The organism is Streptomyces sp. NPDC058683 (assembly GCF_042716195.1).
Classification (GTDB): domain Bacteria; phylum Actinomycetota; class Actinomycetes; order Streptomycetales; family Streptomycetaceae; genus Streptomyces.
In genome coordinates this window covers 1-57,671 of record NZ_JBHXSK010000051.1, presented here as the reverse complement: position 1 = coordinate 57,671, position 57,671 = coordinate 1, and the positions used below count along the sequence as shown (strand labels likewise).

51 protein-coding genes, 1 pseudogene and 1 riboswitch (1 of these 53 running past the window's edge) are annotated in these 57,671 nt (G+C 70.5%); of the genes and pseudogenes, 39 read left to right on the top strand and 13 right to left on the bottom strand.

The genetic code is table 11. The features are described from left to right. The 4 genes from ACFWXC_RS41120 to gcvT form a co-directional block, all read right to left on the bottom strand. Positions 1-581 carry the 5' end (the start) of an L-serine ammonia-lyase gene (locus ACFWXC_RS41120; protein ID WP_384487290.1) on the bottom strand. 787 nt of this gene lie to the left of the window's left edge, so 581 of the gene's 1,368 nt are visible here — the first part of the coding sequence; it begins with the start codon at positions 579-581; the stop codon falls past the left edge of the window. Between the two features lie 56 nt (positions 582-637). Beyond that, entirely contained in the window at positions 638-1,900 is a 1,263-nt protein-coding gene (gene glyA, locus ACFWXC_RS41115) for a serine hydroxymethyltransferase (protein WP_384487288.1), read from the bottom strand. 38 nt (positions 1,901-1,938) lie between these two features. Then, a complete protein-coding gene (gene gcvH / locus ACFWXC_RS41110; RefSeq protein WP_384487286.1) occupies positions 1,939-2,316 on the bottom strand; it encodes a glycine cleavage system protein GcvH in 378 nt (125 codons plus the stop codon). Between the two features lie 139 nt (positions 2,317-2,455). After that, positions 2,456-3,583 carry a glycine cleavage system aminomethyltransferase GcvT gene (gene gcvT / locus ACFWXC_RS41105; RefSeq protein ID WP_384487284.1) on the bottom strand — a complete coding sequence of 376 codons (1,128 nt, stop codon included), beginning with the start codon at positions 3,581-3,583 and terminating at the stop codon, positions 2,456-2,458. Between the two features lie 157 nt (positions 3,584-3,740). Continuing rightward, positions 3,741-3,839: riboswitch (glycine riboswitch) on the bottom strand. A gap of 162 nt (positions 3,840-4,001) precedes the next feature. Between gcvT and ACFWXC_RS41100 the strand changes: the two genes are divergently transcribed. From ACFWXC_RS41100 to ACFWXC_RS41055, 10 genes are all read left to right on the top strand, one after another. Next, positions 4,002-4,688 carry an AAA family ATPase gene (locus ACFWXC_RS41100; RefSeq protein ID WP_384487283.1) on the top strand — a complete coding sequence of 229 codons (687 nt, stop codon included), beginning with the start codon at positions 4,002-4,004 and terminating at the stop codon, positions 4,686-4,688. A 103-nt stretch (positions 4,689-4,791) separates the two neighbouring features. Continuing rightward, the gene (locus ACFWXC_RS41095) at positions 4,792-5,583 is read left to right on the top strand and encodes an enhanced serine sensitivity protein SseB (protein ID WP_384487281.1); all 792 of its coding nucleotides are present in this window, start codon (positions 4,792-4,794) and stop codon (positions 5,581-5,583) included. A gap of 193 nt (positions 5,584-5,776) precedes the next feature. Further along, positions 5,777-6,574 carry an enhanced serine sensitivity protein SseB C-terminal domain-containing protein gene (locus ACFWXC_RS41090; protein WP_384487279.1) on the top strand — a complete coding sequence of 266 codons (798 nt, stop codon included), beginning with the start codon at positions 5,777-5,779 and terminating at the stop codon, positions 6,572-6,574. Positions 6,575-7,244: 670 nt separating this feature from the next. After that, positions 7,245-8,249, top strand: coding sequence for an ABC transporter permease (locus ACFWXC_RS41085; protein WP_384487277.1), 1,005 nt, complete (start codon positions 7,245-7,247; stop codon positions 8,247-8,249). 70 nt (positions 8,250-8,319) lie between these two features. Then, positions 8,320-10,116: an ABC transporter substrate-binding protein gene (locus ACFWXC_RS41080; protein ID WP_384487275.1), complete on the top strand. Its 1,797-nt coding sequence runs from the start codon at positions 8,320-8,322 to the stop codon at positions 10,114-10,116. Positions 10,117-10,227: 111 nt separating this feature from the next. Next, entirely contained in the window at positions 10,228-11,226 is a 999-nt protein-coding gene (locus ACFWXC_RS41075) for an ABC transporter permease (RefSeq protein WP_384487273.1), read from the top strand. Then, positions 11,223-12,320 carry an ABC transporter ATP-binding protein gene (locus ACFWXC_RS41070; RefSeq protein ID WP_384487271.1) on the top strand — a complete coding sequence of 366 codons (1,098 nt, stop codon included), beginning with the start codon at positions 11,223-11,225 and terminating at the stop codon, positions 12,318-12,320. The genes ACFWXC_RS41075 and ACFWXC_RS41070 overlap by 4 nt, the downstream gene beginning before the upstream one ends. A gap of 14 nt (positions 12,321-12,334) precedes the next feature. Then, positions 12,335-13,648, top strand: coding sequence for an ABC transporter ATP-binding protein (locus tag ACFWXC_RS41065; protein ID WP_384487269.1), 1,314 nt, complete (start codon positions 12,335-12,337; stop codon positions 13,646-13,648). A 100-nt stretch (positions 13,649-13,748) separates the two neighbouring features. Further along, a complete protein-coding gene (locus ACFWXC_RS41060; protein WP_384487267.1) occupies positions 13,749-15,140 on the top strand; it encodes a M1 family metallopeptidase in 1,392 nt (463 codons plus the stop codon). Positions 15,141-15,187: 47 nt separating this feature from the next. Further along, entirely contained in the window at positions 15,188-15,847 is a 660-nt protein-coding gene (locus tag ACFWXC_RS41055; protein ID WP_384487265.1) for a trimeric intracellular cation channel family protein, read from the top strand. Here the strand turns inward: ACFWXC_RS41055 and ACFWXC_RS41050 are convergent. After that, entirely contained in the window at positions 15,756-16,985 is a 1,230-nt protein-coding gene (locus tag ACFWXC_RS41050; protein ID WP_384487263.1) for an alpha/beta hydrolase, read from the bottom strand. The two genes, ACFWXC_RS41055 and ACFWXC_RS41050, sit on opposite strands and share 92 nt — an antisense overlap. A 165-nt stretch (positions 16,986-17,150) precedes the next feature. On the opposite strand from ACFWXC_RS41050, the gene ACFWXC_RS41045 reads away from it, so the two are divergent. Next, positions 17,151-18,002 (top strand): thioesterase family protein, encoded by an 852-nt coding sequence (locus ACFWXC_RS41045; RefSeq protein ID WP_384487261.1) that lies wholly within the window; start codon positions 17,151-17,153, stop codon positions 18,000-18,002. 206 nt (positions 18,003-18,208) lie between these two features. After that, positions 18,209-18,592, top strand: coding sequence for a hypothetical protein (locus ACFWXC_RS41040; protein ID WP_384487259.1), 384 nt, complete (start codon positions 18,209-18,211; stop codon positions 18,590-18,592). A 69-nt stretch (positions 18,593-18,661) separates the two neighbouring features. Here ACFWXC_RS41040 and ACFWXC_RS41035 read toward each other — a convergent pair whose 3' ends face one another. Next, the gene (locus tag ACFWXC_RS41035) at positions 18,662-19,291 is read right to left on the bottom strand and encodes a TetR family transcriptional regulator (protein WP_384487257.1); all 630 of its coding nucleotides are present in this window, start codon (positions 19,289-19,291) and stop codon (positions 18,662-18,664) included. A gap of 122 nt (positions 19,292-19,413) precedes the next feature. On the opposite strand from ACFWXC_RS41035, the gene ACFWXC_RS41030 reads away from it, so the two are divergent. The 4 genes from ACFWXC_RS41030 (at position 19,414) to ACFWXC_RS41015 (ending at position 22,212) form a co-directional block, all read left to right on the top strand. Further along, positions 19,414-19,581 carry a hypothetical protein gene (locus ACFWXC_RS41030; protein WP_384487255.1) on the top strand — a complete coding sequence of 56 codons (168 nt, stop codon included), beginning with the start codon at positions 19,414-19,416 and terminating at the stop codon, positions 19,579-19,581. 33 nt (positions 19,582-19,614) lie between these two features. After that, positions 19,615-19,887 carry a DUF4190 domain-containing protein gene (locus ACFWXC_RS41025; protein WP_384487339.1) on the top strand — a complete coding sequence of 91 codons (273 nt, stop codon included), beginning with the start codon at positions 19,615-19,617 and terminating at the stop codon, positions 19,885-19,887. 155 nt (positions 19,888-20,042) lie between these two features. Beyond that, positions 20,043-21,206 carry a cysteine desulfurase family protein gene (locus ACFWXC_RS41020; RefSeq protein WP_384487253.1) on the top strand — a complete coding sequence of 388 codons (1,164 nt, stop codon included), beginning with the start codon at positions 20,043-20,045 and terminating at the stop codon, positions 21,204-21,206. 145 nt (positions 21,207-21,351) lie between these two features. After that, on the top strand, positions 21,352-22,212 hold the full coding sequence (locus tag ACFWXC_RS41015) for an intradiol ring-cleavage dioxygenase (protein ID WP_384487251.1): 861 nt from the start codon (positions 21,352-21,354) through the stop codon (positions 22,210-22,212). Between the two features lie 193 nt (positions 22,213-22,405). Here ACFWXC_RS41015 and ACFWXC_RS41010 read toward each other — a convergent pair whose 3' ends face one another. Both ACFWXC_RS41010 and ACFWXC_RS41005 read right to left on the bottom strand, forming a co-directional pair. After that, a complete protein-coding gene (locus ACFWXC_RS41010) occupies positions 22,406-24,022 on the bottom strand; it encodes a multicopper oxidase family protein (protein WP_384487249.1) in 1,617 nt (538 codons plus the stop codon). Between the two features lie 222 nt (positions 24,023-24,244). Continuing rightward, a complete protein-coding gene (locus tag ACFWXC_RS41005; RefSeq protein ID WP_384487247.1) occupies positions 24,245-24,898 on the bottom strand; it encodes an N-acetylmuramoyl-L-alanine amidase in 654 nt (217 codons plus the stop codon). A gap of 60 nt (positions 24,899-24,958) precedes the next feature. On the opposite strand from ACFWXC_RS41005, the gene mnmA reads away from it, so the two are divergent. Further along, positions 24,959-26,098, top strand: a complete 1,140-nt coding sequence (gene mnmA / locus ACFWXC_RS41000; RefSeq protein WP_384487245.1) for a tRNA 2-thiouridine(34) synthase MnmA — start codon at positions 24,959-24,961, stop codon at positions 26,096-26,098. Here the strand turns inward: mnmA and ACFWXC_RS40995 are convergent. After that, complete coding sequence (locus ACFWXC_RS40995; protein ID WP_384487243.1) at positions 26,088-26,414, bottom strand: DUF427 domain-containing protein; 327 nt, start codon at positions 26,412-26,414, stop codon at positions 26,088-26,090. The genes mnmA and ACFWXC_RS40995 overlap by 11 nt on opposite strands. Positions 26,415-26,464: 50 nt before the next feature. Here ACFWXC_RS40995 and ACFWXC_RS40990 point away from each other — a divergent pair, with 50 nt between their 5' ends. From ACFWXC_RS40990 to ACFWXC_RS40970, 5 genes are all read left to right on the top strand, one after another. Then, entirely contained in the window at positions 26,465-27,004 is a 540-nt protein-coding gene (locus ACFWXC_RS40990) for a TIGR00730 family Rossman fold protein (protein ID WP_384487241.1), read from the top strand. 16 nt (positions 27,005-27,020) lie between these two features. Then, positions 27,021-27,710, top strand: a complete 690-nt coding sequence (locus ACFWXC_RS40985; protein WP_384487239.1) for an SDR family oxidoreductase — start codon at positions 27,021-27,023, stop codon at positions 27,708-27,710. Between the two features lie 147 nt (positions 27,711-27,857). Further along, positions 27,858-28,859, top strand: a complete 1,002-nt coding sequence (locus ACFWXC_RS40980) for a methionine synthase (protein ID WP_384487237.1) — start codon at positions 27,858-27,860, stop codon at positions 28,857-28,859. A gap of 13 nt (positions 28,860-28,872) precedes the next feature. After that, positions 28,873-31,068 (top strand): NAD-dependent DNA ligase LigA, encoded by a 2,196-nt coding sequence (gene ligA / locus ACFWXC_RS40975; protein ID WP_384487235.1) that lies wholly within the window; start codon positions 28,873-28,875, stop codon positions 31,066-31,068. Between the two features lie 213 nt (positions 31,069-31,281). After that, the gene (locus tag ACFWXC_RS40970; protein WP_384487233.1) at positions 31,282-33,519 is read left to right on the top strand and encodes a putative bifunctional diguanylate cyclase/phosphodiesterase; all 2,238 of its coding nucleotides are present in this window, start codon (positions 31,282-31,284) and stop codon (positions 33,517-33,519) included. Positions 33,520-33,662: 143 nt separating this feature from the next. Here the strand turns inward: ACFWXC_RS40970 and ACFWXC_RS40965 are convergent. After that, positions 33,663-33,897, bottom strand: a pseudogene (locus ACFWXC_RS40965) (TetR family transcriptional regulator); the annotation flags it as partial. 94 nt (positions 33,898-33,991) lie between these two features. Between ACFWXC_RS40965 and ACFWXC_RS40960 the strand changes: the two are divergent. From ACFWXC_RS40960 to gatB, 6 genes are all read left to right on the top strand, one after another. Then, positions 33,992-34,363 carry a DUF4267 domain-containing protein gene (locus ACFWXC_RS40960; protein WP_384487231.1) on the top strand — a complete coding sequence of 124 codons (372 nt, stop codon included), beginning with the start codon at positions 33,992-33,994 and terminating at the stop codon, positions 34,361-34,363. A 56-nt stretch (positions 34,364-34,419) separates the two neighbouring features. Next, a complete protein-coding gene (locus ACFWXC_RS40955) occupies positions 34,420-34,911 on the top strand; it encodes a cupin domain-containing protein (protein WP_384487229.1) in 492 nt (163 codons plus the stop codon). Positions 34,912-35,022: 111 nt separating this feature from the next. Continuing rightward, a complete protein-coding gene (gatC, locus tag ACFWXC_RS40950) occupies positions 35,023-35,319 on the top strand; it encodes an Asp-tRNA(Asn)/Glu-tRNA(Gln) amidotransferase subunit GatC (protein ID WP_018544665.1) in 297 nt (98 codons plus the stop codon). Positions 35,320-35,325: 6 nt separating this feature from the next. Further along, positions 35,326-36,834, top strand: coding sequence for an Asp-tRNA(Asn)/Glu-tRNA(Gln) amidotransferase subunit GatA (gene gatA / locus ACFWXC_RS40945; protein ID WP_384487226.1), 1,509 nt, complete (start codon positions 35,326-35,328; stop codon positions 36,832-36,834). Next, complete coding sequence (locus ACFWXC_RS40940; RefSeq protein ID WP_351739584.1) at positions 36,831-37,073, top strand: hypothetical protein; 243 nt, start codon at positions 36,831-36,833, stop codon at positions 37,071-37,073. The genes gatA and ACFWXC_RS40940 overlap by 4 nt, the downstream gene beginning before the upstream one ends. 15 nt (positions 37,074-37,088) lie before the next feature. Further along, positions 37,089-38,603, top strand: a complete 1,515-nt coding sequence (gatB, locus tag ACFWXC_RS40935; protein WP_384487224.1) for an Asp-tRNA(Asn)/Glu-tRNA(Gln) amidotransferase subunit GatB — start codon at positions 37,089-37,091, stop codon at positions 38,601-38,603. A gap of 147 nt (positions 38,604-38,750) precedes the next feature. On the opposite strand, the gene ACFWXC_RS40930 is transcribed toward gatB, so the two are convergent. Next, positions 38,751-39,548: an SAM-dependent methyltransferase gene (locus ACFWXC_RS40930; RefSeq protein ID WP_384487222.1), complete on the bottom strand. Its 798-nt coding sequence runs from the start codon at positions 39,546-39,548 to the stop codon at positions 38,751-38,753. A 186-nt stretch (positions 39,549-39,734) separates the two neighbouring features. Here ACFWXC_RS40930 and ACFWXC_RS40925 point away from each other — a divergent pair, with 186 nt between their 5' ends. From ACFWXC_RS40925 to ACFWXC_RS40905, 5 genes are all read left to right on the top strand, one after another. Beyond that, positions 39,735-40,058 carry a hypothetical protein gene (locus ACFWXC_RS40925; RefSeq protein ID WP_384487220.1) on the top strand — a complete coding sequence of 108 codons (324 nt, stop codon included), beginning with the start codon at positions 39,735-39,737 and terminating at the stop codon, positions 40,056-40,058. Between the two features lie 96 nt (positions 40,059-40,154). Beyond that, complete coding sequence (locus ACFWXC_RS40920; RefSeq protein WP_384487218.1) at positions 40,155-40,730, top strand: GNAT family N-acetyltransferase; 576 nt, start codon at positions 40,155-40,157, stop codon at positions 40,728-40,730. Between the two features lie 35 nt (positions 40,731-40,765). Continuing rightward, positions 40,766-41,410, top strand: a complete 645-nt coding sequence (locus ACFWXC_RS40915; protein ID WP_384487216.1) for a hypothetical protein — start codon at positions 40,766-40,768, stop codon at positions 41,408-41,410. 199 nt (positions 41,411-41,609) lie between these two features. Beyond that, positions 41,610-41,801 carry a hypothetical protein gene (locus tag ACFWXC_RS40910; protein ID WP_384487214.1) on the top strand — a complete coding sequence of 64 codons (192 nt, stop codon included), beginning with the start codon at positions 41,610-41,612 and terminating at the stop codon, positions 41,799-41,801. A gap of 326 nt (positions 41,802-42,127) precedes the next feature. Then, on the top strand, positions 42,128-45,244 hold the full coding sequence (locus ACFWXC_RS40905; protein ID WP_384487337.1) for an AAA family ATPase: 3,117 nt from the start codon (positions 42,128-42,130) through the stop codon (positions 45,242-45,244). Here ACFWXC_RS40905 and ACFWXC_RS40900 read toward each other — a convergent pair. Beyond that, positions 45,232-46,389 carry a PQQ-dependent sugar dehydrogenase gene (locus ACFWXC_RS40900; protein WP_384487212.1) on the bottom strand — a complete coding sequence of 386 codons (1,158 nt, stop codon included), beginning with the start codon at positions 46,387-46,389 and terminating at the stop codon, positions 45,232-45,234. The two genes, ACFWXC_RS40905 and ACFWXC_RS40900, sit on opposite strands and share 13 nt — an antisense overlap. A gap of 157 nt (positions 46,390-46,546) precedes the next feature. Further along, positions 46,547-47,545: an aldo/keto reductase gene (locus ACFWXC_RS40895; protein ID WP_384487210.1), complete on the bottom strand. Its 999-nt coding sequence runs from the start codon at positions 47,543-47,545 to the stop codon at positions 46,547-46,549. A gap of 73 nt (positions 47,546-47,618) precedes the next feature. Here ACFWXC_RS40895 and ACFWXC_RS40890 point away from each other — a divergent pair, with 73 nt between their 5' ends. From ACFWXC_RS40890 to serA, 6 genes are all read left to right on the top strand, one after another. Then, the gene (locus tag ACFWXC_RS40890; protein ID WP_384487208.1) at positions 47,619-48,569 is read left to right on the top strand and encodes a 2-hydroxyacid dehydrogenase; all 951 of its coding nucleotides are present in this window, start codon (positions 47,619-47,621) and stop codon (positions 48,567-48,569) included. Between the two features lie 402 nt (positions 48,570-48,971). Then, complete coding sequence (locus tag ACFWXC_RS40885; protein ID WP_384487206.1) at positions 48,972-52,016, top strand: putative bifunctional diguanylate cyclase/phosphodiesterase; 3,045 nt, start codon at positions 48,972-48,974, stop codon at positions 52,014-52,016. A 243-nt stretch (positions 52,017-52,259) separates the two neighbouring features. After that, positions 52,260-54,110: an acetolactate synthase large subunit gene (locus ACFWXC_RS40880; protein WP_384487204.1), complete on the top strand. Its 1,851-nt coding sequence runs from the start codon at positions 52,260-52,262 to the stop codon at positions 54,108-54,110. 21 nt (positions 54,111-54,131) lie between these two features. Then, the gene (gene ilvN / locus ACFWXC_RS40875; RefSeq protein ID WP_123973946.1) at positions 54,132-54,656 is read left to right on the top strand and encodes an acetolactate synthase small subunit; all 525 of its coding nucleotides are present in this window, start codon (positions 54,132-54,134) and stop codon (positions 54,654-54,656) included. A 119-nt stretch (positions 54,657-54,775) separates the two neighbouring features. Further along, the gene (gene ilvC, locus ACFWXC_RS40870; RefSeq protein ID WP_384487202.1) at positions 54,776-55,774 is read left to right on the top strand and encodes a ketol-acid reductoisomerase; all 999 of its coding nucleotides are present in this window, start codon (positions 54,776-54,778) and stop codon (positions 55,772-55,774) included. A gap of 228 nt (positions 55,775-56,002) precedes the next feature. Then, positions 56,003-57,592, top strand: coding sequence for a phosphoglycerate dehydrogenase (serA, locus tag ACFWXC_RS40865; RefSeq protein WP_384487200.1), 1,590 nt, complete (start codon positions 56,003-56,005; stop codon positions 57,590-57,592). The last annotated feature ends 79 nt before the right edge of the window (positions 57,593-57,671 follow it).

The following is a 57,671-nucleotide window of genomic DNA, read 5'->3' as shown; positions in this document are numbered from 1 at the left end:
GCGGAGATCGACAGACCCGTCTCCTTCGTCAGGCGCAGCAGCTCGTCGCCCGTGCGGAAGGGGTACTTCAGGACCGTGTCGTCCAGCTTGATGCGGTCCGCGCCGACCGCCTCCTCGTCGACGACGAAGCCGCCGCCGACCGAGTAGTACGTCTTGGACAGCAGCTCCGCCCCGGACGCGTCGTACGCCCAGAGGGTCATGCCGTTCGCGTGGTACGGGAGCGTTTTGCGGCGGTGCAGCTTCAGGTCCGCGTCGTAGGAGAACGCGATCTCGTGCTCGCCGAGGAGCGACAGCCGCTTCGTGGCCCTGATCGCCTCGACCCGGTCGTCCGCGCCCTCCACGTCGACCGTGCGCGGCGAGGCGCCCTCCAGGCCGAGCAGCACCGCCTTCGGGGTGCCGTGGCCGTGGCCGGTCGCACCCAGCGACCCGTACAACTCGGTCCGTATCGACGCGACGGAGTCCAGCAGTCCTTCGTTGCGCAGGCGCCGTGCGAACATGCGGGCCGCGCGCATCGGGCCGACGGTGTGGGAGCTCGACGGACCGATGCCGATCGAGAACAGGTCGAAGACCGAGATGGCCACGGGAACTCCTCCGAAAAGGGCGGGGGCACACGCCATCGGGTGCCCCCGCCGGGGAACTACTTGTTCAGACCGGGGTACAGCGGGTGCTTGCCGGTCAGGGCCCGGACCCGGGCCTTCAGGGCCGCCGCGTCGTAGGACGGCTTCAGCGTCTCGGCGATCACGTCCGCGACCTCGGTGAAGTCCTCGGCCGTGAAGCCGCGCGTGGCCAGCGCCGGGGTGCCGATCCGCAGACCCGAGGTGACCATCGGCGGGCGCGGGTCGTTCGGGACGGCGTTGCGGTTGACCGTGATGCCGACCTCGTGGAGACGGTCCTCGGCCTGCTGTCCGTCCAGTTCGGACTCGCGCAGGTCGACGAGGATCAGGTGGACGTCCGTACCTCCGGACAGGACGTTCACACCGGCCTCGCGGGCGTCGGGCGCGGTGAGCCGCTCGGCGAGGATGCGCGCACCTTCCACCGTACGACGCTGGCGCTCCTTGAAGTCCTCCGAGGAGGCGACCTTGAAGGAGACCGCCTTCGCCGCGATCACGTGCTCCAGGGGACCGCCCTGGAAGCCCGGGAAGACGGACGAGTTCAGCTTCTTCGCGAAGGCCTGGCGGGCCAGGATGATGCCGCCGCGGGGACCGCCCAGCGTCTTGTGGGTCGTGGAGGTGACCACGTCGGCGTACGGCACCGGGTTCTCGTGCAGACCGGCCGCGACCAGGCCGGCGAAGTGGGCCATGTCGACCCACAGGTACGCCTCGACCTCGTCGGCGATCCGCCGGAACTCGGCGAAGTCCAGCTCGCGCGGGTAGGCCGACCAGCCGGCGATGATCACCTTCGGCCGGTGCTCCTTGGCGAGCCGCTCCACCTCGGCCATGTCGACGAGACCGGAGTCGTCCACGTGGTAGGCCACGACATCGAACTGCTTGCCGGAGAAGTTCAGGCGCATGCCGTGGGTCAGGTGGCCGCCGTGGGCGAGGTCGAGGCCCAGGATGGTGTCGCCGGGCTGGGCCAGCGCGAACAGGGCCGCCTGGTTGGCGGAGGCACCGGAGTGCGGCTGCACGTTGGCGTACTCGGCGCCGAACAGCTCCTTCACCCGGTCGATGGCGATCTGCTCGGTGACGTCGACGTGCTCGCAGCCGCCGTAGTAGCGGCGGCCCGGGTAGCCCTCGGCGTACTTGTTGGTGAGTACCGAGCCCTGCGCCTCCATGACCGCGACCGGAGCGAAGTTCTCCGAGGCGATCATCTCCAGGGTGGACTGCTGGCGCTCCAGCTCGGCGTCGACCGCGGCCGCGACCTCCGGGTCGAGCTCGTGCAGGGGCGTGTTCAGAACGGACATCTGTTTCTACGACTCCTCAGCCGGTGTCTGTGCGGCCCTCAGCCGGCGGTGAAGGCGGTGTACTCGTCGGCGGAGAGCAGCTCGGCCGGCTCGTCCGTGACGCGCACCTTGAACAGCCAGCCGCCCTCGAAGGGGGCCGAGTTCACCAGGGAGGGGTCGTCCACGACGTCCTCGTTGATCTCGGTGATCTCACCGGTGACCGGCGAGTACAGGTCGGAGACCGACTTGGTCGACTCCAGCTCGCCGCAGGACTCGCCCGCGGTCACGGTGTCGCCGACGGCCGGGAGCTGGACGAAGACGACGTCACCGAGCGCGTTGGCCGCGTGCTCCGTGATGCCGACCGTCGCCACGCCGTCCGCGGCGGCCGACAGCCACTCGTGCTCCTTGCTGTAACGCAGCTGCTGGGGGTTGCTCATGGCCTGAATTCTCCTGTACGCGGGGGAGTGCTGGTGAAAGAGGACTGCTGGAAACACGCGTGAGCAGCGGAAATGTGCGCAGGGTCACGCGCTGCCGCGCTCAGTGTCTCGCTGTGGATCTGCTTCGGGCGCCGCGGGACTACTTCTGGCGCTTGTAGAACGGCAGTGCCACGACCTCGTGCGGTTCGTGGTTGCCCCGGATGTCCACGCCCACGCCCGCCGTGCCCGGCGCCGAGTGCGCCGCGTCGACGTACGCCATGGCGATCGGCCTGCCCAGCGTGGGGGAGGGGGCACCGGAGGTGACCTCGCCGATCACCTCGCCGCCGGCCACCACCGGGTACCCGGCGCGCGGCACCCGGCGGCCCTCGGCGACCAGGCCGACCAGCACCCGCGGCGGCTTCGCCGCGGCACGGCCGGCGGCCTCCTGAAGAGCCTCGCGCCCCACGAAGTCGCCGTCCTTCTCGAACTTCACCACCCGGCCGAGCCCGGCGTCGAAGGGGGTCAGCGAGGTGGTCAGCTCATGCCCGTACAGCGGCATGCCCGCCTCCAGGCGCAGGGTGTCCCGGCAGGACAGCCCGCAGGGCACCAGGCCCACCGGGGAACCCGCCTCGGTGAGCGCCTGCCACACCTCCACCGCGTGCTCGGGCTTCACGAACAGCTCGAAGCCGTCCTCGCCGGTGTAGCCGGTGCGCGCGATCAGCGCCGGGACCCCGGCGACGGTGCCGGGCAGCCCGGCGTAGTACTTCAGGCCGTCCAGGTCGGCGTCGGTCAGCGACTTCAGGATCCCGGGCGACTCCGGTCCCTGGACGGCGATCAGCGCGTACGCGTCCCGGTCGTCCCGCACCTCGGCGTCGAACCCGGCGGCACGCTCCGTCAGCGCGTCGAGGACCACCTGGGCGTTGGAGGCGTTGGCCACCACCAGGTACTCGGTCTCGGCCAGCCGGTAGACGATCAGGTCGTCGAGGATGCCGCCGTCGGCCCGGCAGATCATGGTGTAGCGGGCGCGCCCGACGCCGACGGAGGCGATGTTGCCGACCAGGGCGTGGTTCAGCAGGGCGGCGGCCTGGGGGCCGGTCACGGCGATCTCGCCCATGTGGGAGAGGTCGAAGAGCCCGGCCCTGGTCCGCACGGCGACATGCTCGTCGCGCTCGGATCCGTAGCGCAGGGGCATGTCCCAGCCGGCGAAGTCGGTCATGGTGGCGCCGAGCGAGCGATGCAGGGCATCGAGCGCGGTACGGCGGAGTCCAGCGGAATCGGAACTGCTCATCGGTCGGTCGTCTCCCAAAGATCCCAGGGCATGACAGGCGAGGTCTGTCCTCCCCATCTGTCATCGGAACCTGAGAGGTTCGCCCTGACCACAGCGGTGGTCACGGCTTGCACCTTGGGTGGGGCCGCCGACACGGCGGCCCGCTTTTCAGATGTGCCTCGCCCGCGCGGTAACGGGGGCCTGAGAGATTCAAGGGAGGGACTTGCTCCTTCGGCGCCCCAGCGAAGGCTGCTGGGGACTCTCCCGCGCGGATTCGAACGGCCGGTATGCAGTTGGCGGGCACATCATTGCATGCCGGGCGGAGCTTTGTAACAGGCCTGTGGCCGGAAGCGGACGGAACCGCGAGACACCGTGCATTACCTTCTCTTTACAGTAAGTGGGGAGAACCTTTCCTGAACCCCCAGGGAGGACGATCACGGTGACAAGGACCACGGCATACGCGGCGACGACGGGCATCGCCCTGCCCGAGCAGTCGACGGCCCCGGCCCGCGAGCGGTGCGGGGGGCTCCCGGCGCCGGTCGTCCGCGATCTGCGCGACCGGGCCGGCCGCAGCCCGCACGGCCTGCTCTTCGGCCCCCGTGACCTGGTCGTGGTCACCGGGCTGCCCGGCAGCGGCAAGTCCACCCTGATGCACCGCACCGTCCAGGGCATACGGATCGACTCCCAGGACACCCGAGACCGCTGGGACGCCCGGCTGGCCCGCTTCCTGCCGTACGCCCTCTACCGCCCGCTGGTCCGCCTCGTGCACTACGCCGGGCTGCACCGCGCGCTGCGTACCGGCGAGGGCGTGGTGGTGCACGACTGCGGTACCCAGGCCTGGGTGCGCGACTGGCTGGCCCGCGAGGCCCGCCGCCGCGGTGGCACCCTGCACCTGCTGCTCCTGGACGTCGCGCCCGGCACGGCACTGGACGGCCAGCGCGAGCGCGGCCGGGGCGTTTCCCGGTACGCCTTCCTGCGCCACCGCCACGCCGCCGCCCGCCTGGTGCGCGCGGTGGAGCAGGGCGGGATGCCCGAGGGTGTGGGTTCGGCGGTGCTCCTCGACCGGGACTCGGCGGACGTGCTGTGCCGGATCGCCTTCCGGGAGGCGGAGAAGCTCGCCGGGTGAGGCATTCCGGAAAGCGGAGCGGCTCAGGGGGTGAGGCATTGTCACAGCCACCCGCTAGCCTTTTCAGCCTCAGCAGCAGTGGTTTCCAGCAGGCGGTAGGCAGATGGACTTCCCGGCGGACATTCCCGCGGACTTCCCGGCACAGGCGCACCCCCACCCGCACGGCGGTTGGCCCGGCAACGAGTTGGAGGAGGTGCTGTCGGCCTCCCTCGGCGTACCCGCGGCTGCGGGCCGGCTCATCGAGGTACTGGCCCGCAGTTTCCTGTGGATCCCGCTGCCGGAGGGCGGCGGTCCGCACAGCGGCCCGCTGGATCTGCCGACCACGGAGATCGAGGGCCAGGTGTACGTCCCGGTCTTCAGCTCCGAGGAGCAGTTCCGCCAGGTGGTCGGCTCCCATCTGTCGTACACGATCGCCCCGGCCGTCGAGTTCGCCCGCGGTCTGCCCCCGCAGGTCGGCATAGCCGTGAATCCCGGGGGAGTGGTGGGCGTCCCGCTGCCGCCGCAGGCGGTCGCCGAGCTGTGCCGGACCGGCCGCAGCGAACTGGACGGCCCCGCCTCGGGCGGCCGGGTCCGGCTCTTCGAACCGGACTGGCAGGAGGACCCGATGGACTTCCTGGCCGCGGCCTCCGCCGAGTTCGCGGCGACCGGCGTGGTCGCCACGGCCCGCCGCTGCCTGGCCGCGGTCGAGACGGCGGACCCCATGATGTTCGTGGGCGTCGAACTCTCCCAGTGGGAGGGGGACATCAGGGCGCTGCCGCTGGAGGCGCTGGGCAAGGCCCTCGGCCGGGTCCCGGTGAAGTGGCCGGTGAACCTGGTCCTGCTGGACGTGGCGGACGACCCGGTGGGCCACTGGATGCGGGAGAACGTCCGCCCCTTCTATCAGTACGGTCACTAGGAACCCCCCGAGGACAGCCGACCGGGGGCGCGCGGCCGTGCCGATCTGCGGCTCCGCCGCGCGGGCGCGCTCAGCCACGACGAAACCCGCACCCGCCGACGGACCATCGGCGCCACTCCCCTCGGCGCTTAAGCTGTCTCCGAACGCGGGGCGACCTCCAACGCGGGGCAACTCAATGAAGGGGCGGTAACACGTGAGCGCCAGCGGCACCGCGGCGGCCGGACAGGTCGAGCACATGCTGCGCCAGGTAACCCCCGGGCGCTACGACGCCTACGAGGCACTCCTCCGCGCCCTCGCCACGCCCTCCTCCGGCCAGATCTGGATGCTGCTCTGGCACGGCCAGGCCGGCTCCCCCGACGCCCAGTACGGGAACATGGAGGTCGACGGCCACGGCTACGCCCCCTGTGTGACCTCGGCCCAGGAACTGTCGGCGAGCGGCTGGAACCGCTCGTACGAGGTGGTCGACAGTCTCGACGTGGCCCGCACGCTCTATCCCGACCACTTCGGCCTGTGGCTCAACCCGCACGCCCCGGGCGGCGGCGTCGGCATCCCCTGGCTGGACCTGCGCCGGATCGCGACCGGCCTGGACCGCCAGCCCGCGGGGCCGCTGCGGCTCGCGGAACCGGCCATCGAGATCCCGCAGTTCTATGCGCTGCTGTCGCAGAACGCCCACCGTACGCCCGCGATCCGCTCCCTGCGGCGCGCCTGGGTGCAGCCGGCGCTCGGCGCGCCGTATCTCGCGATCGGGCTCGACGTGTACGACACGTCGCCGCCGGCCGTGGACTCGGTGCGGGCGATGATGCAGCAGTCCATCGGCGCGGTGCCGGACGGGCTGCCGGTCTCGACGGTCGCCATGACCGACGAGTACGACCCGGTGGTGATGTGGATGCGGGCGACGGCACGGCCGTTCTACGACCGCGAGGCACACGCGGCACTGCCACCGGCACCGGTGGCCGGGTACGGGTATCCACCGGCGCCCGGCGTGTACTGAGGTGGGGCGGAAGAGCTTCGTGGTGACGGCGTGGAATACGCCGTAGTGCGCCTTCTCGAGGCGGAACTTCTGGAATTCCACCGTGGGCCGGAATTCCCTTGGTGTTCGCCTCGTGCACGGCGTATCGGATGGTGGGGCCGCTGCCGTGGGTCCGGCCTGACGTCCGCGACGTGGTGACGGTGAGGGTGTACGCGAGCGTCGCGGGGACACGGAGGCGGACGCCGGAATGGGCGGCGAGGCGCCGATCGGAATTCCCGCGAATGCGCGGATTGCCTTTCCTGTGAGGCGGGGGAGAATCGCTCATGGCCGAGAAGGGTGGGACAAGTTCGCGGCGTGCCGTGATCCAGGTCACATGCCGCTCGGCGGTCCCGGAGTGAGGGTGTACCTCTGGAGGAGTCTCCGCGTGTAGACGAGGGTCTTTGGTCCGATTATGTGACGGATCGCTGGGCTTGCCCCCGTCCGACAGGTGTTACCCGTTGTTCGGATAACGAAACTCCTTGCTCGTATCACGGTTACGCATCCATTCACCGTCAACTCTGGCAACTGGTCGCCGCAGCGTTGAAGACTCGCGCTCCAAGGGGTGTTCACCCCTGCCCAGGTGAGAGTGATCATGCCGCTACCAGCGGCAAGTGCAAGCCGGCTACAGCCGGTTGAGAGGGGTCCCTGCCAGATGACGGCACCATTGCACGAGCCGACCGCGGAAGCGGCCCCGGGCGCGGCCGAAGAGGCGGCTGCCGCCGCCGGTGAGAAGGCCGTGCAGGGGCGCTCCCTGGGCCGGATCGCCTGGGAGCGCCTGAAGCGGGACAAGCTCGCCCTCACGGGCGGCGTCGTCGTCCTCCTCCTCGTCGTGGTCGCCCTGCTCGCGCCAGTGATCACCCACCTGCTCGGTCAGGACCCGGACGCCTACAACGAGAGCCTGATCGACCCGCTCTTCGGCACCCCCAAGGGGTCCCTGGGCGGCATCAGCGGCGACCACCTGCTGGGCGTCGAGCCGGTCAACGGCCGCGACATCCTCGCCCGCATCCTCTACGGCGCCCGCGTCTCGCTCCTGGTCGGCTTCCTGTCCGCCCTCGTCGCGGTCGTCCTGGGCACCGTGCTGGGCATCCTGGCGGGCTTCTTCGGCGGCTGGGTGGACTCGCTCATCAGCCGCGTGATGGACGGCCTGCTGGCCTTCCCGCAGCTCCTGTTCACGATCGCCCTGGTCTCCGTGATGCCGAACGACATGCTCGGCCTGTCCGGGTCCAACGTGCGCGTCTTCGTGATGATCCTGGTCATCGGCTTCTTCGGCTGGCCCTACATCGGACGCGTGGTGCGCGGCCAGACGCTCTCGATGCGTGAGCGCGAGTACGTCGAGGCCGCGCGATCGCTGGGTGCCGGGCGGTTCTACATCCTGTTCAAGGAACTGCTGCCCAACCTGGTCGCGCCCATCATCGTGTACACGACGATGATGATCCCGACCAACATCCTCACCGAGGCGGCCCTCAGCTTCCTGGGCGTGGGCGTCAAGCCGCCCACGTCGTCCTGGGGACAGATGCTGTCGAGCGCCATCGACTACTACGAGTCGGACCCCATGTACATGGTGGTCCCGGGTGTGGCGATCTTCATCACCGTCCTTGCCTTCAACCTTTTCGGCGACGGCGTGCGTGACGCGCTGGACCCGAAGGCGTCCCGCTGAACAAGCCGTACCCAAAGCGTCCCGTGGCAGCAACACGGGGTCTCTCATCTAATCCGGAGGATCCGAGATCGTGACTACCCAACGCACCTCAGGGCGGCGTAAGCAGGCATTTGCCGCCGCTGCTGCGGTCGCCGCACTGCTGACCACGGCGGCGTGCGGCGGCAGCAGCGACGACAACGGCGGCGGTTCGAAGACCGGCGCCGCCGGCTTCGACGCCGCCAACAACAAGGTCGCCCAGGCCTCGCTGGTCAAGAAGGGCGGCACGCTGCGGTTCGGTGGTGCCCAGGACGCCGACTCGTGGGACACCACGCGTGGCTACTACGGCTTCATGTGGGACTTCGCGCGCTACTACAGCCGCCAGCTGGTCACGGGCAAGGCGGAGCCGGGCAAGGCCGGCGCCGAGCTGACCCCGGACCTCGCCACCGGTCTCGCCAAGGTCACCGACGACGGCAAGACCTACACGTACACCCTGCGTGACGGCGTCACGTGGGAGGACGGCAAGCCGATCACGTCCAAGGACGTGAAGTACGGCATCGAGCGCGTCTGGGCGCAGGACGTGCTGTCCGGCGGTCCGACCTACCTCAAGGACTTCCTGGACCCCAAGGGCGAGTACAAGGGCCCCTACAAGGACACGTCCAAGGACAAGCTCGGCCTGAAGGCCATCACCACGCCGGACGACAAGACGATCGTCTTCCACCTCCCGAAGGCCAACTCGGACTTCCAGGAGGTGCTGGGTCTGGTCTCGGCCTCCCCGGTCCGCCAGGACATGGACACCAAGTCCAAGTACGGCCTGAAGCCGTTCTCCTCCGGCCCGTACAAGTTCGAGTCCTACAGCCCCGGCAAGAGCCTGACGCTGGTGCGCAACACCGAGTGGAAGCAGTCCTCGGACCCGGTCCGCAAGGCGTACCCGGACAAGATCACCGTCCAGTTCTTCTCGGACGCCAACCAGCTGGACCAGCGCCTGCTCAACGGTGACCTGGACCTGGACATCAACCAGACCGGCATGTCCCCGCAGGGCCGCACCACCGCCCTGAAGGAGCACAAGGGCAACCTGGACAACCCGGTCTCCGGCTACATCCGTTACGCGGCCTTCCCGCAGAGCGTGAAGCCGTTCGACAACATCGAGTGCCGCAAGGCCGTCATCCTCGGTGCGGACCACGTCTCGCTGCAGACCGCGCGCGGTGGCCCGATCGCCGGTGGTGACATCGGCACCAACATGCTCCCGCCGTCCGTCCCGGGCTCCGAGGGCCAGAAGTACGACCCGTACGCCATCTCCGGTGCCGACAAGAACGGCAACATCGAGAAGGCCAAGGCGGCGCTGAAGGCGTGCGGCAAGCCGAACGGCTTCTCCACCACCATCGCGGTCCGCAACAACAAGCCGGTCGAGGTCGCCACGGCCCAGTCGCTCCAGGCGTCGCTGAAGAAGATCGGCATCAACGCCCAGATCGACCAGTACGACGGTTCGCAGACCACCGGCATCATCGGCAGCCCTTCGAACGTGAAGAAGAAGGGCTACGGCATCATCATCATGGGCTGGGGTCCGGACTTCCCGACCGTCCAGGGCTTCGGTCTGCCGCTGTGGGACAGCAAGTACATCGCGCAGAGCGGTAACAACAACTACGCCCTGATCAACGACAAGACCATCGACGGTCTGTTCGACCAGTACGTCTCCACGCTGGACGACGCGGGCAAGGCCAAGATCTCGACCGAGATCAACCACAAGGTCATGGAGGGCGCGTACTACCTGCCCTTCACCTTCGAGAAGTTCATCAACTGGCGCGGTGACAACCTCGCGAACGTCTACACGACGGACAACTACAGCGGTACGTACGACTTCGTGAACCTCGGTCTGAAGTCCGCCAAGTAATCCCGGCACACCCGCCGTACGGCACGAAAGGCAGGTGAAGGCCGGCGCGGCGTGGTCGCGGGCCATCGGACAATCTCCGGTGGCCCGCGGCCCCGCGGCGGGCCGTAAGCTGTGCTCGCTTACCTCATCAGGCGGCTGTTCGCCGCCGCAGTGATGCTCGTGGTCATCGTCATGGTGGTCTTCGGCATCTTCTTCCTCGTCCCCAAGTGGGCGGGCGTCGACATCGCCACGAGCTTCGTGGGCAAGCAGGCCGACCCGGCAGCCGTCGAGGCCGTACGGCAGAAGCTGGGCCTGGGCGACCCGATCTACGCCCAGGTCTGGCACTTCTTCAAGGGCATCTTCGTCGGACGCACCTACTCCGGCGGTGGCGATGTCACCCACTGCGCCGCGCCCTGCTTCGGCTACTCCTTCCGTAGCGAGCAGGCCGTCTGGCCGGTGCTCACCGACCGCTTCCCGGTGACCCTGGGACTCGCGCTCGGTGCCGCCGTGCTGTGGCTAGTCTTCGGTGTCGCGGCCGGTGTGCTCTCCGCCCTCAAGCGGGGCACCATCTGGGACCGCGGTGCGATGGTCGTCGCGCTCGCGGGTGTCTCCCTCCCCATCTACTTCACCGGTCTGCTCAGCCTGGCGATCTTCGCCTTCGGGCTGAAATGGATCGACGCGCAGTACGTGCCGCTCGACCAGAGCGTCAGCGGCTGGTTCGGCGGCATGATCCTGCCCTGGATCACCCTCGCCTTCCTGTACGCGGCGATGTACGCCCGGATCACCCGCGCGACCATGCTGGAGATCCTCGGTGAGGACTACATCCGCACCGCCCGCGCGAAGGGCCTGACCGAACCGGTCGTCATCGGCAAGCACGCCATGCGCTCCACGATGACCCCGATCCTGACCATGCTCGGCATGGACCTCGGCGCCCTCATCGGCGGCGCCATCCTGACGGAGTCGACGTTCAACCTGCCCGGCCTCGGCCGCGCGGTGCTCGACGCCATCCGGAACCAGGACCTGCCCATCATCCTGGGCGTCACGCTGATCACTTCTCTCGCCGTGCTGCTCGCCAACCTCGTGGTGGACATCCTGTACGCCGTGATCGACCCCCGAGTGAGGCTGACATGACCGACCTGAGCAAGAGCGGAGCCGCCCTGGGTGAGCCCACCTCCGGCTCCGCCGCCCCGACCTCCTTCCTGGAAGTGCGTGACCTCAAGGTCCACTTCCCGACCGACGACGGTCTGGTCAAGTCCGTCGACGGGCTCAGCTTCACGCTGGAGAAGGGCAAGACCCTCGGCATCGTGGGCGAGTCCGGCTCCGGCAAGTCGGTGACCTCGCTCGGCATCATGGGCCTGCACACCGCCGGCCAGTACGGCAAGCGCAAGGCGCAGATCTCCGGCGAGATCTGGCTGGACGGCACCGAGCTGCTCTCCGCCGACCCCGACCACGTGCGCAAGCTGCGCGGTCGCGAGATGGCGATGATCTTCCAGGACCCGCTGTCCGCGCTGCACCCGTACTACACGATCGGCCAGCAGATCGTGGAGGCGTACCGGATCCACCACGACGTCTCCAAGAAGGTCGCGAAGAAGCGTGCGGTCGAGATGCTCGACCGGGTCGGCATCCCGCAGCCCGACAAGCGCGTCGACAGCTACCCGCACGAGTTCTCCGGCGGTATGCGCCAGCGCGCGATGATCGCGATGTCGCTGGTCAACAACCCCGAGCTGCTCATCGCGGACGAGCCGACGACCGCCCTGGACGTGACCGTCCAGGCGCAGATCCTCGACCTGATCCGGGACCTGCAGACGGAGTTCGGCTCCGCGGTCATCATCATCACCCACGACCTGGGCGTCGTCGCCGAGCTCGCCGACGACCTCCTGGTGATGTACGGCGGCCGCTGCATCGAGCGCGGACCGGCCGACAAGGTGTTCTACGAGCCCCGCCACCCCTACACCTGGGGCCTGCTGGGCTCGATGCCGCGCCTGGACCGTGAGCAGCAGGAGCGCCTGATCCCGGTCAAGGGCTCCCCGCCCTCGCTGATCAACGTCCCGTCCGGCTGCGCCTTCAACCCGCGCTGCCCGTACGCCGACATCCCGAAGGACAACGTCACCCGCACGGTCCGCCCCGAGCTGACCGAGGTCGGCAGCCAGCACTGGGCCGCCTGCCACATGACGCAGGAGCAGCGGGAGCGGATCTGGACCGAAGAGATTGCGCCGAAGCTGTGAGCGAGGACAAAGCGGTGACCATCCCTGCGCAGAGCGAAGGTGCCACCCTCACCAAGGACGCCGCCCCCGGCGAGACCCTGCTGAAGGTGACCGGGCTCCAGAAACACTTCCCGATCCGAAAAGGCCTGCTCCAGCGGCAGGTCGGCGCCGTGCACGCGGTCGACGGCCTCGACTTCGAGGTCAAGGCCGGTGAGACGCTGGGCGTCGTGGGCGAGTCGGGCTGCGGCAAGTCGACGATGGGCCGGCTGATCACCCGGCTGCTCGAACCGACCGGCGGCACGGTCGAGTTCGAGGGCAGGGACATCACCCACCTCGGGGTGGGCGGCATGCGTCCGCTGCGCCGCGACGTGCAGATGATCTTCCAGGACCCGTACTCCTCGCTGAACCCGCGCCACACCATCGGCACGATCGTCAGCGCCCCCTTCAAGCTCCAGGGCGTCACGCCCCCGGGCGGGGTCAAGGCGGAGGTCCAGCGGCTGCTGTCGGTCGTGGGCCTCAGCCCCGAGCACTACAACCGCTATCCGCACGAGTTCTCCGGCGGTCAGCGCCAGCGCATCGGCATCGCCCGCGCGCTCGCCCTGAAGCCGAAGCTGGTCGTGGCGGACGAGCCGGTCTCCGCGCTCGACGTGTCGATCCAGGCCCAGGTCGTCAACCTGCTGGACGACCTCCAGCAGGAACTCGGCCTGACGTACGTGATCATCGCGCACGACCTCTCGGTGGTCCGGCACGTCTCGGACCGGATCGCGGTGATGTACCTCGGCAAGATCGTGGAGCTGGCCGACCGCGAGTCGCTGTACCGGGCGCCGATGCACCCGTACACCAAGGCGCTCATGTCGGCGGTGCCGATCCCGGACCCGCGGCGCAAGAACGTCAAGAGCGACCGCATCCTGCTCAAGGGCGACGTGCCCTCGCCGATCTCCCCGCCGAGCGGCTGCCGCTTCCACACCCGGTGCTGGAAGGCGACGGAGATCTGCAGGACGACCGAGCCCAAGCTCGTCGAGCTGAAGCCCGGCCAGCAGGTCGCCTGCCACCACCCGGAGAACTTCGAGGACCAGGCCCCGCAGGACACGGTGCTGCTGACCGTGGCCAAGGAGGCGGCCGAGCTGGTCGCCGACGAGGTGCTGGCGGAGTCGGCGGAGACGTCCGCGGCGGTGGCCGCACTGGAGGCCGAGACGGTCGCCGAGGCGGAGGCAACGGAGACGGCGGCCGAGGCGGAGACGCCGGAACCCGCCGCCGAGGCGGAGACGCCGGAACCGGTCGCCGAGGCCGGGGCTTCCGACGCCTCCACAGCCGAGTCACAGAACTCCCAGGAGTCAACGGACAAGTAGCCCATGACACAACTGGGTAAAGGCATGTACATGCCCTAACGGGAGGGCGCAGAGTCGACCGTGTCTGTTCGCTGACCAGCACGCTCGAAAGGGACGACTCATGCGCCTCTCCCGTTCGGCACGTCTGGCGGCTGTCGCGACCGCGGCAGCCGCCTCCTTCGTCATCGCGGCCGCGCCCGCCCCCACCCCGGGCGCCGACGGCATCGGCGACCCCTACTTCCCGCAGCTCGGCAACGGTGGCTTCGACGCCCGCCACTACGACCTCGACGTCGCCTACGCTCCGGACACCGGCCGCCTGGACGGCCGTACCACCCTCACGGCCCGCGCCACCCAGAACCTCTCCTCCTTCGATCTCGACCTCCAGAAGCTGGAGGTCACGCGTGTCGAAGTGAACGGCAGACGCGCCGAGTTCACGCGCACCGGCGACGAGATCACCGTCACGCCGAGGAACCGGCTGTCCAAGGGGCACGAGTTCACCGTCTCGGTCACCTACGGCGGGATACCGGTGGCCCTCAACGGCCCCATCGTCTTCGGCTCCGACTACGGCTGGATGAGGACCGCCGACGGCGTCTTCGTCGCCTGCGAGCCCAACGCCGCCTCCACCTGGTTCCCGTCCAGCGACCACCCCTCCGACAAGGCCACCTACGACATCCGGATCAAGGCGCCGAAGGGTCTGACGGGAGTCTCCAACGGGCGGCTGGTCTCGACGTACGACAAGGGCGCCTCGTCGTACAGCCACTGGCGTGAGAACAGGCCCATGGCGACCTACCTGGCCACCGCCACCATCGGGAAGTTCGACGTGCGGACAGGGAAGACGCCCTCCGGCATCCCGGTCTACGTCGCCATCGACCCGGTCCTCGCGAACAGCAACAGCGTCGACGTGTACGCCGTGACGGCGGCCGCCACCGACTACTGGTCGCAGGTCTTCGGGCCCTACCCCTTCGAGGAGACCGGTGCGATCGTCGACGACATGCCGGAGGCGGGGTTCTCGCTGGAGGTGCAGAGCAAGCCGGCCTACTCGGCGGTGCGCAGCGAGACGACGATCGTGCACGAGCTGGCCCACCAGTGGTTCGGCGACTCGGTGAGCGTGGCGCAGTGGAAGGACATCTGGCTCAACGAGGGCTTCGCCACCTACGCCCAGTGGCTGTGGGCGGAGCACCAGGGCACCCGCTCCGCGCACGACTCCTTCCTCGCCGGCTACAACTCCCGTGCCGCCGACAACCCCTTCTGGCAGATCACCGTCGCCGACCCGCAGCGCGACACCATGTTCGCCTCCGCCGTCTACCAGCGCGGTGCGATGACCCTCCAGATGCTGCGCGAACGGATCGGGGACACCGCGTTCTTCAAGCTCCTCCCCGCCTGGACGAAGCTGCACCGCTACGGCAACGCGAACACGGCCGACTTCATCGAGCTCGCCGAGAAGGTGTCCGGACAGCAGCTCGACGACCTGTTCCAGACCTGGCTGTTCACCCCAGGGAAACCCGCCCTGTGAGCCTGGCTTTGTAAGGTTCATGCGGCCTGACAGGTCACAATGTCAGGGTGCAGCTCCAGCAACTCTTCTCTCCCTCCGTCCAGCACACGCTCGACGTCATCGGCATCTTCGTGTTCGCCATCTCCGGCGCGCTGCTGGCCGTCCGCAAGAACTTCGACGTCTTCGGCATCGCCGTGCTCGCCGAGGTCACCGCGCTGGGCGGAGGGATCTTCCGGGACGTGATCATCGGGGCGGTGCCCCCGGCCGCCTTCACGGACCTGGGGTACTTCATGACCCCGCTGCTCACGGCGCTCGTGGTGTTCTTCCTGCACCCGCACGTCGAGCGCATCCAGTCGTCGGTGCTGGTCTTCGACGCGGCCGGCCTCGGCCTGTTCTGCGTCACCGGCACCACGAAGGCGTACTCCTACGGCCTCAACCTGACCGCCTCGGTCGCCCTGGGGCTCGCCACCGCGGTCGGCGGCGGTGTGCTCAGGGACGTGCTCGCCAACGAGGTTCCCTCGCTGCTGCGCTGGGACCGCGACCTGTACGCGGTCCCGGCGATCGTCGGGGCGACGATGGTGGCGCTGTGCATCCACTACGACGCGCTGACCCCGTTCACCAGCGGGCTGGCGGTCGTCACCGCTTTCGTGCTGCGCCTGCTCGCGATGCGGTTCCACTGGCGAGCGCCGCGTGCGTGGAATCGGCGGACGACGGTTCGCGAGGAGTAGTACCGGCACGGGCACTGCTCTGGCCCATGTTGACCGTCAGCCATTCGAAGACCGCCGGTACCTGGGGCCGCCACAGCGCCATGTTGTGGCCGCCCGCGCTGCGCGGCAGGAACACCACGTGCACGGTGGTCGGGGCCTTGGCGATCTGTTCGAGCGCCACTCCGGCCTGGTAGCCGTCGCCGGACTCTCCCGAGAGGTAGAGGGCGATCCGGGGCGGCGCGGCCGCCTTCCTGAGCAGCAGATAGGGGTTGTTCCGCTCGCGCAGGCTCACGCTCTGCGCGGCGAGTGAATTGCGTTCGCCGATCGGGTCGTTGTAGCCGGACAGGCTGATCGCGGCCCGGTAGCGGTCCGGGTGGGCGACGGCCAGCTTGACCGCGCAGTGCGCGCCCGCCGAGTAGCCGGCGACCGCCCAGTTCGCCGGGGCCGCGGCGGCGCGGAAGTTGTCGGTCACCATCCTCGGCACGTCGATGCTGAGCCAGCTGTCGGCGTTCACCGTGCCCGGGATGTTGGCGCAGCCGGTGTCCACACCGGCCAGCAGGTTGGTGCGCGGGGCGACCAGGATGAAGGGCGCGACCCTGCCGCTCCTCATCAGCGGCTCCAGCTGCTCGTGCACCTTCAGCGAACCGAACCAGGCCTTCGCCGAGCCGGGGTAGCCCGGCAGCAGCTCCACCACCGGGAACCTGTGGTTGCGGTACCCCGGTTCGTCGTACTGGGGCGGCAGCCAGACGTAGACCTCGGCGTTCACGCCCGAGACCCGGCCCTTGAGCTGGGTGACCCGTACCCCGCCGGACGCGTGCATGGCCGCCCCCTCGGCCGCCGTGAAGGTCTGCCTCACCTTGGCCAACCGCTTCAGCGCTATGCCGCCGGTCCCGTCCTGGCCGAGGTTCGCGGCCTGCTGGACGTGGTCGCCGGTGCCGAGCAGGTCGGCCCAGTTGTCGTACAGGTCGTTCTGGTTGTTGACCACCACGAAGATCAGCGTCACCGCGGTGGCCTGCGCGAACAGCAGCATCAGGACCCGGGCCACGGCTCGTACGGCCTGGGGTCCGCGCATCCTCGACCACAGGACGAGCGGCAGTATGAGGGCGACCACGGACAGGACGATGGTCGTGTAGAGGAACGGAGTCCCGGTGAGGCTCATGTCCCCATAGAGGGGAATTCCCGGCTCCGGGTTACGGACGTGTCCGGACACTTACCTAGAAATTGCCGGAACCTCACCCGGCGGGTGGATCCCTTACCGGTCGGGCCCCTGGTGCGTGGATCACAAAAGCTACCGCTTAGTAATCACTTCTTGTACTGTTCAGCCATGCCAGAAGCAGCTTCCACGCGAGCCGTGATCGGCGACAGCGAGTTCGACCGGGACACCGCGGTCACCCGGCGCGCGCCCGGGGTCTACGCCATCGACCTCTCGGCCGGCTGGACCATCATCAACGCCGTCAACGGCGGCTATCTGCTGGCCGTCCTCGGCCGGGCCCTCGCGGACACGCTGCCGCATCCGGACCCGTTCACCATCTCCGCGCACTACCTGACCGCGTCCCAGCCGGGCCCGGCCGTGATCCGCACGAACACCGTCCGCACCGGCCGCACCCTCTCCACCGGCCAGGCCTCGCTCTTCCAGTACGACGGCGACGGCAACGAGGTCGAGCGCATCCGCGTCCTCGCCTCCTACGGCGACCTCGCCGCCCTCCCCGACGACGTCCGCACCGCGGCGACCCCGCCGGCCATCCCGCCCATGGACCAGTGCTTCGGCCCCGAGGACGGCCCCGCCCCGGTCGACGGCAGCTCCGCCATCACCGAACGCCTGATGCTCAAGCTGGACCCGTCGACCCTGGGCTGGGCCCTCGGCGCCCCCTCCGGCAAGGGTGAGATGCGCTCCTGGTTCGGCCTCGCCGACGGCCGTGACGCCGACCCCCTCGCCCTGCTCCTGGCGGTCGACGCGCTGCCGCCCACCGCCTTCGAGATCGGCCTCAAGGGCTGGGTTCCCACGGTCGAACTCACCGTCCACGTCCGCCACCGCCCGGCCCCGGGCCCGTTGCGTGTCTCCGTCACCACCCGCAACCTGGCCGGCGGCTTCCTGGAGGAGGACGCCGAGGTCTGGGACAGCGCCGACCGACTGGTCGCCCAGTCACGGCAGTTGGCCCGGGTCCGCCTCGGCTGACGTATCCGCCGCGACCCCGTACTGTCACGGACGTGTACCAGCGAGTAAACCGCGACCTTCCGGAAAGGCGCAGGTCAGCGCGGTGACTTGAGCCGCCCTTTACCCGAATCACAGGCCGGGGACAGTGCGGGCCCAAGTGCGCCCTAAGCGCCGTTGGTTGAGTGCCACTCCTCAGGACTCCCTCATCCTTTATGGAGCTGTCTCTCATGAAGCGTGTACGTCTCGTCCCCGCGGTCGCCCTGCTCGCCGTGTCTCCGCTGCTGCTGACCGCGTGCGGCTCGGGCGACTCGTCGTCCTCCGGCAGCGGCAACTCCGGTCAAACGCAGTCCTGTCAGGCGCCGTCGGGCATGCCGACGGGCAACGCCTCCGGGAGGCCGAGCGGTGCTCCCTCCGGTGCGCCCACGGGCAACTCCACCGTCAAGCCGACCGGCACCCCCACCGGCATGCCGAGCGGCGGTCCGGGCGGCGGCGGCCAGGGCGGCCCCGGCGGCGGTCAGGGCGGCGGCGGTTGCGGCGGCGGTCAGGGCGGTCCCGGTGCGGGCGGTGCGGCGCCCAGCGGGGCTCCGACCCAGCAGGCCACGAAGAGCTGACACCGGGCCGGCACGACAGGGGCGGTGCGTCCGACGACCGGACGCACCGCCCCTTCGCGTTGCCCGGCCCTAGTCCAGCCAGTGCTGCCGGCCGAGGCTGATCAGCCGCATCTGGCGGGCGGCGACCTGGGTGACGCGCTGCCGCTCCGACTCCGAGGGCTCCGGCGACTCCAGGGTCTCCAGGAACAGGGACGCGGTGATGAGCATCTGGTCCACGTAGAGGTGGGCGAGCATCAGCAGGTCGTCGTCGTTCCACCCGGCGGCCTCGGGGTCCTTGGCCAGCTCGGTCTTGACCTCCTCGGCGAACCGGGCCAGTTGGTCCCGGATCGCCTCGCGCACCGGCTGCACCCCGCCGTGCCGCTCCCGGGCGATGAACCGCACGTGCGCCGGGTGCGCGGCCACATGGTCGGCGATCAGCCGCACGGCACGGGTGATGCGCTCCGGGCCGGGCGTGGAGACGGTCGTGCGGACCATGGGGTGCAGGCTGCCGAGCGCCTCGTCGACGAGGGCGACGCCCAGGTCGGCGGTGGAACGGAAGTGCCGGTAGAAGGCGGTCGGGGCGACGCCGACGGCCCGGGTGACCTCGCGCAGTCCCAGGCTGCTCAGGCTCTGCTCCTCCAGCAGCCCCAGTGCCGCGTCCAGGAAGGCCTGGCGGGTCTTCTGCTTCTGGGCCTGTCGGATGCCGAGGGTGTGACTCATGTCATCCAGTTAACAACTGTTCTCCGGAATTGAAAAGCCGCCGGAGTTGCTAGACTCAAAGTCAGTGAACAACTGTTACTACAACCGTTCACCCAAACTTAACGGAGGGGGGATCGAATCCCATGCTGTTCCTCGTCGCCGCACTCATGCTGTTCGGCGTGGTGCTGGGCACCGTGGCCCACGCGCCGCTCGACGTCACCGCAGGACTCGCCGCCGTGATCGCCGTCTGGCTGGCCGTCTTCGCACTCCGCGAGCGCATCGCCCGCCGGCGCCGCACCTCGGCCAACTGACCGTCCACCACGACTTCCAGGAGCTGAGCCATGCTGCACCTCACCGCCCCGGCCGACACCCGCCCCGAATCCCGCCCCCGCGACGCCGACGGCATGGCCGTGGCGTCCTTCATCCTCGGCCTCCTCGGCCTCCTCGTCCTGAACCTGTTCCTGGGCCCGATCGCCATCGTCCTGGCCCTGGTGTCCCTGTGGCGCGGCACGAGCCGCAAGGGCCGCGCCTACCTGGGCCTGGCCCTGGGCATCGCGGACCTGGCGATCCTCGGCATCGCGATGGACATCTCGAACACGGTGTCCTGGAGCTTGTGAACGGGCCCCTGTAAGCCCCGTTCAGGGAAGCGCCCCCTCAGGGGCGCGGGGAACTGCGCGACCAGCCCCGCACGGCCCGCAGTGACCCACCGGCCCGAGCCGACCAAGGCGCCCCTCGGTCCTACGGCGGAGCCCCCCGTAGAATCGACGTCATCATGGCCTACCTCGACCACGCCGCCACGACCCCCATGCTCCCGGAGGCGGTAGAAACCCTCACCGCCACCCTCGGCGTCACCGGCAACGCGTCCTCCCTGCACGCCTCCGGCCGCAAGGCCCGCCGCACGGTCGAGGAATCCAGGGAAACCCTCGCGGAGGCACTCGGCGCCCGCCCCAGCGAGGTCGTCTTCACCTCCGGCGGCACCGAGGCCGACAACCTCGCGGTCAAGGGCCTGTACTGGTCCCGCCGCGACGCCGACCCCGCCCGTACCCGCGTCCTGTCCAGCCCCGTCGAACACCACGCGGTCCTCGACGCGGTCCACTGGCTCGGCGAACACGAGGGCGCGACGGTGGAGTACCTCCCCGTCGACAGCTACGGCCGGGTGCACCCCGAGGCGCTGCGCGAGGCGATCGCCCGCAACCCCGACGACGTGGCCCTCGCCACCGTCATGTGGGCGAACAACGAGATCGGCACGGTCCTGCCGGTCCGCGAACTCGCCGACGTGGCAGGCGAGTTCGGCATCCCCCTGCACGCCGACGCGGTCCAGGCCGTCGGCCAGACCCCGGTGGACTTCGCCGCCTCCGGCCTCGCCGCGATGACCGTCTCCGGCCACAAGGTCGGCGGCCCCTACGGCATCGGAGCCCTGCTCCTCGGCCGTGAGTACACCCCCGTACCGGTCCTGCACGGCGGCGGCCAGGAGCGGCACGTCCGTTCCGGCACCCTCGACGTCCCGGCGATCGCCTCCTTCGCGGTCGCGACGAACCTCGCCGTCGAGCGCCGCGAGTGGTTCGCCCGCGAGATCGGCACCCTGCGCGACCAGTTGATCGACGCCGTGCGTACGGCCGTACCGGACGCGATCCTCGGCGGCGACCCGGTCGACCGCCTCCCGGCCAACGCGCACTTCACCTTCCCCGGCTGCGAGGGCGACTCGCTGCTCCTGCTGCTCGACGCCCAGGGCATCGAGTGCTCGACGGGCTCCGCCTGCACGGCCGGGGTGGCCCAGCCGAGCCATGTCCTGCTGGCCACCGGGACCGATCCGGACCTGGCCCGCGGCACCCTCCGTTTCTCGCTCGGCCACACCTCCACCCAGGCCGACGTGGAGGCGGTCGCGAAGGTGATCGGCCCGGCGGTGGAGCGGGCCCGGGCCGCCGGACTGAGCTGATCCCGGCCACCCCGACGGTGCTGCCGCGACACGCGGAATAGGACCCAAGTCGCTTCCAAAGAAGGCGAGTTGAGAGGTTTCTCATCAGCGTGCGCACAGCGCGGGGCGAGGGCACACCTCAGGTGGCTCTCTAGCTTCTGCTGACATGACAGACAACCTCTCTGCCTCAGCGCAGAACCCCGCACCCGATCCCTCCGACTCCGTCTCCGCCCAGCCGGGCCGGCACCGCATGGACCACACCATGAAACGGCGGCGCGTACTGATCGGCGGCGCCACCGTCGCCGCGGCCGGCGGACTGCTGGCCGCGGGCCTCGCCTCCGCCGACACCACCACCGCCCCGGAGGCCGACGCAGGCGCCGCCACCACCGTCACCAGCGACGCCTCCTCCGGCGTCTGCTCCCTCAACGCCGAGGTCACCGAGGGCCCCTACTCGCTCGAAGGTGCGCTCGTGCGAGAGGACGTCCGCGAGGACAAGGAAGGTGTCGAGGTCCAGTACACCTTCACCGTCGTCGACGAGGCCGACGACTGTGCTCCGCTGGCGAACGCGCTGGTCGAGATCTGGCACTGCGACGCGCTCGGCGAGTACTCCGGTTTCGTCGGCAAGAACGGCCACACCGAGGACGACGACGGCACCTTCCTGCGCGGCGGCGGGCTGACCGACTCCAACGGCGAGGTGAGCCTCGTCTCGATCTGGCCGGGCCACTACGTCTCCCGGGCCGTGCACGTCCACATGCGGGTGCACACCGACGTGACGCTGACCGACGACTCGTACACGGGCGGCTCGATCATCCACACCGGCCAGCTCTTCTTCGACGCGGACCTCAACGCCCAGGTCCAGGCGCTCTCGCCGTACTCCGACAACACCACCACGGAGACCCTCCTCGACGACGACTCCATCTACGACGACGGCGGCGCCTCCTCCGGGCTGCTGACCCTGACCGCGCTGGGTGACAGCGTCTCCGACGGGTACCAGGCGACACTCACCGTGGGTGTCAGCACCTCCTGAGACAGCGGGGCCCGGCGCCCCTGACACCGCCACCGGCCCGGTGACCGACTCAGTCGTGGTCACCGGGCCGGTGTTTCGTGCGTCGGGCCCGAGTGCGGCGGCGGTCCCCGCGCCCTGCGGGCGGAACACGGCAAAAGGCTGCCGCCGGCGCTTCCACCGCCGGCGGCAGCCTTCCCGAGAGGCCAGGTTCAGGCTAGCTCTCGGTGACCATGAGGGAGGCCATCATCCCCTCGTCCTCGTGCTGCAGGAGATGGCAGTGGAGCATGTACATGTACGTGTCGTCGCTGAAGTCGGTGAACTCCATGGCGATCTCGATGGATCCACCGCCGACCACCTCGTAGGTGTCGTACCAGCCGAGTTCGACACCGGTCGGATCCTCGCCGTTGATGGAGATCAGCTGATACGGCACGTCGTGCAGATGGAACGAGTGTTCCAGCTGCGTGCCGTTCTTGATCGTCCAGATCTCCTTGGACCCCAGGGTCGTGGAGATCATGGCCATCGAGCTCATGCTCGTGCCGGCCGAGCCGTTGATGGTCATGGTCGTACCGGACTGGCCGAGGGTGATGGTCCGCGCGGTGAAGTCGCTGGTGTCGTACCGGTCGATGGTCCGCAGCGAGGTGGGCAGGTCGTCCGGGGTGTCGGTGCCGCCCGCGGAGACGGTCAGGAAGTCGTACGTGCCGCTGCCGCCGCGCACCCAGCCGGTGGTGACGACCGCCTGGAGGGTGACGTCGTCCGAGAGGTCCATGACCATCTCGGCGCGGGCGCCGGCCACCAGCCGGATCTCGGTCACGTCCGTCGCCGCGGACAGATAGCCCTGGTCGGTGGCGATCTGCGACATCGTGCCGCCGTCGCTGCGCTGGATGGTGATGATGTCCGACGGCGAGGCGTTGAGCAGCCGGAACCGGGTCCGGGTCTTGGTCGCGGAGAAGGTGAGCGTGGTGTCGTCGACGTTGGTGCCGTTGACCAGCAGCGGGTAGGTCAGGTCGCCGCCGAGGTACCCGGTGAGGTCGTACTTGATGTCGCCGTCGGCATCCACGGCCAGGCACTGGAAGATCAGCGGGATGTCGTCGGTGCCGTAGGTGCTGGGCAGCGCGGCGCTGGTGGTGTTGTCGCTGTCGTCGACGATGATCATGCCGGCCAGGCCGTGCACCGCCTGCTTGGCCGTGGTGCCCAGGGCGTGCGGGTGGTACCAGAGCGTCATGGGCTCGTCGAGCACCTCGAAGGTCGGCGACCAGGTCTCCCCGTCGGCGAAGGAGACCTGGGGACCGCCGTCCATCTTGGCCGGGACGTGCGCGCCGTGGAAGTGGACCGTGGTGTCCTCGCCCAGGCTGTTGGTGATGTTGAGGAGGACCGTGTTGCCCTTGGTCCACTTCATGGTCGGGCCGAGGAACGACTGGTTGTAGCCGGCGGTGGTGCTGGTGACACCGCTGATCACCTCGGCGCTGCCGGTCTGCGCCTCGAGCGTGAAGGTGGTGGTGCTGTCGGAGGTGGTGCCCTCCAGGAGGTCCGGGACGGAGAGGGTGGCGGTGTTGGTCGCGGCGCCCGCCTTGTTGCCGTTCGCGTCGGCCAGCAGGGCGAAGGTCGCGCCGCCCGCGGCGACGGCGCCCAGGCCGACGCCGGCCATGCCGCCGAGGAACTTCCGCCGGTGAACGCCCTTGCCGCGCTTGGCCGTCGCCTCCTTGGAGTGCTCGGCCCCGGTGACGCGCTCGGCCTTGGAGTGCTCCGCGCCCTTGGCGCGCCGGCGCCTGCCGCGGGTGTCCTGCTCTTCGCTGCCGCCCGTCTCGAAGGAGGGCTCTGAGGTGTGGGTCATGGCGGGGATGTTTGACCTGAGGACTGTGCGGAATCTGAGGCGAAGTTAGGAAGAGGGCGGGGGGACTGTGAGGCTGCCGTGGATGCTGGTGATGCTTAACTCCCTTGAGAAGAGCCGGAGTTGACCAGGCGCAGCTGGCGCCCGGGGCGAGGGACGCAACGGACACAGGCAGCGCGCAGAGCGAGCACAGGATAACGATTCAGTCACGTGCGGAACCTGGGGTCAGGCCTGTCCGGCCCGCCGCACAAGACCCATGTAGCGGTCCCAGTCCCAGTGCTTGCCCGGGTCGGTGTGGTCCGTCCCCGGCACCTCCACATGACCGATCACATGCTCCCGGTCCATGGGCATGCCGTACCGCCGGCATATCGCGGCCGTCAGCCGCGCCGACGCCGCGTACATCGCGTCGGTGAAGTCCTCCGGGCGGTCCACGAAACCCTCGTGCTCGATGCCGACACTGCGCTCGTTGTACGACCGGTTGCCCGCGTGGAAGGCCACGTCCAGCTCGCGGATCAGCTGGGTGATCCGCCCGTCCTTGCGCACGATGTAGTGCGCCGCCGCCGCGTGCGCCGGGTCCTGGAAGACCTTCACCGCGCTCGCGTAGCCGCCCTGGGTGACATGGATGACCACCCGGTCGATCGAGTAGTCGTCCGGCCGGTCCGCCGTGCGGTAGTTGCCCGGGGACGCCGCCACCCAGCGCGCGCCCCCGAAGTCCACCGCACCCGCCACCCGGGCCCTGCGCACCCCCGGCAGCCGCCAGTACAGCCGCGCCAGCTCGTCCCTGGTCAGCACGGCCGTGCCCACGGCCGCCGCCGCTCCGCCGATCAGCAGCGCCCGCCGCCCGATCCGCCGGTCCCGATCACCACTCGTCGCCCCCATGTGATCCTCAACGGATACTCGCGGGCCCCGGTTCCCGCCTCCCTTTACTCTGGAGGGGCTATGACTGACACCCCGCAGCGCACCCGCCCCCTCCGCGTCCTCGCCGCCATGTCGGGCGGCGTGGACTCCGCCGTCGCCGCCGCCCGTGCGGCAGCGGCGGGCCACGACGTCACCGGCGTCCACCTCGCACTCTCCGCGAACCCACAATCCTTCCGTACCGGCGCGCGGGGCTGTTGCACCATCGAGGACTCCCGCGACGCCCGCCGTGCCGCCGACGTCATCGGCATCCCGTTCTACGTCTGGGACCTCGCCGACCGCTTCCGCGAGGACGTCGTCGAGGACTTCGTCGCCGAGTACGAGGCGGGGCGCACCCCCAACCCGTGCCTGCGCTGCAACGAGAAGATCAAGTTCGCGGCCCTGCTGGACAAGGCGCTCGCGCTGGGCTTCGACGCGGTCTGCACCGGCCACTACGCGAAGATCGTGACGCTCCCCGACGGCTCCCGCGAGCTGCACCGCGCCTCCGACATGGCCAAGGACCAGTCCTACGTCCTCGGCGTCCTGGACGAGCGCCAGCTCGCGCACGCGCTCTTCCCGCTCGGCGACACCCTGACGACCAAGGACGAGATCCGCGCCGAGGCCGAGCGCCGGGGCCTCGCGGTCGCGAAGAAGCCCGACTCGCACGACATCTGCTTCATCGCCGACGGCGACACCCAGGGCTTCCTGGCCCGGCGGCTCGGCACGGCCGAGGGCGACATCATCGACGAGTCCGGCGCCAAGGTCGGCACCCACGAGGGCGCGTTCGGCTTCACCATCGGCCAGCGCAAGGGGCTGCGGATCGGCACCCCGGCGGCCGACGGCAAGCCGCGCTACGTCCTCGACATCTCGCCGGTCGACAACACGGTGACGGTCGGCCCGGCCGCCGCCCTGGACGTCAGCGCACTGACGGCGATCAGGCCCCGCTGGTGCGGCACCGCCCCCACCGGCCCGGCCCGCTACACCGCCCAGCTCCGCGCGCACGGCGGCGAGACCGAGGTCAGCGCCGAACCGGTCGACGGCGAGCTGCGCGTCACGTTCACCGAGCCGGTCCGGGGCGTCGCCCCCGGCCAGGCGATCGTCCTGTACGACGACACGCGCGTCGTCGGCTCGGCGACCATCGCGTCGACCGTCCGGGCGGCGGACACGGCAGGCGTCAGCCGGTGACCTCGACGTCGTAGAAGCAGAGGTGGTCCTTGATCGCGGCGACGTCGGACTTGGGGTCGGGGTAGGCCCACACCAGGTCCGGCGCGTCCGGCAGGGACCAGTAGGAGGCGGTGCCCTTGAAGGGGCAGACGGTGTGCGTCTCGGAGGGCGTGAGGAGATCCAGCCGGACGTCCTCGGCGGGGATGTAGTAGCGCACGGGACTCCCGGTCTCGCGCAGAACCAGGGGCCGATCGCTCTCGGCCAGGATGAGATCGCCGTGCACCACGCGCACGCGCTCGTCGCTCTTCTCGATGGTGATCGTGTGTCCAGAAGCCATACAGGGATGACAGCGGCGGGGGCCGGGTTGTTCCCGCCTACCCTGACCTCATGCGAATCTGTGTCTTCCTCTCCGCCGCCGACCTGGACGACCGCTACACCCGGCCGGCCCGGCACTTCGGGGAGCTGATCGGCAAAGGCGGCCACACCCTCGTCTGGGGCGGCTCCGACACCGGCCTCATGAAGGTCGTCGCGGACGGCGTCCACGAGGCCGGCGGCCGGCTGCTGGGCGTCTCGGTCGAGTTCCTCGCGAACAAGGTCCGCCCCGGCGCCGACGAGATGGTGATCGCGTCCGACCTCGCCGAGCGCAAGCGGCTCCTCCTGGAGAAGGCGGACGCCGTGGTGATCATGGTCGGCGGCACCGGCACCCTGGACGAGGCCACCGAGATCCTGGAGCTGAAGAAGCACGGCCGCACCGACAAGCCGGTCGTCCTGCTGAACACCGCCGGTTTCTACGACGGCCTCCAGCAGCAGTTCCGCCGCATGGAGGAGGAGGGCTTCCTGCCCCGCCCCCTGGCGGAGCTGATGTTCTTCGCCGAGGAACCGGCCGAGGCACTCGCCCACCTGGAGGCGGCCCGGAACGCCGGCTGATGCGAGCATGGCCCTCATGGCAACTCATGTGATCACCGGTGCCGGTTCCGGCATCGGCGCCGCCGTGGCCCGCCGACTGCACGCGCGCGGGGACGACCTCGTCCTGCACGCGCGCGACGCGGGCCGCGCGAAGGAACTGGCCGCCGGGCTCCCCGGCGCCCGCACCCTGGTGGGCGACCTGGCGGACCCGGACAAGCTCTCCTGGGCGTTCTCGCACCAGACGCTCCCGGACCGGGTCGACTCGCTGCTCCACATCGCGGGCGTGGTCGACCTGGGCGAGATCGGCGAGCTGACCCCGAAGTCCTGGCGCCACCAGCTGAACGTCAACCTGGTCGCCCCGGCCGAACTGACCCGCCACTTCCTGCCCCAACTGCGCGCCGCCCGCGGCCACGTGCTCTTCGTGAACTCGGGCGCCGGCCTCAACGCCCACGCGGGCTGGTCGGCGTACGCGGCCTCCAAGCACGGCCTGAAGGCCCTCGCCGACTCCCTCCGCCACGAGGAACACGGCAACGGCGTCCGGGTCACCTCGGTCTACCCCGGCCGCACGGCGAGCCCGATGCAGGCCAAGGTCCACCAGCAGGAGGGCAAGGAGTACGACCCGGCGAAGTGGATCGACCCGGAGTCGGTGGCGACCACGATCCTGACGGCCCTGGACCTCCCGAGGGACGCGGAGATCAACGACCTGACGGTCCGACCCGGCGCATAATTCAGCGCCCTGTGGCTGAGCGCCCCGTAAGGGGCGCGGGGCCGTGTTCATATGCGGCTTCCGCCGCGTGGGCGCGACCAGCCCCCACACCCCGCACGTGACCAACCACCGTCGCCCCTCGTCGGCCACCAACCCTAGGCTTCCCACGTGAACGCAACCCCCTCCTTCGGCCCCGCCACCGGCGTCGGTTCTCTCCCCGGCACCGATGCCCGAGAGGCCGCCAAGGCCGCGACCGGCAGCTTCGAGGACTTCCCCTTCCTCCCCGAGCTGCCCGCCCGCGGCCCCGGCGCCGACATGATCGGCCGTACCGCCGGCCTGCTCGTCGAGCTCTACGCGCGCGTGGAGCCCAGCGGCTGGCGGCTCGGCGACCGGCCGGGCCAGGACACCCGGCGGGCCGTCTCCTGGCTGGGGGAGGACCTGGACGCGCTGGAGGAGTTCACCCAGGACTACGAGGGCCCGCTCAAGGTGCAGGCGGTCGGCCCCTGGACCCTCGCCGCCGCCCTGGAGCTGCGCAACGGCGAGTCCGTTCTCTCCGACCCCGGTGCCTGCCGCGACCTGGCCGCCTCCCTCGGCGAAGGCCTGCGCCTGCACCTCGCCGAGGTCGGGCGCCGGATCCCCGGCGCCCGGCTCGTCCTGCAACTCGACGAGCCCTCCCTCACCGCCGTGCTGCGCGGTCGGGTGCGGACCGCCAGCGGCTACCGCACCCACCGGGCCGTGGACCGCCAGGTCGTGGAGTCGACGCTGCGGGACGTCATCGGCATCCACACCGGCGGCCCGGTGGCCGTCCACTCCTGCGCCCCCGAGGTGCCCTTCGCCCTGCTGCGCCGCGCCGGGGCCGCCGCCGTCTCCTTCGACTTCTCGCTCCTCACCGAACGTGACGAGGACGCGATCGGCGAGGCCGTGGAGGGCGGTACCCAGCTGTTCGTCGGTGTCGTGCCGGGCACGGACACGGCATTGTCAGACCCTGCCGGTAGCGTCATGGGTGTCAGGACGCTGTGGCGCAGGCTGGGGCTGCAACCAGGGCTTCTCGCGGAGGCCGTGACGGTCACCCCGTCGTGCGGGCTCGCGGGTGCTTCCCCCGCATATGCCCGGCAGGCGCTCGCCCACTGCGTCCGGGCGGCGAGATCACTCGCGGACAACCCAGAGTAACGGGAGGAACACGGTGGCCGGCGACAAGCAGCAGGCGGAGACGGCGGTGCCCGCAGAGGCACGGGAACAGCACGCGCGGATCGCCGAGCAGATCGAGGAGCACCGCTTCCGGTACTACGTGAAGGACGCTCCGGTCATCAGCGACGCGGAGTTCGACAAGCTCCTGAAGTCCCTGGAGGCGCTGGAGGACCAGTACCCCGAGCTGCGCACCCCGGACTCGCCGACCCAGAAGGTCGCGGGTGCGTACGAGACGGAGTTCACGGCGGTCGAGCACCGCGAGCGGATGCTGTCGCTGGACAACACGTTCAACGACGAGGACCTCGCCGCCTGGGCCGAGCGGATCCACAAGGAACTGGGCGACCAGGAGTACCACTTCCTGTGCGAACTGAAGGTCGACGGCCTCGCCGTCAACCTCACCTACGAGCACGGCCGCCTCACCCGCGCGGCGACCCGCGGCGACGGCCGCACCGGCGAGGACATCACCCCCAACGTCCGTACGATCGCCGAGATCCCGGACCGGCTGCACGGCGACACGGTGCCGGACCTGGTCGAGATCCGCGGCGAGGTCTACTTCCCGATGGAGAAGTTCGCCGAGCTCAACGAACGGCTGGTCGCGGCCGGTGACAAGCCGTTCGCCAACCCGCGCAACGCGGCGGCCGGTTCGCTGCGCCAGAAGGACCCGCGGGTCACCGCCTCCCGCCCGCTGCACATGGTCGTCCACGGCATCGGCGCCCTGGCGGGCTTCGAGGGCATGACCCGGCTCTCCCAGGCCTACGACCTGCTCAAGACCTGGGGCCTGCCCACCTCGCCGCACAACCGGGTGGTCGACGACCTCGACGGCGTACGGGAGTTCATCGCCTACTACGGCGAGAATCGGCACTCCGTGGAGCACGAGATCGACGGGGTCGTCGTCAAGCTCGACGAGATCCGCCTCCAGGGCCGGCTCGGCTCGACCGCGCGGGCGCCGCGCTGGGCGATCGCCTACAAGTACGCGCCGGAAGAGGTCAACACCAAGCTCATCGACATCAAGGTCGGCGTCGGCCGTACCGGGCGGGTCACGCCGTACGCGCAGGTCGAGCCGGTCACGGTGGCGGGCAGCGAGGTGGAGTTCGCGACCCTGCACAACCAGGAGGTCGTCAAGGCCAAGGGCGTGCTGATCGGCGACACGGTGGTGCTGCGCAAGGCCGGTGACGTGATCCCGGAGATCCTCGGCCCGGTCGTCGACCTGCGGGACGGCAGCGAGCGGGAGTTCGTGATGCCGGCCGAGTGCCCCGAGTGCGGGACACCGCTGCGGCCCATGAAGGAGGGCGACATCGACCTCCGCTGCCCCAACGCCCGCACCTGCCCGGCCCAGTTGAGAGAGCGGGTCTCCTATCTCGCGGGCCGCGAGTGCCTGGACATCGAGCACTTCGGCGGGGTCGCGGCGGCGGCGCTCACCCGGCCGCTGGAGCCCGCCGAACCGCCGCTGGTCGACGAGGGCGACCTGTTCGACCTCACCATCGAGAAGCTGCTGCCCATCAAGGCGTACGTCCTGGACCCGGACAGCGGGCTGCCCAAGCACGACCCCAAGACGGGCGAGGAGAAGGTCGTCACGGTCTTCGCCAACCAGAAGGGCGAACCCAAGAAGAACACCCTCGCCCTGCTCCAGAAGATCGAGGAGGCGAAGACCCGCCCGCTCGCCCGCTTCCTCAACGGCCTGTCCATCCGGCACGTCGGCCCGGTCGCCGCGCAGGCCCTGGCCCGTGAGTTCCGCTCCATCGACCGCATCGAGCAGGCCACCGAGGAGGAGCTGTCGAACATCGACGGCGTCGGTGGCATCATCGCGACGGCGCTCAAGGAGTGGTTCGCCGAGGAGTGGCACCGCGAGATCATCCGAAAGTGGAAGACCGCTGGAGTCCCGCTGGAGGACGAGTCCACCGGCGAGGACGAGGGACCGCGTCCGCTGGAAGGCCTCACCGTCGTCGTGACCGGAACCCTGGAGCACTTCACCCGGGACGGCGCCAAGGACGCCCTGCAGAGCCGCGGAGCCAAGGTGACCGGCTCGGTATCGAAGAAGACGTCGTTCGTGGTCGTGGGTGACAACCCCGGATCGAAGTACGACAAGGCGATGCAGGTGAAGGTTCCGGTTCTGAACGAGGACGGATTTGTCGTCCTTTTGGAGCAGGGACCGGACGCGGCGGCCGAAGTCGCCCTTCCGACCGAGGAGTAGCGGTTGAAGGCCACCCGTTCGGCGCATACCAGATGCATACGGGTGGCCGGTGCGCAATCGGGCAACCGTCGACGACCGCTGCCCGTGAAAGCCTTCTGCGGCCTACTGTTGAGATGTGCACCTGCCGTGCCCAACTGCGGTTGGCGCATTCCCGTGCTCCTGCAGGGCACGGACCGCATGGCGTGGGCACCGCCGGCTGTGAGAGGGACGGGAATGGAACCGACCGAGAGCGCCGCCCCGGAAGCGCGGCTGCCGCTGCGCCGCCGGGCGAGCGCGTGGCGGGGGGCTCGGTGGACGGTACGGGGCGACCGGCGCGTGGGCATACCGGGGGCGAGCGTCGCACTGGACGCGCGTGACCCGCTGCCGCTGGCCGCCGTCGAGCCGCTGCCCGACCTGCCCGGCCACGAGCACGAGCACGACCGGCACCTGTCCTGGCCCGCGCTGCCCGCCGGAGTCGTCGCGGCCGCCGCGTTCGCCCTCGGCGCCGGCTTCTACCGTGCCTTCACCGACAACCACGCGCTCTTCCCGTCCGGCACGGTCGGCTGGTCGCTGGCCGTGCTGACCGGCATCATCGTCGGCCACCTGGTGCTGCTCGGCCGCGCCCGCTGGTGGGGCGGCACCGGCTCCGGCGCCGCCCTCACCCTCGCCGTACTCCTGCTGTACGGCTGGGTGCCCGCCGGCATGGTCAGCCTCACCGTCGTCGTCCTGGTCGGCATAGCCAGGCGCCACCGCTGGCGGCAGGGCGTCCTGCACGGCGCGGTGGACATCCTCGGCATCGGCGCCGGCGCGCTGGTACTCGGCGTCTTCGGCCGGGTACCGACCGTCGAGTCGCCCTGGAACCCCGACACTTGGAGCGTCGCCACCGCCCCCGAGGTCGTCCTCGTCGCGGTGGCCTACCTCGCGGTCACCCGCGCCCTGCTCTGGTACCTGCACGCACCGCGCGGCGGCGGAGTGCCCACCGTCGCCCGCACCGCCCTGATGCGACAGGGCCTGGTCGCCGTCGCGCTGCTCGGCATCGCCCCGCTGATCTGCGTGGTCGCCGTCGCCCAGCCGCTGCTGCTCCCGCTGTTCTCCATCCCGCTGGTCGCCCTCGACTCCACCCTGTGGATAGCCCGGGCCCGTGCGGAGGAGCAGCTGCGCGACCCGCTGACCGGACTGCCCAACCGGCAGTGGCTGCTTGAGCGGATCTGGACGGCCCTCGACGACGCCGAACGCATCGGCGCCCGCGCCGCCCTCATGCTGATCGACCTCGACCGATTCCGTTCGGTCAATGACACGCTCGGTCATCTCGCCGGTGACCGGCTGCTGTTGCAGATAGCCGACCGGCTGCGGGCCGCGCTGCCGCGCGGTGCGGAGGCGGCCCGGCTCGGCGGCGACGAGTTCGCGGTGTTACTGCCGGTCGCCGACTCCACGACGTCCGCGACCCGGATCGCCCGGGGCCTGGTCACGGCCCTCTCCTCCCCGCTCGACCTCGACGGCCTCACCCTCGTCCTGGAGGCCAGCGCGGGCGTCGCCGTCTTCCCCGACCACGCGCTGGACGCGGAGGGGCTGCTGCGACGGGCGGACGTGGCGATGTACCAGGCGAAGCGGGACCGTACGGGCGTCGAGGTGTACGAGTCCAAGCGGGACTCCAACACCCCGGACCGGCTGGGGCTGCTGGGCGATCTGCGCCGCGCCCTGGACGCGCACGAGGTGCAGTTGCACTACCAGCCGAAGGTGCGCTTCGACGGGCAGGTGGCCGGTCTTGAGGCGCTGGTGCGGTGGGTGCACCCCGAGCGCGGCAAGGTACCGCCGGACGAGTTCATAGCGATCGCCGAGTCGTCCGGCCTGATGCCCCATCTGACGGAGTACGTCCTGGAGACCGCGCTCGCCCAGGTCGCCCGGTGGCGGGCACAGGGGCTGCGGGTACCGGTGGCGGTGAACGTCTCGCCGCGCGACGTCCATACCCCGGGCTTCGCGGGCTCGGTGGCGGCGCGGCTGGCCCGGCACGGGGTCCCGGCGGGGGCGCTCCAGCTGGAGATAACCGAGCATGTGCTGCTCGAGGACCCGCAGCGGGCCGCCGCCACCCTCGCGGGTCTGACCGGGCACGGCGTGAAGATGTCGCTGGACGACTTCGGCACGGGCTATTCGTCGCTGGTGCATCTACGGCGGCTGCCGGTGAGCGAGCTGAAGATCGACCGGTCCTTCGTGGCCCGGCTGGCCGTGGACAACGAGGACGCGGAGATCGTGCGCTGCACGGTCGACCTCGCGCATTCGCTGGGGCTGCTGGTCGTCGCGGAGGGCGTGGAGGACGACGAGACCTGGGAGCGGCTGCGGGATCTCGGGTGTGACGCCGTGCAGGGGTGGCTGGTCGCCGCGGCGATGCCGCCGGAGGAGGCGACGGCGTGGCTGTTGGCGCGGGGGTCGCGGGGGTGGCAGCGGCCGCGGGCTGCGTTGCCGGCCGCCGAGTAGATCTCCGCCCGCCCGTTCACCGTTCGTGAGGAGGCCGGCGTCTGCCGTGGGGGTGCGGCACCGTGGGCGGGTGCGGGGCGACTGTGGTTGCTCGCGCCCACGCGGCGGAGCCGCACATCGGACACAGCCCCGCGCCCCTTTGGGGCGCTGAAGGCGCGGGCGCCGAAAACCGTCGGGGCGCTGATCACGCCCTTGCCCTTGAAGTGGCTGTAGAGGCCGGCCGGCTGTACTCGGCCTCGGCGGGCAGGCGCCGTGTCGTCACTGCGTCCCAGCCCTCCGTGCGTCCCAGCCCTCCGTCTCCGCGAGTTCTCGCGGGGCCGTGACGATCAGTCGCTCCCGTTCCGCCCGTTCGCGCTCCCGGCGCGGCTGGATCGACATGCCAGAGTTTCTAGCACTGCTAGCCAATCTGTCGACGCTCTGCTAGCCTCGCTTCTAGTCCTAGCGTTGCTAGAAAAAAACTCAGGGGGCCGTCGTGACCATCACCGCCTACACGCTCGCCGTCGTGCTCGATCTGTTCATCCTCTTCATCGGAGCCCGGTTCCTGCTCCAGCCCAAGGCGTCCGCCGTCGGCTACGGCGTCCCCGCCGACCCGGACGGCGACGCCTCCGCCTACCTCGCGATCAAGGGCCTCAGGGACGGCACCTTCGGCGTCGTCGGCCTGGCCCTGCTCGCCTTCGCCGGTGCCCGTGCCGAGGCCTGGTTCATGCTCTGCGTGGCACTCGTGCCGCTGTTCGACACGCTGATAGTGCTGCGCCACGGCGGGACGAAGGCGGTCGCGTACGGGATCCACTTCGCCACCGCGATCGTTGTGCTGATCAGCGCGGTGCTGCTGTTCCTCGTGTGAACGCTTCGTGTGAACGCCTCGCGTGAACGGCATGTTGATCAACAGGGGGTTCTGAAATGTCGTTGTTCGTACCGAAGTTCGATGAGTCCGTGATCGTGCGGGAGGCCGATGCCGAGGTGGTCGGCGGTGACCCGACCCGGGTCCGGCTGCTCGCCGACAGCAGCGCCACCGGCGGCGCGCTCTCCACCGTGCGCGTCACCCTCGGCGAGGGCGGCGACGGCGCCCGGCCGCACCTGCACCGCAACTCCGCCGAGATGTTCTACCTCCTCGACGGCGCCGCCGAGCTGCTCTCCGGCGACGACGTCGTCACCGCCGAGCGCGGCGATCTGGTCGTCATCCCGCCCGGGGCGCCGCACGCCTTCGCCGCCGTCCCCGGCAGCACCGCGGACATCCTGATCGTCATCACGCCGGGCGTGGAGCGCTTCGAGTACTTCCGCCACCTCCAGCGCCTGCGGCTGGGCGAGGCCACCCTGGAGAGCCTCCTGGAGGCGCAGGAGCTGTACGACAACCACTACCTGGAGAGCGTGGCCTGGGAGCAGCGCCACTGAGCCGGTGAGCCACCGAGGTTTCGGGGCCCGGGGAAACCGTTTCACGGTCACCGGGCCCCGCCCCATAGGATTGGCTCCAAACCACACACACTCACCCCAGAGGAACGCTGCATGCCTGGCATCACGCGCGAGGAGGTCGCCCACCTCGCCCGGCTGGCGCGTCTGGAGCTGAAGCCCGAAGAACTCGACCACTTCGCGGGACAGCTCGACGACATCATCGGCGCGGTCGCCCGCGTCAGCGAGGTCGCCGACCAAGACGTACCGCCGACCTCACACCCGCTGCCGCTGACGAACGTCATGCGCGCGGACGAGGTCCGTCCCTCGCTCACCCCCGCGCAGGCGCTCTCCGGCGCCCCGGCCCAGGAGCAGCAGCGTTTCAAGGTGCCGCAGATCCTGGGGGAGGACTAGACAGCCATGACGGCCAATAAGATCGAATACTGCATCAGGCTCACCGCCGCCGAGACCGCCGCGAAGATCGCCTCCGGCGAGCTCACGGCCGTCGAGGTCACCGAGGCCCACCTCGCCCGGATCGAGGCCGTCGACGAGAAGGTGCACGCCTTCCTGCACGTCGACCGCGAGGGGGCGCTCGCCCAGGCGCGTGCCGTCGACGAGAAGAAGGCCAGGGGCGAGAAGCTCGGGCCGCTCGCCGGCGTCCCGCTCGCGCTCAAGGACATCTTCACCACCGAGGGCGTTCCGACGACCGTCGGTTCGAAGATCCTGGAGGGCTGGATCCCGCCGTACGACGCCACCCTCACCAAGCGGCTGAAGGCCGCCGACGTGGTGATTCTCGGCAAGACCAACATGGACGAGTTCGCCATGGGGTCCTCCACCGAGAACAGCGCCTACGGGCCGACCGGCAACCCCTGGGACCTCACCAAGATCCCCGGCGGTTCCGGCGGCGGCTCCTCCGCCGCCCTCGCCTCCTTCCAGGCGCCGCTCGCCATCGGCACCGACACCGGCGGCTCCATCCGCCAGCCGGCCTCCGTCACCGGCACGGTCGGCGTGAAGCCGACGTACGGGGCGGTCTCGCGGTACGGCATGGTCGCGTTCTCCAGCTCGCTGGACCAGGGCGGCCCGTGCGCCCGTACGGTCCTGGACGCGGCGCTGCTCCACGAGGTCATCGCCGGACACGACCCGCTCGACTCCACCTCGATCGACGCCCCGGTCCCGCCGGTCGTCGAGGCCGCCCGCAACGGCAGCGTCGAGGGCATGCGCGTCGGTGTCGTCAAGCAGTTCCGCGGCGAGGGCTACCAGGCCGGTGTCATCCAGCGCTTCGACGAGTCCGTCGCCCTCCTCAAGGAGCTGGGCGCCGAGATCGTCGAGCTGGACTGCCCGTCCTTCGACCTCGCCCTGTCGGCGTACTACCTCATCGCGCCCTCCGAGTGCTCCTCCAACCTCGCCCGCTTCGACGGCCTGCGCTACGGCCTGCGGACCGGCGACGACGGCACGCACTCCGCCGAGGAGGTCACCTCCCTCACCCGTGAGGCGGGCTTCGGCCCCGAGGTGAAGCGCCGCATCATGCTCGGCACCTACGCGCTGAGCAGCGGCTACTACGACGCGTACTACGGCTCCGCGCAGAAGGTCCGCACGCTCATCACGCGCGACTTCGAGAAGGCCTTCGAACAGGTGGACGTGATCGTGTCGCCCACCACGCCGACCACCGCCTTCGCGATCGGCGAGCGCGCCGACGACCCGATGGCGATGTACCTGGCCGACCTGTGCACCATCCCGACCAACCTGGCGGGCAACGCGGCCATGTCGCTGCCCTGCGGACTCGCCCCGGAGGACAACCTCCCGGTGGGCCTGCAGATCATCGCGCCGGCGCTGAAGGACGACCGCCTTTACAAGGTCGGAGCCGCTGTCGAGGCCGCCTTCGTGGAAAGGTGGGGGCACCCGCTCCTCGAGGAGGCACCGTCGCTGTGAGCAACGCACTGTCCAAGGCCAAGGGCTTCAAGAAGTCGAAGTCCGGTACGTACCTGTCGATGGCCACCACCGTGTTCGGCGCGGTCGGTGTCGCCAAGCAGATCAAGAAGGCCCGCGCCGAGCACGACACGCTGCGGCTGATCGATGCCACCGTGTCCGCCGTCGCGATCGTCACCGGCCTCGCCATCCTCTACCGCGAGCTGAAGCGGCTGGGCGACGACGACGTCCTGCTGGGCTGAGAGGGAAGTTTCACCGTGACCACCACGACCGACCTGGTGTCGTACGAGGACGCGCTGGCGTCGTACGACCCCGTCATGGGCCTTGAGGTCCATGTCGAACTCGGCACCAAGACCAAGATGTTCTGCGGCTGTTCGACCGAGCTGGGCGCCGAGCCCAACTCGCAGACCTGCCCGACCTGCCTCGGCATGCCCGGCGCGCTCCCGGTCGTCAACGCGATCGGCATCGAGTCGGCCATCAAGATCGGTCTCGCGCTGAACTGCGAGATCGCCGAGTGGTGCCGCTTCGCCCGGAAGAACTACTTCTATCCGGACATGCCGAAGAACTTCCAGACCTCCCAGTACGACGAGCCGATCGCCTTCAACGGCTACCTCGACGTGCAGCTGGAGGACGGCGAGACCTTCCGCGTGCAGATCGAGCGCGCCCACATGGAGGAGGACACCGGCAAGTCCACCCACGTGGGCGGTGCGACCGGCCGTATCCACGGCGCCTCGCACTCGCTGCTCGACTACAACCGCGCGGGCATCCCGCTCATCGAGATCGTCACCAAGCCGATCGAGGGCGCCGGCGAGCGTGCTCCCGAGGTCGCGCGGGCGTACGTCCGTGAGCTGCGCGAGGTCATCAAGGCGCTCGGCGTCTCGGAAGCCCGCATGGAGATGGGCCAGATGCGCTGCGACGTGAACCTGTCGCTGCGCCCGCACGGCCGTGAGAAGTTCGGCACCCGCTCCGAGACGAAGAACGTCAACTCGCTGCGGTCCGTGGAGCGTGCGGCCCGCTTCGAGATCATGCGGCACGCGGCCGTGCTGAGCGGCGGCGGCACGATCATCCAGGAGACCCGGCACTTCCACGAGGACACCGGGTCCACGACCTCGGGCCGCGTGAAGGAGGAGGCCGAGGACTACCGGTACTTCCCGGAGCCGGACCTGGTCCCGGTCGCCCCGTCCCGCGCGTGGGTCGAGGAGATCCGCGCCGCGCTCCCGGAGATGCCGCTGGCCCGCCGCAACCGGCTGCTCACCGAGTGGGGCATCTCCGCGGTGGAGATGCAGGCGATCATCAACGCCGCCGCGCTGGACCTGATCGTCGCCACCATCGACGCCGGATCCGACGCGGCCTCCGCCCGCAAGTGGTGGATGGGCGAACTGGCGCGCAGCGCCAACGAGTCGGGCAAGGCGCTGGACGAGCTGGAGATCGCCCCGGAGCAGGTCGCCCGGGTCACCGCGCTGGTCAACTCCGGTGACCTGAACGACAAGCTGGCCCGCCAGGTCATCGAGGGCGTCCTCGCGGGCGAGGGCACCCCGGACGAGGTCGTCGACAAGCGCGGTCTGAAGGTCGTCTCCGACGACTCGGCGCTTGGTACGGCGGTCGACGAGGCCATCGACGGCAACCCGGGCATCGCCGACAAGATCCGCGGCGGCAAGGTGGCCGCGGCCGGTGCCCTGGTCGGCGCGGTCATGAAGGCGACCCGCGGCCAGGCCGACGCGGCCCGCGTCAAGGAGCTGATCCTGGAGCGGCTGGGCGTCAGCGAGGGCTGAGCCCACGGACGGCGGTACGGCCCCGGAGGCGATGCCTCCGGGGCCGTACGGCTACCTGCGACGCGGGCCGTACGCCTACCTGCGACGCGGGCCGTACGCCTACCTGCGACGCGGGCCGTACGCCTACCTGCGACGCGGGCCGTACGCCTACCTGCGGCGCGCGACCACGCGGACGAATCCCAGGGCGCGGCCCTCGTCGGCGCGGAGCATCTCGGCGACCTGGCGGGCCATCGTGCGATGGAACTCCTCCGGGCTCTCCTCGGCGACCACCTCGCACCACAGCAGCCAGTCCCGCCAGCCGTCCGGCTGCCAGTCGGCGGCCTCGACCTCGACCGCCCCGCTGCGGGTCCAGTGCCGGCGCCACCAGTCGGCCGAGTGGAAGCACCAGTAGTCGGGCTCCCACCAGGGCCTGAGGTGCTCCGGCGGCTCGGCACCCGCGGGTTCCTCCCGCAGCGCCGGTACGACCACACCGATCCGGCCACCGGGCCGCAACAGGCGGGCGAGGGTGGGGAGATAGAGGTCGTCGGTGCCGAAGTACTGGTAGGCGTCGATGCTCACGATCGCGTCGAAGCCGCCCTCGGCGAACGGCAGGTCATGCGCCTCGGCGTGCACGGGCTGCACCCGGTCGGCGAACCCGGCCTCCGCGATGCGCCGGGCGTTGTCGTCGGCCTTGATCCAGAGGTCGGCGGCGGTGACCTGGGCATGGAACTCCCGGGCCAGGAAGACCGACGTCATCGCCCGGCCGCAGCCGAGGTCGAGCACGCGTGCGCAGGGGCGCAGGGTGTCCAGGCCCAGGGCGGGGGCCAGCCATTCCAGCAGCCACAGGGCGTGCGGGCCCATCTGGTTGTCGACCACCCAGCGGGGGTCGTAGGCGTTGCTGAGCGGGTAACGGGGGTGGGTCAGGCGGTCAGTGAGGCGGTCGCCCCCGGTCCTGGTGTCGGACATGGGTGAACGGGCTCCTTGTGATCTTCGTAGTGGAAGGCGATGCGTAGGAGCTCATTCGGACCGGCAAACAATGCACCCGCTTCGGTCGTCGGCGAGGGGCCGATCAAGGCTGACCCGCGGAAGCTAGCAGTTGTCGACATCATTCGCAGCAGGTTTCCTCAGGTGCGGACAGTACGCTCGCCCGCCATGACCGGACACGCGGAATCCGACGCCGAACCCGAGATAACCGAGGTGGAGGCCGCGGAGGACGACGAGGATCCCTACGAGGACGCCCGTCGGGCCCGCTGGACCGCCACCGTGACCGGGGCCCTGCTGACCCTGATGGGCCTGACCGCCTCCCTGATGAGACTGGGCGGCGGCGTACCCGCACTGGTCCCGGCCGCCTATGCGGCGGGCTCCGCCGTGTGTGTGGCCGCGGGGGCGCTCGGGGCCCGGGGCCGTACCCGCAGAGCCCTCTGGCTGATGATCCTGGGGGTCATGGTCATGGCTCTCGGCGACCAGTTCGACTGACGTGCCCGCCCCGGTGCGTCTGCCGGGCCGCGCCAACCGCCGCGCGTGAGAGGCTCGACGTGCTGGTCGAAGACGTGGTGGAACTGGAGAAGCACGATGTACGCGATATCCCTGGGTGACGACGGCGCCGAACTGCGTCCGCTGGAGCCCTGGCACGCCGAGGAGTTCCTGGCCCACCTGGAACGCGGGCGGGAGTTCATCGGACGGTTCATCGCCTTCGGCTCCAAAGAGAGGGATGTACCCTCCGCGCGGGCGATGCTCCAGCGGTACGCCGACCTGCGCGCCGCCGACACCGGCTCGCTGCACGGCCTGTGGCTGAACGGCACGCTCGTCGGCGGGGTGCTCTTCCTGAACTTCGACGCGGAACAGGGGAACTGCGAGGTCGGCTGCTGGCTGGAGCCGGCCGGCACCGGACGCGGACTGGTCACGCGTGCGATGCGGGTACTGATCGACTTCGCGGTCGAGCAGCGCGGCATCCACCGGATCGAGTGGGTCGCCGCCTCGGGCAACCAGCCCAGTCTGAACGTGGCCCGGCGGCTGGGGATGACCCGCGATGGCGTACACCGCCAGGCGCACCCCTATGGTGGCCTACGGCACGACCTGGAGGTGTGGTCGATCCTCGCCCCGGAGTGGCGTGAAGCACGCGCGCGTGCCGTAGAGAACGATCATTAAGAGACCTCTCAGACAGGATCCGTACGGTGCCGGACATGGGAACCAAGACAGCTGACGAGACCGGTGCCGAGACGGGCACCGAGGCCACGACCGACGAGGAGAAGGTGAGCGTCACCAAGAACGCCGACGACGTGACGGAGGCCGGGACCGAGGCCGGTGCCGAGCCGGAGGCGGCGGCCGCCGGGACCGAGGCCGCCGACGGCACGGACGCCGACCTCGACGCGGAGGACCTGGAGGACGACGCCGACCTTGACGGAGAGCTGGCCGAGACCGAGGCCGAGGGCCCGTCCGGGGTCGGCCTGGGCGCCGCCGCCGTCGTCTCCGTCGTGCTCGGCCTGGTCTCCCTCACGGGTGGCTGGATCGGTACGGTGGCCGCCGCCCGCGAGACCCTCGTCGGCCAGCTCCAGACCTCGTCGACCGCGAGCGTCGCCACGCAGGTCAAGGAGGTCTACGGCGATGCCTGGCAGACCACCGCGCTGTGGGCCGGCGGGTTCGCGCTGGTGGCGCTGATCACCGGCGTCGTGGTGCTCGCCCGCCCCGCCTTCGGCGCCCCCGGCAGGCCGCAGGCGCCGTGGATCAAGTCGGTCGCCTGGGCGGGTGTCGCCCTCGGTGTCATCGGCCTGCTGCTGGCCGTCCTCAAGTACTCCGACGCGCTGCTCGGACTGCCCTCGACCAGCTGAGACAGCCCAGGTCAGAAGGGGCCTTAGGACGTCCGTAAGCACCTTACGGGCGACCTGAGGCCCCTTACGCGCGTCCGGGGTCCGGCGGCCGTCCGAAGATGCGGAACTCTCCCGATGCGGCGGACCCCCCCTGGGAGACGAAGGTGGAGGCATCGCGAGAAGCGAAGCCCAACCACCGTCACTCACCAGGGGAACCGCCATGTTCGAGCTCGAACTCCACGAGATCCGTGCCGCCGAACTTCGCCGGCAGGCCGACGACGCCCGTCTGGTCCGCGAGGTCGTCCGCTCCCGCCGGGCCGCGCGCCGCGAGGAGGCTGCCCGCCAGGCCGCCGTGCCCGAAGAAGTCCATACCGGCCGCCGCAGCCGAAGTCGGCTCCCGGGCACGGTGTGAACAGGGGGCCGGGCGGCACTGCCCGCCCGGCGACCGAGGACCCGGCCGGGGGTCCGGCCCAGAACCGGGCCGGGGGCCTGGCCGAGGGCCCGGAGACCGGTGGCCGTACGGGGGTTGGCCACCGGTCTCCGGGACTGCCGTCGGCTTGTACACCGTCGGGTCGTGTGCCGGTGAGTGGTGGGCCGATGGGGCGTGTGCCGGTGGGCGGGACGCCGGTGGGGGGTGCGCCGTCGAGGCGTTCATCGGTGGGCGACTCACCGTGGGGTCGTATGACAAGCGCACCGGGGCTGTGGAAAACCGCTGCCGTCCGCTCCGAGCCGCATGCGATGCTCTGGCCTGTGGAAACCAGGTCCGTGAGTCCCGTGTTCGTAGGCCGCAGCGACGAGTTGGGGACGCTGAACGACGCGCTGGCCCGTGCCGAGGCCGCCGAGCCGCAGGCGCTGCTGCTCGGCGGTGAGGCCGGGGTCGGCAAGACCCGGCTGGTCGAGGAGTTCGCCGCGGCCGCCTGCCGCCGGGGTGCGGTCGTCGCGCTCGGCGGCTGCGTGGAGATCGGCGCCGACGGGCTGCCGTTCGCCCCCTTCTCCACCGCGCTGCGCGCGCTGCGGGCCGCGCTGCCCGACGAACTGGCCGCGGCCGCCGCCGGGCAGGAGGACGAGCTGGCCCGGCTGCTGCCGGAGTTCGGCGAGGCATCCTCCAGCCGCCACGACGAGCAGGGCATGGCCCGCCTCTTCGAGCTCACCGCACGGCTGCTGGAACGGGTCGCCGCCGAGCGCACGGTGGTCGTCGCCCTGGAGGACCTGCACTGGGCCGACGCCTCCACCCGCCACCTCCTCTCCTACCTGCTGCGCACCCTGCGCACCGGCCGGCTCGTCGTCCTCGCCACCTACCGCTCCGACGACATCCACCGCCGCCACCCGATGCGCCCGCTCCTCGCCGAACTCGACCGGCTGCGCACCGTCCGCCGGGTCGAACTCGCCCGTTTCAACCGGGAGGAGGTCGGCCGCCAGATCGCCGGCATCCTCGCCGCCGAACCCGACCCCGCCCAGGTCGACGAGATCTTCGAACGCTCCGACGGCAACGCCTTCTTCGTCGAGGAGCTCGCCGTCGCCTGGGCCGAGGGCTGCTGCACCGGACTCACCGACACCCTGCGCGATCTGCTGCTGGTGCGGGTCGAGGCGCTGTCCGAGAGCGCCCAACGGGTCGCCCGGATCGTCGCCGAGGGCGGCTCCACCGTCGAGTACCGGCTCCTCGCCGCCGTCGCCCAGCTCGCCGAGGACGACCTCATCGAGGCGCTGCGGGCCGCCGTCGGCGCCAACATCCTCACCGCCACGCCCGCCGGCGACGGCTACCGCTTCCGGCACTCCCTGGTCCGCGAGGCCGTCGCCGACGACCTGCTCCCCGGCGAACGCTCCCGGCTCAACCGGCGCTACGCCGAGGCCCTGGAGTCCGACCCGGGGCTGGTGCCGGCCGACGCGCGGGTGACCCGGCTGGCCAGCTACTGGTACCAGGCGCACGACCCGGCCAAGGCCCTGCCCGCCGTCCTCGGCGCCTCCGTCGTGGCCCGCCGCCGGCACGCCTACAGCGAGCAACTGCGGCTCCTGGAGCGGGCGATGGAGCTGTGGGACCCGGCCCCCGAGGAGATCCGCGCCGCCCTGCGCCCCGTCGACTACACCGACGTCTACCCGCCCTGCGGCTGCGATCCGGCCACCACACCGCTGCGCTATCTCGACCTGATGGCGGAGGCGGCGGTCGCGGGCCGCTTCTGCGGGGAGCGCGAACGCGCCCTGAAGATCACCAAGAGGGCGCTGCGGATGGTCGAGGACGAGGGGGATCCGCTGCGCGCGGCCTGGTTCTGGGTGCAGCGCTCCCGCCTGGTCCAGGACCTGGCCCGGGGCGACGGCTGGCAGGAGCTCGGCACCGCCCAGGAACTGGTGCGCGGCCTGCCGCCCTCGGAGGTGCACGCCGATGTGCTGGCCAACGTCGCCAACTGGTGCATGCTCCACGAACCAGGCCCCGAGGCCTTCGCCGCCGCCGAGCGGGCCGTGGAGTACGCGCGGATGGTGGGCGCCCGGGAGATCGAGCTCAACGCCCGCATCACCGTGGGCTGCCTCATGGTCAACGCGGGTGATGTCGAGAACGGGATGGCGGAGCTGCTCCGGGTCAAGGACACCGCCCTTCAGGAGGGCATGTCGCGTGTCGCGGGGCGCGCCTATGTGAACCTGCCCTCCGAGCTGGACTCGGTCGGCCGTTCCCGGGAGGCGGTGCCCATCCTGCGGGAGGGCCTCGCCTTCGCCCGCCGGCACGGCCTGCTGGACTCCGAGGTGTGGATCTGGGGCAACCTCTCCGACTCGCTGTACGCGCTCGGCCAGTGGGACGAGGCCGCCGAAGCCGCGGCGGGCGCCCTCGGCTCCGCGGCCAGCGCCAAGCCCCGGGGCGCCGGCGCCCTGCGGCTCGCCCATATCGCCCTCGCCCGGGGGGACACCGCCGAGGCCGCCCGCCAACTGGCCATCGCCCACGAGCACTACGGCACCCACGATCCGATGCCCCAGGCGTTGCTGCCCGTCGCCCGGATCGCGGTCGGTGTCGCCGCCGACGAGGGCCGGTTCCTCGACGTCCGCGCCGAGCTGGACCGCGCCCTGGAGCGCGGCTTCCCGCCCGGCACCCAGCACTACGGCTGGCCCCTGCTGCTGGCCGCGGCCGCTGCCGAGGCCGACGCCCGCGCCCGTCCCGCGGTGGCCGACGGCCGTGCCGAGTTCCTCGACCGGCTCACCGAGGTCGTCCGCAAGCTCACCACCGGGGCGCCTCTCTGGCTGGCGTACGAACGCTGGACCCGCGCCGAACTGCACCGCGCCCGGGGCACCGACACCGCCGCGGTCTGGTCGGACGTGGTCACCGACTTCGAGCGCCTGGACCGTCCCTACGACCTCGCCCGGGTCCGCCGCCGCCTCGCCCAGGTCCTGCTCGAAGAGGCGCCCGGCGACGACGAGCGCGACCGCGCGACCGAACTGCTCCGGCTGGCCGGGGCGGTCGCCGGCCACCTGGGCGCCCGCCCGCTCGCCGAGGCCGTCACCCTGCTCGCCCAGCGTGCCCGTCTCAGCCTCACCACCGGCAGCCCGCGCCGGTCCCTGGACCCCGCCGAGAGCCTCGGCCTCACCAGCCGGGAGCGGGACGTCCTGCGGCTGGTCTCGGCGGGCCGTACCAACCGCCAGATAGCCGAGGAGCTCTTCATCTCCCCGAAGACCGCCAGCGTCCACGTCTCCAACATCCTGGGCAAGCTCGGCGTCTCGGGGCGGGGAGAGGCGGCGGCGGTGGCCCACCGCCTGGACCTGTTCCCGGCCGACCGCCCGGACCGCACCGATCGCCCGGACCGCACCGATCGCACGGACGGCAACGGCGGTACCGGCCGCACCGACCGCGGCGCCACCGCCGGTCAGCGCACCTGAAGCTCCAGGATCCGGTCGTCGCCCGGCTTCGGCTTCCCGCGCCCGTCGGTGTTGCTGGTCACCAGCCACACCTTGTCGCCGCCCGCCGCGACGACGGTGCGCAGGCGGCCGTACTCGCCCTTGAGGAAGGCCTGGGGTTCGGCGCCCGCGACGGTGCCCTTCAGCGGGATGCGCCACAGCCGCTGGCCCTTGAGCCCGGCCATCCAGATCACGCCGTCGACATAGGCGATGCCGCTGGGGGAGGCGTCGTCGGTGTGCCACTGGGCGATCGGGTTCACGTACTTGGCGTCGGAGGACCGGCCCTCCGCGTTCGGCCAGCCGTAGTCGCCGCCGGGCTTGATGGCGTTCAGCTCGTCCCAGGTGTCCTGGCCGAACTCCGAGGCGAACAGCCGCTGGTCGTCGTCCCAGGCCAGGCCCTGCACATTGCGGTGGCCGTAGGTGTAGACGGGAGAGTCGGGGAAGGGGTTGCCGGGGGCCGGTTCGCCCTCCGGGGTGAGCCGCAGGATCTTGCCGCCGAGGGAGTCCTTGTCCTGGGCGAGGCCGCGCTGCCCGCTCTCGCCGGTGCCGGCGTAGAGCATGCCGTCCGGGCCGAAGGCGATCCGGCCGCCGTTGTGGATGAACCCCTTGGGGATGCCCTTGAAGATCGTGTCGGGGGCGCCCAGTTGCTCCCCGGCCGGCTTGCTCTCGTCCCAGAGCATGCGCACGATGCGGTTGTCGGAGGCCGAGGTGAAGTACGCGTAGATCATGTGGTCCGAGGCGAAGCCGGGGGAGAGGGCGATGCCCAGCAGACCGCCCTCACCGGCCGCGGACACCCCGGAGACGGTGCCCAGCTCGGTCTTCTTCCCGGTCTTCTCGTCGACCTTGATGATCGTCCCGTCGTCGCGGTCGGAGACGAGCAGCCCGGCACCGTCCGGCAGCGGCGCGAGCCCCCACGGTGACTTCAGCCCCTCGGCGACCGTGCGCACCACCTTCACCGACCCCTTGGCGGGCGCGGCCGGCTCACTCGCCCCGGCGGACGCGGCGGACCCGGCGGAACTCGCCGCCGACCCCCCGGCCAAGGACGGCGTGGGAAGACCCCCACCACTGTCCCCGGAGGAACACCCGGCCACCACCAGGACTCCGGCCACGGCCAACACGGCGGCCACACCTCGACGTTGCACGATCCCGGTCCCCTTCGAAATGGCAGCCTCGGCTCCTCCGAACGACGTTAGTACAACGCGCCCCACAGGGGCGCGGGGAACTGCGCGACCAGCCCCGACGGTCCCGCAGGAAGACCACCGGCGGATCACCGCAAACGTCGTGCTAGTCCCACGAGCCCTGCGCGGCAGGCAGCCCGCCCAGCTCCGCCAGATCCTCCGCAGTCAGCCGCACCTCCACCGCCCCCGCGTTCTCCGCCGCCCAGCGGCCCCGCTTCGCCCCCGGCACCGGCACCACATGCCGCCCCCGCGACAGCACCCACGCCAGCGCCACCTGAGCCGCGGTGACCTCCTCCCCGTGCCGCCGGGCGACCCGCCGCAGCCCCGCCACGATCGGCTGGTTCGCCGCCATCATCTCCGCGGTGAAGCGAGGGTGCCGCGCCCGCAGATCGTCGGGCTCGAACCCCTCGCCCGGCGTGAGCGTGCCGGTGAGGAAGCCGTTGCCCAGCGGCATCGCCGCCAGGAAACCCACGCCCCGCGCCTCGCACCACGGCAGCAGCGCCTCCAGCGCCTCCGGCGACCACACCGACAGCTCCGCCTGCACGGCGCTCACCGGAAACACCTGCTGCACCCGCCGCAACTGGCGCAGGGTCGCGTCATGCAGCCGCGCGCCGGACCTGCGCCCCCCGCGCGCCCCCAGGGCGCACAGCCCCAGCGCGCGCACCTTCCCCGCCTGCACCAGCTCTGCCATCGCGCCCCAGGTCTCCTCGACGGGGACCTCGGGATCGGCGCGGTGCAGTTGGTAGAGGTCGATGACGTCGGTCTGGAGCCGCCGCAGGGACGCGTCGCAGGCGCGCCTCACATAGCCGGGCCGGCCGTTCGCCACGATGTGCTGGTCGCCGACCAGCAGACCCACCTTGGTCGACACGAAGGCCTCGGCCCGCCGCTCCTTGAGCACCCGCCCCAGCAGCAGCTCATTGGTGAACGGGCCGTACATGTCCGCGGTGTCCAGCAGCGTCACGCCCAGGTCCAGTGCCCGGTGCACCGCTCTCACCGACTCGTCACCGCGTTGCCGCGACCCGCTGTAGGCCCAGCTCATCGGCATGCACCCGAGTCCGACGGCCCCCACCGCGAGCGCCCCCGCGCCGATCGTCCTGCGCTCCACCAGCCCGTGAACCTCCTTCTAGAGCCCCCAACCTAACCTCTGCGCCCACACGTCCCTGACATAGCCTCCTGACATGACCCAAGACGCATGGCTCCCCATCCCGCTGAAGGAGTTCCAGGGGCTCCCGGACGGGCTCAATTACCTCTTCTGGGACGGGGACCAGGACTTTCCCGGCGATCCCGCCGACTGCGCCGTGTATGTCGTCCCCTACATGAAGCGGCAGAACGTGAAGGTGCTGCCGCTGGAGCGGATGCGGAACGTCCGGCTGATCCAGACCCTCACCGCCGGTGTCGACGACATGATCGCGGCCCTCGACCGCATCGTCCCCGGCGTGGCACTGTGCAACGCGCGCGGGGTGCACGAGGCGAGCACCGCCGAGCTCGCGCTCACCCTGACCCTGGCGTCCCTGCGCGGTGTCCCGGGGTTCGTGCGCGCCCAGCAACAGGAGCACTGGCAGAGCGGCTTCCACCCCGCCCTCGCCGACAAGACCGTCCTCATCGTCGGCTACGGCGCCATCGGCTCGGCCATCGAGGACCGGCTCGTGCCGTTCGAGGTTGCGCGGGTGGCGCGCGTCGCGCGCTCCGGGCGCGCCTCGGCGCGCGGTCCCGTGCATCCGCTCACCGAACTGCCGCAACTGCTTCCGGAAGCCGATGTCGTCATCCTCGCCACGCCCCTCACGGACACCACGCGTGGCCTGGTCAACGAGGAGTTCCTCGCGCGGATGAAGGACGGCGCACTGCTCGTGAACATCGCGCGCGGGGCCGTCGTCGACACCAAGGCGCTCCTCGCCGAGCTGGAGAGCGGCCGCCTCACCGCCGCCCTGGACGTCACCGATCCCGAGCCGCTGCCGGCCGGACATCCCTTGTGGCAGGCGCCCGGAGTGCTGATCAGCCCTCATGTCGGCGGCCCCACCTCGGCCTTCCTGCCGCGCGCCAAGCGGGTCGTCGTCGAGCAGTTGAACCGTTTCGTGAACCGGGAGCCGTTGCGAAACGTGATCCTTACGACGGGATCCACCGACAACTGACAATCGCAGCAACACGCGTGTAATCCGCTTCCGGTACGGTCCGCGACCTTCCGGGCGCGGTGTGTATGCGTATAGCCGCTGGTCGTCACGGAGCGTAGAGAAGCTATGTCCCTGAGTGACGAGACTGGTGTATCGTCCCGACAGGGGCTGCGCCGCGCACCGTTCGGCGCCGGGGATGGACATTTCAGATTTGTGAGGGGGGCGACGGGCGATGCACGGCCTATGGACGAACGATCCGACGCGGCGGAGCCGCCGGCGGCGACCCTGGCGCACAGCTGCGCGCAGACGCGGCCACCACACCAGCCATCACCACCACCGCAGTCACAGCGGACGCAGGAGGCACGCTCACCCAGCGCACCGGGACCCGAGGGACCCGGGAGCGGCGCGGACCGGGAGCATCCGGTGACAGCGCCGACGCCTGTGACGACCACCCTCCCCGGAGCGCTGCGGGCACAGCCTCCGGCGGGGATGCCGCACTCCCGGCCGCCGGCCACCGGCGGCGGGACCGGCGTGGTCCGCCAACTCGTCCTGGCCCTGATCTGCGCGGGATACGCCGTCGGTTCCGCGTTCGACTGGGGCTCGCACCAAATCGCCCTGTTCATGGGTGACTTCGGTCTGACCGCGGCCGCCGGCACCGCCGCCGTGTCGTGCTTCTGCTACGCCCGCTCCCCGCGGGTCCGCTTTCGTCCCGCGTGGCTGCTGTTCGCCCTCTCCTCGGCGATGGCGGCCCTGGGCAACGCGGTCTGGGGGTGGTACGAGGTCGTGCTCCAGCGGCCCGTGCCGAGCCCCAGCTACGCCGACCTGTTCTTCCTGTGCTTCGCGCCGCCCGCCATCGTCGGTCTGCTGGTACTGGCCAAGCGGCCGATGACCAAGGCCGGCTGGATCTGCCTGGGGCTGGACGCCTGGCTGATCGGCGGCTCGCTGCTCACCCTGTCGTGGAGCCTCGCGCTCGCCCAGGCCGCCCGGCTCGACGGGCCCAGCGTCGCGCACACCGCGCTCTCGCTGGCGTATCCGCTGCTGGACATCGCCCTGGTCAGCATGGTGCTAGCGCTGCACTTCCGGCGCTCGCCGGGCAACCGCACCGCGGTGAACACCGCGATCGGCGCGCTCGCCCTGACCGTGATGTGCGACGCCCTGTTCACCTCGCCGCTGCTGCACAGCAGCTACCGCTCCGGCCAGTTGCTGGACGCGGGCTGGTTCGCCGGCTCGCTGCTGCTGGCGTACGCGCCCTGGGCCGCGCCCCGGCCGGCGGGGGAGCCCGAGGGGCACACCCGCGTGGTCCACGAGCACGTGCCCGGCGGACGGGCCACGGCGCCCAGGCAGGCGTCCGCGTCCGCGCCGGGCGGCGAGCCCGGCCGGTACCCGGCGGGCCGCCCCCTGGCCGGCTCGCTGGCCGCGCTCACCCCCTACCTGGCCGCCGCCGTGTGCACGCTGGGAATCCTCTACAACGTGCTCAACGGCCGCAGCCCGGACCATGTCGTCCTGATCACCGCCGGCTGCGTGGTCCTCGCGCTCGTGGTGCGCCAGGGCATCATGCTGCTCGACAACATCACCCTCACCCAGGAACTGGCGCATCAGGAGAACCACTTCCGCTCCCTGGTGCAGGGCTCCAGCGACGTCATCATGATCGCCGCACCCAACGGCATCCTCCGGTACGTCTCCCCGGCCGCCGCCGGGGTCTACGGACGGCCCGCCGAGGAGCTGGTCGGCTCCGAACTGGGCAACCTCATCCACCCGGAGGACCTGGGCTGCGTGGTGCACGAGGTGCGCCGCTTCCTCGCCACCGGCCCCCTGGAGGAGTCCACCACCCGTATCGAGTGCCGTTTCCGGTCCGGCGACGGCGGCTGGCTCAACGTCGAGTCCACCGTCAACCGGCACCACGGCGGCCTCATCTTCAACAGCCGGGACGTGACCGAAAGAGTGCGGCTGCAGGCGCAGCTCCAGCACAACGCCGAGCACGACCCGCTCACCGACCTGCCCAACCGGGCCCTGTTCACCCGGCGGGTGCAGCAGGCCCTGTCCGGCCGCCGTTCCTCGGACCGGGGCCCCGCCCTGCGGAACACGGCCGTGCTCTTCATCGACCTGGACGGGTTCAAGGCCGTCAACGACACGATCGGGCACCAGGCCGGCGACGAACTGCTCGTCCAGGCCGCGCGCAGACTCCAGGACGCGGTCCGCCACGGCGACACCGCCTCCCGGCTGGGCGGCGACGAGTTCGCGGCGCTGATCGTCGGTGACGGCACCCGTGACCGCAGTGCCAGAGAGCGGCACATCCTGGAGCTCGCCGACCGCCTCAGGGCGACCCTCTCGCAGCCGTACGCCATTGACGGCAACGATGTCCGTGTCAACGCGTCCATCGGTGTCGCCTTCGCCGAACCGGGTCTCGGCGCCGGGGAGTTGCTGCGCAACGCCGACCTGGCGATGTACCGCGCCAAGTCGACCGGGAAGGGCCGCGTCGAGCTGTACAAGCCGCAGATGCAGCAGGACGTCGTACGCAAGGCGGAACTGGCCACCCGGCTGCGGGCCGCGCTGCACGACGGTGAGTTCGCGCTGCTGCACCAGCCCGTGGTGTGCCTGGAGAGCGGCCGGATCGACTCGGTCTCCGCACAGGCGCGCTGGCGCTCCTCGCAGGGGGTGCTGTTCACGCCGGCCGAGTTCCTGCGGGTCGCCGAGGACAGCGACAAGACCGCCGAACTGGACCGCTGGATCCTCCAGGAGGCGGTCGAACAGGCCGCCGAGCGGGCCGCCAACGGGCTCGTGGTGCCGGTCGCCGTCCGGACGTGTGCCCGGCGGCTGCTCGACCGGTCCTCGCCGCTCGGCTCCGTGGAGGCCCTGCTCACCCGGCACGGGCTGCCGTCGGGGGCGCTGGTCCTGGAGCTGTCCGACACCGACCCCAGGGTTCCGCTGGACGAGCTGGAGCGGCGTCTGACGGCGCTCAGCCGGCACGGTGTCCGGATCGCACTGGACGGCTTCGGCAGCGGCTACGCGGCGATCACGGCCCTGCGGAAGCTTCCCGTCGACCTGCTCAAGCTCGACCGCAGTCTGGTCGAGGGGGTCGTCGAGTCGCCCCGGCTGCACAAGATCACCGGCGGGCTGCTGCGGATCGCCGGCGATCTCGGGCTCCAGTCGGTGGCCGAGGGCGTGGACCTGCCCGAGCAGGTCACGGCGCTGCGCGCGATGGGGTGCACGCACGGGATGGGCATGGCCTTCTCCGGTCCGGTGGACGAGTACCGGCTTCGCCGGGCCCTCGGTTCCGGCCACTATCCGGTGCCGCACGCACCGGCCGAGCCGGCCTTCGCGGGCGCCGCCGGAGGTGAACGGGCCATGGAGAGGGGCGCGGGGGTGTACACCGGTGGTGTGCCCGCGGTCGCCGGAGGGGTGACCGCCGTGTTCGGAGGCGGCAGTGCCCTTCGCTCACATAATGAGACTCCCGTCCCACCCACTTGACACGTGGTGCGCGTCAGAGGGAGGGTCAGTTCCATGCGCACCCGAATTCTCGTACTTGGACAGCGCGTCGGCTGAGCTGGGAACCACCGGACAAGGATCCGGAATCCCCAGCGACCACACCGGCGCGCTCCCCTCGCTTGCCTTTTGGCACGAGGGGTTTTTTGTTGCACCAGCACCAGACGTACGGCGGCAGAAATCCGTACGAACCTCGCAAAAACCCTCAGCATCGAGAAGAGAATGCCGATGACCGAGCAGGCCCCGGGGGCCCACCATCCGCAGCCGCGGCCCCGTTCCGGAGGACAGCAGTCCGCGCCCGTCGAGCACGTCACGGGTGCGAAGTCCCTCATCCGCTCCCTCGAGGAGGTCGGCGCTGACACGGTATTCGGCATTCCCGGCGGCGCGATCCTGCCGGCCTACGACCCGCTGATGGACTCCACCCGGGTGCGCCACGTCCTGTGCCGGCACGAGCAGGGCGCCGGTCACGCGGCCACCGGCTACGCGCAGGCCACCGGCAAGGTCGGCGTCTGCATGGCCACCTCAGGACCGGGCGCCACCAACCTGGTGACGCCGATCGCGGACGCGCACATGGACTCGGTGCCGCTCGTGGCGATCACCGGGCAGGTCGCGTCCTCCTCGATCGGCACGGACGCCTTCCAGGAGGCGGACATCGTCGGCATCACCATGCCGATCACCAAGCACAACTTCCTGGTCACCAAGGCCGAGGACATCCCGCGGACCATCGCCCAGGCATTCCACATCGCCTCCACCGGCCGCCCTGGGCCGGTCCTGGTCGACATCGCCAAGGACGCCCTCCAGGCGAAGACCACCTTCTCCTGGCCGCCGGTCATGGATCTGCCGGGCTACCGCCCGGTGACCAAGCCGCACGCCAAGCAGATCCGCGAGGGTGCCAAGCTGATCACCTCCGCGAAGCGGCCCGTCCTCTACGTCGGCGGCGGGGTCATCAAGGCCGGCGCCACCGCCGAGCTGAAGGTCCTCGCCGAACTCACCGGAGCGCCCGTCACCACCACCCTGATGGCGCTCGGCGCATTCCCCGACAGCCACCCGCTGCACGTGGGAATGCCGGGCATGCACGGTGCGGTCACCGCCGTCACCGCGCTGCAGAAGGCCGACCTGATCGTCGCCCTCGGTACCCGCTTCGACGACCGCGTCACCGGCAAGCTGGACAGCTTCGCCCCGCACGCGAAGATCGTCCACGCCGACATCGACCCCGCGGAGATCGGCAAGAACCGCGCCGCGGACGTGCCGATCGTCGGTGACGCCCGCGAGGTCATCGCCGACCTGATCCAGGCGGTGCAGAAGGAGCACAGCGAGGGCCACCAGGGCGACTACGCCGCCTGGTGGAAGGACCTCAACCGGTGGCGCGAGACCTACCCGCTGGGCTACGACCTGCCCGACAACGGCTCGCTCTCCCCGCAGCAGGTCATCGAGCGCGTCGGGCAGCTCGCCCCGGAGGGCACGATCTTCGCGGCGGGCGTCGGCCAGCACCAGATGTGGGCCGCGCACTACGTGCAGTACGAGAAGCCCGCCACCTGGCTGAACTCCGGCGGCGCCGGAACCATGGGCTACGCGGTCCCGGCCGCCATGGGCGCCAAGGCCGGCCAGCCCGGGAGGACCGTCTGGGCGATCGACGGCGACGGCTGCTTCCAGATGACCAACCAGGAACTGACCACCTGCGCCCTGAACAACATCCCGATCAAGGTCGCCATCATCAACAACGGCGCCCTCGGGATGGTCCGCCAGTGGCAGACCCTCTTCTACAACCAGCGGTACTCCAACACCGTGCTGCACTCCGGCCCTGACGACGTCAACCCGGACGCCCGCGGCACCCGGGTGCCCGACTTCGTGAAGCTGTCGGAGGCCATGGGCTGCTACGCGATCCGCTGCGAGTCCCCGGACGACCTCGACAAGGTCATCGAAGAGGCCAACTCCATCAACGACCGGCCGGTCGTCGTCGACTTCATCGTCCACGAGGACGCGATGGTGTGGCCGATGGTCGCCGCCGGCACCTCCAACGACGAGATCATGGCCGCCCGGGACGTCCGCCCCGACTTCGGCGACAACGAAGACGACTGAGCGAGAGAGACGTAGAAGACCATGTCCAAGCACACGCTCTCCGTCCTGGTGGAGAACAAGCCGGGCATCCTCGCCCGGATCGCCGCGCTGTTCTCCCGGCGGGGCTTCAACATCGACTCGCTGGCCGTCGGTGTCACCGAGCACCCCGACATCTCCCGCATCACGATCGTGGTGAGTGTCGAAGCCCTGCCGCTGGAGCAGGTCACCAAGCAGCTCAACAAGCTCGTCGAAGTGCTCAAGATCGTCGAACTGGAGCCGGGTTCGGCCGTTCAGCGGGAACTCGTTCTGGTGAAGGTGCGCGCCGACAACGAGACGCGCTCCCAGATCGTCGAGATCGTCCAGCTGTTCCGCGCCAAGACCGTCGACGTCTCCCCGGAGGCCGTCACCGTCGAGGCCACCGGCAGCAGCGAGAAGCTGACCGCGATGCTCAAGATGCTGGAGCCGTTCGGCATCAAGGAGCTGGTGCAGTCCGGCACGATCGCGATCGGCCGCGGCGCGCGTTCGATCACCGACCGGTCGCTGCGCGCACTCGACCGATCTGCGTAAGGCTGGACACGGGCGGCCGACGGCCGTCGGCCGCCCGTATGCCGAGACCCCGAGACTTCCCTTCCGCCCGCCGTCATACGGTGGGACGCACCATCCGCACACCAAGGAGAGAACCCAAAGTGGCCGAGCTGTTCTACGACGCTGACGCCGACCTGTCCATCATCCAGGGCCGCAAGGTCGCGGTCATCGGCTACGGCAGCCAGGGCCACGCGCACGCCCTGTCGCTGCGTGACTCCGGTGTCGACGTCCGTGTCGGTCTGCACGAGGGCTCCAAGTCCAAGGCCAAGGCCGAGGAGCAGGGCCTGCGCGTGGTGACCCCGGCCGAGGCCGCCGCCGAGGCCGACGTCATCATGATCCTCGTCCCGGACCCGATCCAGGCCCAGGTCTACGAGGAGTCCATCGCCCCGAACCTGAACGACGGCGACGCGCTGTTCTTCGGCCACGGCCTGAACATCCGCTTCGGCTTCATCAAGCCCCCGGCCGGCGTCGACGTCTGCATGGTCGCCCCGAAGGGCCCGGGTCACCTGGTGCGCCGTCAGTACGAAGAGGGCCGCGGCGTGCCCTGCATCGTGGCCGTCGAGCAGGACGCCACCGGCAACGGCTTCCCGCTGGCCCTGTCGTACGCGAAGGGCATCGGCGGCACCCGCGCCGGCGTCATCAAGACGACCTTCACCGAGGAGACCGAGACCGACCTGTTCGGTGAGCAGGCCGTCCTGTGCGGTGGTACGGCCGCCCTGGTCAAGGCCGGTTTCGAGACCCTGGTCGAGGCCGGCTACCAGCCGGAGATCGCCTACTTCGAGTGCCTGCACGAGCTGAAGCTGATCGTGGACCTCATGTACGAGGGCGGCCTGGAGAAGATGCGCTGGTCGGTCTCCGAGACCGCCGAGTGGGGCGACTACGTCACCGGCCCGCGGATCATCACCGACGCCACCAAGGCCGAGATGAAGCAGATCCTCGCCGAGATCCAGGACGGCACCTTCGCCAACAACTGGATGGACGAGTACCACGGCGGTCTGAAGAAGTACAACGAGTACAAGAAGCAGGACTCCGAGCACCTGCTGGAGACCACCGGCAAGCAGCTGCGCAAGCTGATGTCCTGGGTGAACGAAGAGGCGTGAGCCCCAGGTGACAGGGCCGGGGCGAGCCGCCCCGGCCCCGTTGTCCGCCCCGTCGAATCTCGGACGGGTGATCCTTCCGCAGAGGCGCAGGACGACCACCACCACGCCACTACACTGCCGTACTACATACGCGTCAGGCCCACAGCGTCGTGCGTCTCCACGCGGTAGCCCCCTCCACCGCCAGCGGCCGTCGGGACGGCCGTCCGCATTGGACATGTGAGGACTCACGTGAGCTCGAAACCTGTCGTACTCATCGCTGAAGAGCTGTCGCCCGCCACCGTCGACGCGCTGGGCCCGGACTTCGAGATCCGGCACACGAACGGAGCAGACCGAGCCGAGCTGCTCCCGGCCATCGCCGACGTGGACGCGATCCTGATCCGCTCCGCCACCAAGGTCGACGCCGAGGCGATCGCCGCGGCGAAGAAACTGAAGGTCGTCGCACGAGCCGGCGTCGGCCTGGACAACGTCGACGTCTCCGCCGCCACCAAGGCCGGCGTGATGGTCGTCAACGCCCCGACCTCCAACATCGTGACCGCCGCCGAGCTGGCCTGCGGTCTGCTGATCGCCAGCGCCCGCCACATCCCGCAGGCCAACTCCGCGCTGAAGAACGGCGAGTGGAAGCGCAGCAAGTACACGGGTGTCGAGCTCGCCGAGAAGACCCTCGGTGTCGTCGGTCTCGGCCGCATCGGCGCCCTGGTCGCCCAGCGCATGTCGGCCTTCGGCATGAAGGTCGTCGCCTACGACCCCTACATCCAGCCCGCCCGCGCCGCGCAGATGGGCGTCAAGGTGCTGTCGCTGGACGAGTTGCTGGAAGTCGCCGACTTCATCACCGTGCACCTCCCGAAGACCCCCGAGACGGTCGGTCTGATCGGGGACGAGGCGCTGCGCAAGGTCAAGCCGTCGGTGCGGATCGTCAACGCCGCGCGCGGTGGCATCGTCGACGAGGAGGCGCTGTACGCGGCGCTCAAGGAGGGCCGGGTCGCCGGCGCCGGCCTCGACGTGTACACGAAGGAGCCGTGCACCGACTCCCCGCTCTTCGAGCTGGACCAGGTCGTCTGCACCCCGCACCTCGGCGCCTCCACCGACGAGGCCCAGGAGAAGGCGGGCATCGCGGTCGCCAAGTCGGTCCGCCTGGCCCTCGCCGGCGAGCTGGTCCCGGACGCGGTGAACGTCCAGGGCGGGGTCATCGCCGAGGACGTCAAGCCGGGCCTGCCGCTGGCCGAGCGCCTCGGCCGTATCTTCACCGCGCTCGCCGGTGAGGTCGCGGTCCGCCTCGACGTCGAGGTCTACGGCGAGATCACCCAGCACGACGTGAAGGTGCTGGAGCTCTCCGCGCTCAAGGGTGTCTTCGAGGACGTCGTCGCCGAGACCGTCTCCTACGTCAACGCCCCGCTGTTCGCGCAGGAGCGCGGTGTCGAGGTCCGCCTCACCACCAGCTCGGAGTCGGCCGACCACCGTAACGTCGTCACCGTGCGCGGCACCCTCGGCAGCGGTGAGGAGGTCTCGGTCTCCGGCACGCTGGCCGGCCCGAAGAACCTCCAGAAGATCGTCGCGGTCGGCGACTTCGACGTCGACCTCGCGATCGCCGACCACCTTCTGGTGCTGCGCTACGAGGACCGGCCGGGCGTCGTCGGCACCGTCGGCCGCATCCTCGGCGAGGCGGGCATCAACATCGCCGGTATGCAGGTCGCCCGGTCGATCGCGGGCGGCGAGGCGCTGGCCGTGCTGACCGTCGACGACACGGTTGCCTCCGGCGTGCTGGCCGAGGTCGAGGCGGAGATCGGGGCGACCTCGGCTCGTTCGGTGAACCTGGTCTGATTTTTTTGCCCACCCGCCCACCCGACTCGGTGGGCTGGAAGGCTCGCGTCATGTCCTCAAACGCCGGACGGGCTGAGTT

Coding starts and splice junctions, on each gene's coding strand:
- glyA (WP_384487288.1), bottom strand. CDS start 1,900: ATGTCCGTTCTGAACACGCCCCTGCACGAGCTCGACCCGGAGGTCGCG.
- gcvH (WP_384487286.1), bottom strand. CDS start 2,316: ATGAGCAACCCCCAGCAGCTGCGTTACAGCAAGGAGCACGAGTGGCTG.
- gcvT (WP_384487284.1), bottom strand. CDS start 3,583: ATGAGCAGTTCCGATTCCGCTGGACTCCGCCGTACCGCGCTCGATGCC.
- ACFWXC_RS41095 (WP_384487281.1), top strand. CDS start 4,792: ATGGACTTCCCGGCGGACATTCCCGCGGACTTCCCGGCACAGGCGCAC.
- ACFWXC_RS41085 (WP_384487277.1), top strand. CDS start 7,245: ATGACGGCACCATTGCACGAGCCGACCGCGGAAGCGGCCCCGGGCGCG.
- ACFWXC_RS41070 (WP_384487271.1), top strand. CDS start 11,223: ATGACCGACCTGAGCAAGAGCGGAGCCGCCCTGGGTGAGCCCACCTCC.
- ACFWXC_RS41060 (WP_384487267.1), top strand. CDS start 13,749: ATGCGCCTCTCCCGTTCGGCACGTCTGGCGGCTGTCGCGACCGCGGCA.
- ACFWXC_RS41050 (WP_384487263.1), bottom strand. CDS start 16,985: ATGAGCCTCACCGGGACTCCGTTCCTCTACACGACCATCGTCCTGTCC.
- ACFWXC_RS41045 (WP_384487261.1), top strand. CDS start 17,151: ATGCCAGAAGCAGCTTCCACGCGAGCCGTGATCGGCGACAGCGAGTTC.
- ACFWXC_RS41040 (WP_384487259.1), top strand. CDS start 18,209: ATGAAGCGTGTACGTCTCGTCCCCGCGGTCGCCCTGCTCGCCGTGTCT.
- ACFWXC_RS41035 (WP_384487257.1), bottom strand. CDS start 19,291: ATGAGTCACACCCTCGGCATCCGACAGGCCCAGAAGCAGAAGACCCGC.
- ACFWXC_RS41030 (WP_384487255.1), top strand. CDS start 19,414: ATGCTGTTCCTCGTCGCCGCACTCATGCTGTTCGGCGTGGTGCTGGGC.
- ACFWXC_RS41020 (WP_384487253.1), top strand. CDS start 20,043: ATGGCCTACCTCGACCACGCCGCCACGACCCCCATGCTCCCGGAGGCG.
- ACFWXC_RS41015 (WP_384487251.1), top strand. CDS start 21,352: ATGACAGACAACCTCTCTGCCTCAGCGCAGAACCCCGCACCCGATCCC.
- ACFWXC_RS41010 (WP_384487249.1), bottom strand. CDS start 24,022: ATGACCCACACCTCAGAGCCCTCCTTCGAGACGGGCGGCAGCGAAGAG.
- ACFWXC_RS41005 (WP_384487247.1), bottom strand. CDS start 24,898: ATGGGGGCGACGAGTGGTGATCGGGACCGGCGGATCGGGCGGCGGGCG.
- mnmA (WP_384487245.1), top strand. CDS start 24,959: ATGACTGACACCCCGCAGCGCACCCGCCCCCTCCGCGTCCTCGCCGCC.
- ACFWXC_RS40995 (WP_384487243.1), bottom strand. CDS start 26,414: ATGGCTTCTGGACACACGATCACCATCGAGAAGAGCGACGAGCGCGTG.
- ACFWXC_RS40990 (WP_384487241.1), top strand. CDS start 26,465: ATGCGAATCTGTGTCTTCCTCTCCGCCGCCGACCTGGACGACCGCTAC.
- ACFWXC_RS40985 (WP_384487239.1), top strand. CDS start 27,021: ATGGCAACTCATGTGATCACCGGTGCCGGTTCCGGCATCGGCGCCGCC.
- ACFWXC_RS40970 (WP_384487233.1), top strand. CDS start 31,282: ATGGAACCGACCGAGAGCGCCGCCCCGGAAGCGCGGCTGCCGCTGCGC.
- ACFWXC_RS40955 (WP_384487229.1), top strand. CDS start 34,420: ATGTCGTTGTTCGTACCGAAGTTCGATGAGTCCGTGATCGTGCGGGAG.
- gatC (WP_018544665.1), top strand. CDS start 35,023: ATGCCTGGCATCACGCGCGAGGAGGTCGCCCACCTCGCCCGGCTGGCG.
- gatA (WP_384487226.1), top strand. CDS start 35,326: ATGACGGCCAATAAGATCGAATACTGCATCAGGCTCACCGCCGCCGAG.
- ACFWXC_RS40930 (WP_384487222.1), bottom strand. CDS start 39,548: ATGTCCGACACCAGGACCGGGGGCGACCGCCTCACTGACCGCCTGACC.
- ACFWXC_RS40925 (WP_384487220.1), top strand. CDS start 39,735: ATGACCGGACACGCGGAATCCGACGCCGAACCCGAGATAACCGAGGTG.
- ACFWXC_RS40920 (WP_384487218.1), top strand. CDS start 40,155: ATGTACGCGATATCCCTGGGTGACGACGGCGCCGAACTGCGTCCGCTG.
- ACFWXC_RS40915 (WP_384487216.1), top strand. CDS start 40,766: ATGGGAACCAAGACAGCTGACGAGACCGGTGCCGAGACGGGCACCGAG.
- ACFWXC_RS40910 (WP_384487214.1), top strand. CDS start 41,610: ATGTTCGAGCTCGAACTCCACGAGATCCGTGCCGCCGAACTTCGCCGG.
- ACFWXC_RS40905 (WP_384487337.1), top strand. CDS start 42,128: ATGCTCTGGCCTGTGGAAACCAGGTCCGTGAGTCCCGTGTTCGTAGGC.
- ACFWXC_RS40890 (WP_384487208.1), top strand. CDS start 47,619: ATGACCCAAGACGCATGGCTCCCCATCCCGCTGAAGGAGTTCCAGGGG.
- ACFWXC_RS40880 (WP_384487204.1), top strand. CDS start 52,260: ATGACCGAGCAGGCCCCGGGGGCCCACCATCCGCAGCCGCGGCCCCGT.
- ilvN (WP_123973946.1), top strand. CDS start 54,132: ATGTCCAAGCACACGCTCTCCGTCCTGGTGGAGAACAAGCCGGGCATC.